This window comes from Marinactinospora endophytica (genome assembly GCF_054780875.1).
Genome location: NZ_BAAGVM010000001.1, coordinates 1 through 57,077 on the forward strand (window position 1 = coordinate 1; position 57,077 = coordinate 57,077).

Consider the following 57,077-nt stretch of genomic DNA (forward strand, 5'->3'; position numbering starts at 1 on the left):
CCCGCCGTTGGGGAGGAGCCATGATCCCGGGCGTGGCGCTGTTGACCCGCGCCGAGGTGGCCGCCCTGTTCCAGGTGGATCCCAAGACCGTGACCCGCTGGGCCAAAGCCGGGCGGCTCACCTCGGTTTGCACCCCGGGCGGGCACCGCCGCTACCCCGCCGACCAGCTCCCCGGCCTCCTCACCGGCGAGACCGGCGCATATGGGCCTCCCGCCGCATATGACCATGACGGTGAGCGGCTCCTGTCCGGTGGTGAGGTGGCGAGCCTGCTTCGCCTGCAGGCCGGTAAGGTCCACGACTACCTGGCGGCGCGCGGCGTGGCCGCGATCCGCCCCGCCGGGCGAGGGCGATGCTACCGGGAGACGGCGGTGCGCGCCCTTGCCGAGGGAGCCGGGTGATGGGTCCACATCAGCTCCCCAGCAGGAACAACACCCGGCCTACGGCCCAGGAGCGGTTCCCGGTCCGCACGGCGCGGCTGCCACCCGGACCGGACCGCCACCAAGAGGATCGAACAGCTCCACAGGGCGTGGCCGTGCCGTCTTGGATGATGCCGCTCCCGCCCACCCAGGACCCCTCAAAGGCCGCACCGGCCCGGCGGGGTGGTGCGGGCTTCGATGACAAGACGGTGGATGAGGTGGTGACCATCGAACTCGCCACGATGATCCGCATCGGAATCCAAACGGGCCTCCTCCCCGTCTGGACAGACGCCCCCACACCACGGACAGCTCCAACCTGACCAGGCCGAGGGCCTCGTTCCGGACCAGGCTCAACCCTTCACCGCCTGGGAGGAGAAGATCCACGCGGCGCCCTCGAAGAGGAAGCACCACCGCGCACCCCGCCTTCCCCGCGGCAGGAGACGGAGAAAGGGACCAGCACTCCTTGAGGTGTTCCGAATCCCGGTGAGCCCCGCCGTGGGGATGATCCTCGCGGTCGTTTCGAATCTACGTCGTAAAGCCGACGTTTTCTATGTCACCACGCCCTCGCTCCAGACGGGTGGGAGAGCTCCCTCATCAGATGAGGAGGGTCGTTCCATGCCGCTGTTCCCCGCCGGCCCGCCCCGGAGTGAGGGCCCGGGCGGCCGGTGCGGGCCGGTGGCTTCTCCGGGGCGTGCCGCCGTCGGGCCGCGGCGCCGGGTGGAGCCCGGAGGTTCCACGGCGTCTCCGCTGGGCCGGGCGGTTCCGGCCGGCGTGATCGCCGCCCCGGTGGTGGCGGGTCCGGCGGGGCGGTGGGTCCGCCGTGTCGCTTCCGCGCGCGAGGTCGCGCTACGGAGAGAATTCGAGCGGGTGCTCTCGGCGAGGGGTGGTAGCGATGAGAAGACGTGTGAGCGCGACGGCGGGGATCGCGGTGGGGACGGCACTGGTCACCGTCATGGCGGGAGGTGCCGCCGCGCAACCGGGACCGGACGGCGCGGCCCCCACGGAACCGGCGCCCCTCGACTGGGGCGCCTGCGCCGACCTCGACCCGCGAGGGGACGAGACGCTGGAGTGCGCCACGCTGACCGTCCCGATGGACCACGACGGCGCGCGGAGCCCACGGGCCGGCCGGCCACAGGAGGAACCGGTGGTCCGCCTCGCCCTGTCCCGCGTCCCCGCGCGCGGCGAACGCCAGGGCGTGCTCGTGGTCAACCCCGGCGGGCCGGGCAGCCCCGGACGCGCCTGGGCGTCGATCACCGCCCTCGGGCTCCCCGACGACCTGCGCGACTCCTACGACGTGGTGGGCTTCGACCCCCGCGGCACCGGAGCCTCCACCCCGTCGGTGACCTGCGATCCCACCTACTTCGACCCGGTACGGCCCGACACCGTGCCACGCGACGAGCTGGACGAGGCCGAACTGCTGGACCGCGCGGGCGGTTACGCCAAGGCGTGCGGCGAGGCAAACGGCGAACTGCTGGAACACATGCGGACGATCGACAACGCCCACGACCTGGAGGCGGTCCGCGCCGCCCTGGGCACCGAGCGCATCGACTACCTCGGCTACTCCTACGGCTCCTACCTCGGCGCCACCTACGCGACGCTGTACCCCGACCGCGTGCGCCGGCTGGTGCTCGACAGCATCGTCAATCCCGACCTGCCCTGGTACGAGAGCAACCACCGCCAGAGCCTCGCGCTGGACGCGGCGGCCCGCAACTTCTTCGAGTGGGTGGCGCGCAACGACGCCACCTACCGCCTGGGGTCCACCGGCGAGGAGGTCGCCGAGCGCTACTACGGCCTGCGCGAATCCCTGGCGGCCGAGCCGCTGGAGGGCGTCCTCGGCCCCACCGAACTGGAGGGGACCTTCATCATCGTGGCCTACAACAGCGCCTACTGGCCCAGGCTCGCCAAGGCGCTGGCCGACCACGTGGTGGGCGCGGACTCCGCGGCGCTGCTGGCCGCCCACGAACGCTACGGGGAGAGCGCGCAGGACGACCCCGGCTACGCCGTCTACCTCGCCACCGAGTGCACGGACGCGCCCTGGCCGCGGAGCTGGCCGATCTGGCGCGCCGACGCCCGGGCGGTCCACGCCCAGGCGCCCTTCCAGGGGTGGGGCAACACCTGGTACAACGCGCCGTGCATGACGTGGCCGGTCGAGGGCGGCGAGTGGTTCCAGGTGGACGGTTCACGGGTCGAGGGGGCCCTGCTGGTGCAGGCCACCGACGACGGTCCCACCCCGCTGGCCGGCGCCCACGCGATGCGCCGCCGCTTCCCCGAGGGGCGGCTGGTCGTCGAGGAGGGAGGGGTCTCCCACGGCGTCTCCTTCAACGGCAACGACTGCGTGGACGACGTCGTCACCGCCTACCTGCGTGAGGGCGTCCTCCCCGCGGCGGGGGGCGGCGGTGGAGGGGCCGACCTCACCTGCGCCGCCCTCCCGCAGCCGGACCCGGCGGGGGAGCGGGGCGACACCGACCCCTTCGGCGTCGAACGGCGGCCGGCGTGAGGCCGGCCCGGCGCCGCTTTCCGGCCGCCGGTGGTGGGCCCGGGGAGCGTGGTCGTCCGCGGCGGCGGCTGGATAGCATGACGCTGGACGGTTCCGTCGTACCGCCTGCGGGCGGTCGAGAGCGGGTGGGGTGATGCGGATGCTCCGGACCTCCCCGGTGCGGATCCTCGGCGAGCGGGATCGAGCCGAGGTCATGGCGCTCCTCGACGCCGACCCCGTCGGCAACGTCTTCGTCAGCTCCCGGCTGCGCACCGCGGGGCTCGACCCGGGTCGGCTCGGCGCGGAACTGTGGGGGTACGTCGAACGGGGCCGCATCACCGCGTTGTGCTACGCCGGCGCCAACCTGGTGCCGGTCAACGCCGGCCCCGACGCCATCCGCCACTTCGCCGAACACGCCCGCTGGCAGGGGCGCCGCTGCTCCTCGATCGTCGGGCCGATCCCGGCCGTCGAGGACCTGTGGGCGCGGCTCACCCCCTACTGGGGTCCCGCCCGGGCCATCCGCGCCCGCCAGCCGGTGCTGGAGATCTCGGGGCCGCCGCTGGTCGAACCCGACCCCTTGGTCCGCCGTGTGCGGGTGGAGGAGCTCGGCGTCTTAGTGCCCGCCTGCGTCGCGATGTTCACCGAGGAGGTCGGCGTCCCGCCGGACTCCGGTGACGGCGGCGCGCTGTACCGGGCCAGGGTCGAGGAGCTGGTCCGCACCGGTCGCGCCTTCGCCCGCATCGAGGAGGGGCGGGTGGTGTTCAAGGCCGAGGTCGGCGCGGTCACCCCCCAGGTCTGCCAGGTGCAGGGCGTCTGGGTCCACCCGGAGCTGCGGGGGCGCGGGCACTCGTTGGGGGGCATGGCCGCGGTCGTGCGGATGGCGCTGGCCGAGATCGCGCCCCGGGTCACGCTTTATGTCAACGACTACAACGCCGCGGCCCGCGCCACCTACGCGCGCGTGGGGTTCCGCGAGGTCGGCGCGGTGATGTCGGTTCTGTTCTGAAGGCCCGGACAGGCCAGCGGGATGACGCCGCGTCCGTCCCACGCCGCGCCATCCCGGCTCGTCCACGTCCCGTCGTGCCGGTCGGGTCGTGGACGGGGAGGCCGGCCGCCGCCGCCAGTCGGCGAGCCGCCTCCCGGTCTGGGTCACCCTCCCGCGGTCCCGTAGTGGTCGCCGCCGCCGTGCACGGTCACCGTCCCGTAGTTGTACCGGACGTGGGCCTGGGGGCCGTTGTGGGTGACGTAGGGCGCCTGCCAGCGAACCCGGTCGGGAGAGGGCTGGGTGATCTCGGTGGGCGGGTGGGCGCCGCGGTCGCGCTGCCGGGCCGTGGGGACGTGGATCCAGGCGCGCGCCCGGAACCTCTTCTCGGGCTCGTCGATGTCGACCGGGGTGAAGTCGCGCTCGTAGAGGTCGTAGTCGCCCTCGTAGACGACGTCGGTGTAGATCGAGTCGGAGACGACCAGCGCGAAGTCGACGTCGGGGTGGTCGCGTAGCGCCCTGCGGGCCGGGAGGGAGTCGCGCAGCCGGCACACCGACACCACCGCGGCGCCGGTGTAGCCGTTGGGCCCCAGGGCGACGTTGCCCTGGTCGAAGGCCACCCGCAACCGGAGCCGGGCGTCGTCGCGCAGGCCGGCGTTGTGGTGGTAGAGGGCCATCGCGAGTTCGTGGGTGAAGTAGGCGATCACCCGCGCCTCCTCGATGCCGGGCTGGAGCAGGGCGAGCTCCCCGTCCCCCTGGGGCTGGACGTCCCAGCAGGAGCGGTCCAGGTCGGCGTTCTTGCAGACCAGGTCCATGATCCTGACCAGCCATTGCTGTACGTCGTGCTGGGCGCGCCGGCCGCGGTCGCCGTAGGACTCCGCGTCGACGGCCAGGCACATGCGGCGAATGGCGGGAGTGGGGTACTCCATCCGGTCACCTTTCTCGGGGGAGGACTGCTGCGGGGAGCCGGCATCCACGATGACGCGCGGCGGGGCGGGGGATCCCGTATCGCTACGGTTTCGCCATGATCTCCGGGGGCAGTTCGGCGAAATCCCGTAGCCGGGGAAGGTCGCGCACAACGTAGCTGCGGTATCCCACGCTGATCACCTCGTGCTTGCGCAGTTCGGCCAGCGCCTTGTGCACGGCCGGCTCGGAGGCGGAGACGATCGCCGCGAGCTCCGGCTGGGTCAGCGGGATGCCGATCGAGGTGCCGCCGCCCTCGGCGGGGGTTCCGTGGTCGGCGAGGATGCGCAGCAGGGCCCGGGCGACCCGGACGGGGACCTCCTGGCTGCTGAAGTCGATGATCTTGTCGGTCGCCGAGCGCAGCTTCGCCGCGATGGAGGCGTTGACGACGCGCAGGGCCTCGGGGTGGCGGTGCAGGAACCCCTCGAACTCGTCGAAGGGGAGCAGTTGCGCCGCGATCGCCCTGATCGCCACGACCCGGGCCATGCGGCTGCTGCCGTCCATGCCGGCGAGCTCGCCCACGAGGTCCCCCCTGGAGCGCACGGCCAGCAGGATCGTGCGCCCGCTGCCGGACTCGCTGAGGATCTTGACGTGGCCGGTGAGGAGGACGAACACGTGGGTGCTGCGCTCGCCCTGGTGGAGGAGGACCTGTCCGGCCGCGAACTCGCGCCGGACGCCGAGTGAGAGCAGGTCCGCGCGCGGGGTCTCGCTCAAAAGGCCGACGACGCTGGTGGCCGGCCAGGGGCGGGGGGAGGAGCCGTCGAGCCGCATGGTGCAGGGATCTCCGTATCGCGGATACCGAACTCCGGTCGGAGGGGGTCCAGGGGTCCCGCGTGTCCGAACGGGCGGGCGTAGCCATTCCCGGAAATGGACCGCCCGAAAACGAGAGAGTAGGGAAGAAAGGTGTTGCTTCAGGGTAATGCGATATCCAGTGTGACGTCTGGTAAAGCGACGAGGCGAGTCGGCGTGTGGTTCCCGGTATCCCGATGCCGGATCCGGACAGAGAACCAATGAACGCGCGCGGTCCGAAAGTCAGTGAAGTGCACTACTTTTTCTCCTGACGGGCCTTGCCGTTTTCGTGGGGCGCAGAACCGATCCGGGCGGAGGGTGGGGAGATGGAGGACGCCGACCCGGACACGTCCGACAGAGCGCCGCGCCCGGGCCGGCCGCGGCGTCTGCTGCGCGGGCTGACCGTCAACCTGCTCGGTCCGGCACCCGACCCCACAGGGGAGGAGCGCCCCGAGCCGGAGGGGGAACGGCCTCCGGTGCGGCCGTTGGGACTGCTGATCGTCGGCAGCCTGCTCGGCTGGATCGCCGACAACCTCGTTCCCGAGCTTTTGGGAATCGTCTTCGAGGACGAGCTTACCGATATCGGATCGGCGATCCGTTCGATCCTCCAATGGGTCGGGGACGTCTATCTGGCTTTCCTGTGCGCCTGCGCCGCCGGCGTGGGAGGCGTTTACGCCTTCCGGCTCCTGGTCCGCTATTTCGCCGGACACGATCGCTACCTGGCCATTCGCGGCTGGTGGGACGGATGGCGGGTCCGGAAATGGCTGGTCCGCAACCTGCGCGTGGTCGCCGTGATCAGCGTCGTGGTCGCGCTGGGCCTGGTCGCCGGCCATTTCGCGCTGCCGTTCCTGCAACGTTCGGACTGCCGGCCGCCCGCGGAGATCGCGATCGCCACCACGCGGGACGCCGTCGTCCGGGTGGAGGAGGCGACGCGGGCCTACACGGACGAGCTGCGCCGGGACGCCCCGGACGGGTGCCGGCAGGTCCACGTCACCGTCTTCGCCGTCGAACAGGCCGAGGACGTGCGCGAGGCCGTGGCCGCCGGGATCGAGGGCTGGGACCCCACGTGGGGTCCGTTGCCGCACGTGTGGCTGCCCGACTCCAGCGTCGACGTCGAGCTGGCGCGCCGCATCAACCCCGAGGCGCGCTTCGAGGTGGTCGGGTCGATGTGGACGTCCCCGCTGATCCTCGCGGTGCCGCCGGAGCAGGCGGAGCGGCTGGGAGCGGTCCCGGGACAGGAACTGGCCGACCCCCTCGCCGCGCTCCGCGAGGTCGCGCCGGCCGAGGAGGTGCCGGTGGTCCGAGCCGATCCCGGCAGCTCCACCGCCGCGCTGCTGCACACCGCCTTCCTGTACCGGCGCAACGGCGCGATCGGCCCGGACGGCACCCTCCGGTCGGAGGAGGCCGTCCACGAGGCCGAGGCATCGCTCGGCGGCGCGCTGTCCTCGTCGGCTGGGGGAGAGGTGGCCCTCCTGTGCCAGGCGAGCGGGCTCGGCCGGGACGCGGCGGCGGCCCTCACCACGCTCGACGCCCTCCAGGCGCTGCGCTCCGCCGAGCAGCTGCCGGCCGACTGCGAACGCCGGCGGGGCGCCGTCACCGACCTGGTGCCCCTGGTGCTCCCCGACGACCTCGTGCTGGACCACCCGTTCGTCCGGCTGGACTGGGGCGTCGACAGCGGGGTCGCCGAGCAGGTCACGGCTCTCGGCTCCCACCTGACCGCCCGCCGGGACGGCGCCGTCACCGACCTCGCCGGCCACGCCGACCGCGCCGGCGGGGCGCTGGAACGCTACGGCGTGTCCCTGGGAGAGGCCAACATCCTGCTCGCGGTGGACGTCTCCACCTCCATGGCCATGCCGGGGGAGAAGTTCGACGCGGCGATCGCCGAAGCCGACGCCCTGGCGGCGACGGCCACCGCCAACGACCGGATCGGCCTGTGGGCGCTGCCACGGACCCCCGACCCCGCCGACACCGACGCCCAGCGCCTGGTCGACGTGGCCGCGGGCACCGGAGGGCGGGTGCGCGAGCGTCTGCGGGAGCTCGCCCCCCTGCGCGAGTCCACGCCGCTGCGCGAGGTCATCGCCGAGGCGGTGACCGAGCTGGCCGGCACCTCGGCGCGGGACGGCGGCCCGCCCATGCTCGTCGTGCTGACCGACGGGGTGGGGCGACCGCGAGGGGGCCGGATGGACGCGGCCCGACTCGACGAGGCGATGCAGGGCAGTGAGGTGCGGGTGCGCATCGTCGCCGTGGGCGGCCGGGACCAGTGGGGCGACGAGACGCCCTGCGAGGTCGACCAGATCGAGGAGCTGACCCGCGACGACCGGATCGAGTGCGTGGCGGTCGACCCCGACGACCCCGGACAGGCCGGCCGGCGCCTGCTCGCGCAGGCCCGGGCGGGAGAGGCGGGCGGACATGGCACCACATGAGCGACGGGAGGGGCGGGCCGGCTCCTCGACGGGCGAGGCCGTGCCCATCGCCGAGCGGCGCAGGAGCACGCCCCTGTGGCACATCGCGGTGGCGCTGGCCGTGACGGCCGCGTCGGTGGCCGCCCTGGTCGGGCTGGTCGTCGAACGCTCCCCGGGGGACCCGCCCGGCACGATCGTCGTGGCCACCGGGCGCGACGTCAGCGAGGCCGGGGTGCTGTACCAGGAACTCATCGACCGCTGGAACGCGATGGAGGGCAACGAGGACCACCCGGCGCGGCTGGTGGAGCTGTCGGGCAGGGCCGACCTCCAGCACGCGGAGATGGTGCGCTGGGCGCAGTCGGCCCACACCGGTCCCGAACACCACGAGTACGACGTCCTCAACCTCGACAACCAGTGGACGGCGGAGTTCGCGCGCGCCGGCTGGATCGTCCCGGTGGAGACGGACCTGCGCGCCGAGGGGTTCCTCGGGCGTCCCGTCGAGGCCGTCACCTATGACGGGAGGGTGTGGGCGGTGCCCTTCACCGCCGACGTCGGCATGCTCTACTACCGCACCGACCTGCTGGAGACCGCCGACGTCCGGGGGAGGACCTTTCCCGAACTGCTGGAACGGCTGCGGGAGACGGCGGCGGCCGATGGGACGGTCGAGTATGCCTACGCGGGCCAGTTCGCGCGTTACGAGGGTCTGACCGTCAACGCCATGGAGTTCGTGTGGGGCCACGGCGGGGAGATCGTCTCCGAGGCGGGCCGGGTCCAGTTGCACACTCCCCCGGCGCGTGAGGGGCTCTCCAGCATCGTCACCGGGCTGCGCAGCGGCCTGCTGCCCGAGGACGCCTGGAACGACACCGAGGCCGAGAGCATGCGGCGCTTCGCCGACGGTGAGGCGCTGGCCATGCGCAACTGGCCGGCCCGCTACGACCAGCTCGCCGGCGGCCCCGAGAACGGCGCGGAGGGGACGGGCGCGGGACCGGACTTCGCGATGGTGCCGTTGCCCGAGGGCACCGCGGCGCTCGGCGGCCAGAGCCTCGCCCTGACCGCCGCCTCGCAACAGCCGGCCAAGGCGCGTGAGCTCATCGAGTTCCTGACCGCCGAGTCGCGGCAGCGCGCCCTGTTCTTCTGCGGCGGGTACGCGCCCACCCGGGCCGGCGCCTACGAGGGGGACTTCCACGGCACCTGCCCGGGCGAGCCGGACGGCGCGGGCGCGGCGCCCCGCCCGCTCGACGATCGGCGCCCCTACGCCGCGGACCTGCGCGCGGCGGTCGAGGAGGCGCGGCTGCGGCCGGTGACCCCCTACTATCCGCAGTTCACCGGCGCCTTCCACACGGGGTTCCACGACCTGCTCACCCGGCACGGCGGCGTCCTCGACCAGGGGGACCTGACGGTCCTGCACGAGGCCGCGGAGATGGCCCTGCGCGGCGCCTGACCCCTGTTCCGGCGGGCTTGCGCGCGACCGGACGCCCGCCCGCGCTCCGCGTGGCCCTACCGCGCGGCCAGCGCGAGCGGACCCATCACGAAGTCGGGGTCCACCTGGGCGGACAGGTCGGCGCCGGTGGCGGCGTCGGCCCAGGCGCGCGCGTTGCGCAGGTGGAATTCGACCCCCTGCCGGGTGAACCGCTCCCAGTCCTTGGGAACGGCGTCCACGGCGTCGCGCATCCAGGCCAGCGCCTTGGCGTTGTCGTCCTCGAGCTCCTCCAGCCCCGGGTGGTGTCCCTTCTCCATCGCCCGCACGAACGCCGAACGGCCTAGACACACGCTGAGCGCGTCACCCACGTGCTCGCGCAGGAACTCCACGTCCTCGGGTCCCTCGACCTTGTTGCCCACGACGCGGATCGTGACGTCGTAGTCGCGGGCGTACTCGGCGTACTGGTGGTAGACGCTGACGCCCCGAAGGGTCGGCTCGGCGACGAGGAAGGTCACGTCGAAGCGGGTGAACAGGCCCGAGGCGAAGGAGTCGGCGCCGGCGGTCATGTCCACGACGACGTACTCGCCGGGTCCGTCCACGAGGTGGTTGAGGTACAGCTCGACCGCCCCCACCTTGGAGTGGTAGCAGGCGACGCCGAGGTCGTCCTCGGCGAACGGGCCGGTGAGCATCAGCGTGGCGCCGGCCACGGGGAGGCCGAAACGCCGGTGGACCGGGTTGTCGGGGGAGAGGTCGAGCAGCCGCGACCCGCGCCCCGGAGGGGTCGTCTTCACCATCTGCTCGGCCGAGGCGATGCGGGGGTTGGAGCCGCGCAGCAGGTCCTTGATCTCGGTCAGGTGCGACCCCAGCGGGGGCAGCGCGCGGAGCTGGTCGGGGGAGGCGCCCAGGGCGGCCCCCAGATGCTGGTTGATGTCGGCGTCGATGGCCACCACCGGCAGGCCGGTGGCCGCGAGGTGGCGGGTGAACAGGGCCGACAGCGTCGTCTTGCCGCTGCCTCCCTTGCCGGCGAAGGCGATCTTCATGTCTGGTGTTCCCCTTCGATGATCGGTTGGAGAAAATGATTATCGTTCCTAGAGGGGGGTGGTGTCAGGCATTTCACCGGATCCGTCCCCGCTGGTGTCGCCGAGCCCGCCCGGGGGCCGCTGCTGTCTGGTATGTGGGAGAATCACCAGGTCAAAGTGAGGTTGGGGCGCCGCACGGATTCTTTGCCGCATCGCGATCCGACACATGGCCGCGTTTTGTGAGGGAGCCGTGATGCCGGAGCGCGGGATGTGTTGTGCTGTGCAGGGCACGCTCTTGTCTAGGGTGAGGGCCGTCGAGAACGCGCCGGGCGCAGCCGGGGGCGGGTAGCGTCTGGAGCTGATGGGAGTGACATCGGGATGACCGAATCGCAGCGACTCCGGGAATACGACGCGACCGGCCCGTTCGATGCGCCACTGCCCGACGGTGCTCCCGACGGTGTGACGACCGACCACACGGTGTGGAGCTGTGTCGGCAACCTCACCGCCGTGCGGTCCATCCGCGCCCGGGTCCGCGACTTCCTCTCCCGAACCGGTCACGCGGGCCCCATACTCGACGACGCCGAACTCGCGGTCAGCGAGCTCGCCACCAACGCCCTGCTGCACTCCCGCTCGGGCCGGATCGGCGGGGTGATGACCCTCTACATCCGAGTCGGCGCCGACCGCGTGCGCGTCGCGATCGCCGACCAGGGCGCCAAGGACGCCGACGATGGCGAGGGACGGGTGGTGAGCCGTCAGGGCGAGGGCGACTACGGCCGGGGCAAGCTCATCATCGACAGCTGCACCTCGCGTAGCGGGGAGTACTGGACCGAGGCCACCCATGTCGCCTGGTTCGAGATCGACGTCTTCTGAGACGGTCGCCACGGGCGGCGACCGGGTTCGCCACGCCCCCTCCGCGTGGCGAACCCGGATCACCCGTTACCCGGGCCGCGAGTGCCTCCCCTCGGGGCACTCACGGCCACGCGGTCCCGAGGCGCCGCGGCGGTGACGGCGGCCGTCCGCTCCGTCGCCCCCGCGATCACGAAGCGGGGCCCCGGCCGGCCGTGTCCGTTCCGCACGTCTGCGACCTCTCGGAAGGTGCGTCCAGGACGCGCGATACGCTCTCCGGCCCGCATCGAGCGGGGCTCGGATCGCGGTTACGACACTAACGTCTTCGCGCGCGTTTGCACATGCATTCTCGTGTGCATCTGCATATGTGCCCCGCGGGGGAGAGGGGAGATCTGTCCTCCGATGGAGTGCACAAAAAGGACAGAACGGTAGGCGGGACGACTCCGCGGTGCCGGGCGAGGAGCCTCCCCGAACCCTGCGGCGGAACCGGCACGCCGGCCGAAGGAACGCGTGGAAAGCGGTGACCAGGGGTTTAAGCCGGCTCCGGCCGGCGCGTCCGGCGTCGCCGGTCCGAATCCCGCGCGAACGGGGCCGGCCGGCCCTTGACCCCACGCCGCCGCCGGCACGCCCCGTCCCCGGCACGCTCCGGCCGGATCCGGCCACACCGGGGGTCCTACGGCGCTGGCCACCATGTGGGGTGGACGGTCCGCGCGACCGGGGCGGCCGGCACCGGGGACGCGGAGACGGCGCGGCCCGGGGCGGGGAACCCGCCCCGGGCCGGGATGATCCCCGACGGGCGGCCGGCGCGGCCGTCCGGACGCTCGGGAGGTCAGGGACGGCTCCAGGAGGACGGGTCGGCCTCGTACTGCTCGCCGGAGGACAGGTCCTTGACCTCGTGCGGGCGGCCGTCCTCGAACGGGGGGAACCACACGAACGGGATGCCCTTGCGGGAGGCGTATTGGATCTGCTTCCCGATCTTCGCGGCCTGGTGGTAGACCTCGGTGTTGAACCCGCGCTCGCGCAGCAGCGCCGCGGTGCGCAGCGCCTCGGCGCGCCGGTCGTCGCCGGGAAGCACGACCAGCACGTCGGTCGGGCAGGAGCGGCCGGCGGTCAGCCGCCCCTCGGCGACGAGCTTGGCGAAGATCCGGGTGAGGCCGATGGAGATCCCCACGCCGGGCAGGTTGCGGCGGATGAACTGTCCGGCCAGGTTCTCGTAACGGCCGCCCGCGCAGATGCTGCCGTAGCCCGGGTCGTCGTCGAACGTCGCCTCGTAGACGGTGCCGGTGTAGTAGTCCAGGCCGCGCGCGATGGACAGGTCGGCCACCATGCTGCCCGTGGGCAGGTCCGACAGGGAGTCGAGCACGAAGCCCAGTTCCTCCAGGCCCTCGGAGAGCAGCTCCGAGCGCACGCCGAGCTTGGCGACCTCCTCCACCACGGAGGCGTCGGCGCCCCGGATGGCGGCGAGGTCGAGGCAGGCGGTGGCCTGTTCGGCGGACAGCCCGACCTGGTCGACCAGGATCTCGCGGACGGCGTCGGGGCCGATCTTGTGCAGCTTGTCGACCGCCCGGATCACCGCGAGCGGATCGCCGATGCCCAGGCCCTCGTAGAAGCCCTGGAGCACCTTGCGGTTGTTGATGTTGAGCGTCCAGGCGGGGATGTCCAGGCCGGTGAGGACCTCGTGGACGATGCGCGGCAGCTCGGCGTCGAAGTGCAGGGGGACCCGGTCGACGTTGATGACGTCGATGTCGCACTGCGTGAACTCGCGGAAACGCCCTTCCTGGGGACGCTCGCCGCGCCACACGCGCTGCATCTGGTACCGCTTGAACGGGAAGACGAGTTCGTTGAAGTGCTGGGCGACGTAGCGGGCGAACGGGACGGTCAGGTCGAAGTGCAGACCCAGCCGGGCGTCGCTGTCGTCGTCGGCGTCGGCCTGGAGCCGGTGCAGGGTGTAGACCTCCTGCGAGGTCTCCCCCTTGGCCATCAGCACGTCGAGCGCCTCGACCGAGGGGGTCTCGACCGAGGCGAACCCGTAACGCTCGAACCCGGCGCGGATATGGTCCAGCCAGCGCTGCTCCACGGACCGGATCTCGGGCGTCCACTCGGGGAAGCCGCTGATGGGTGTGGGACGGACAACGCGCTGTTCGGACATTGCTTCGGTCGGCTCCTTAGGCCTCGCACCGGGGTTGACCAGTCCCATGGTAGGCCCTGGTCGGGCGAGGACCCGTCGCGCAACATGTCTGATTTGTTGCTAGAGATCGCTTTAGGGGAGAATTGTCGGTTGGCGTGCGGCGAGCTCGGCCCCACGCTCCCAACGGAGACTCTGGGAGGACAGGGGCATGAAACTGGGCTTGGGATGGAAGCTCTACGGCGACGGGAGCGCTCCGCCGCCGGGTGAGGTGGTGCGGCCGGACGAACGGTTGTCGTGGGGCCGGACGGTGGGGCTCGGCGCCCAGCACGTCGTGGCCATGTTCGGTGCCACCTTCGTCTTCCCGCTGCTCATGGGGCTGGACGCGAACCTTGCCGTGATGATGTCGGGCGTCTCGACGATCCTGTTCCTCCTCATCGTCGGCGGCAAGGTGCCCAGCTACCTGGGCTCCAGCGCGTCGTTCGTCGGCGTCGCCACCGCCGTCCACGCCTCGGGCGGCGGGATCGCGGAGATCACCGGCGCGACGTTGTGCGTCGGCGTCGTCCTGGCGTTGGCGGGCGTGCTCATCCACCTGGTCGGTCCGCGGATCATCCTCAAGACGCTTCCACCGGCGGTCACCGGCGCGGTCGTCATGCTCATCGGTTTCAACCTCGCCCCCGTGGTCGCCGGCACCTACTGGCCGCAGGACCAGTGGGTCGCTCTCCTCACGATGGTGTTCGTGGTGGTGGCGACGGTGCTGTTCAAGGGGTTCCTCGGCCGGATCACGGTGCTGCTGGGGCTGGTGTTCGGGTTCGCGCTGTCGTGGGTGCTCGACGCGGTGACCGGCCCGGCCGGTGTGCCGCAGGAGGACGGGAGTATCGCCGAGGCGTTCCGGGTGGACCTGTCCGGCGTGGCCGAGGCCCCGTGGTTCGGCCTGCCCGACTTCCACGCGCCGGCCTTCGAGGCCTCGGCCATCCTCCTCGCCCTGCCCCTGGTGATCGCGTTGATCGCGGAGAACGCCGGACACGTCAAGGCCGTCGAGGAGATGACCGGCGAGCCGCTGGACGGCCACATGGGCCGGGCGATCATCGCCGACGGCGTGGCCAGCGGTCTGTCCAGCGCTGTGGGCGGCCCGCCGACCACGACCTACGCGGAGAACATCGGGGTCATGGCGGCCACCCGGGTGTACTCGACGGCGGCCTACTACGTGGCGGCGATCGTGGCGATCCTGTTCGGGCTGTGCCCGAAGTTCGGCGCGCTGGTCGCGGCCACCCCCAGTGGGGTACTGGGGGGCATCACCGTGGTGCTGTACGGCATGATCGGCCTGCTCGGCGCGAAGATCTGGGTGGAGAACCGGGTCGACTTCGCCAACCCGGTCGTGCTCGTCCCGTTGGCGGCGGGCCTCATCGCCGGCATCGGCGGGGTCCGGTTGAGCTTCGGCGACCTCGTGATCGAGGGCATCGCCCTGGGCACGATCATCACCCTGCTCGGCTACCACCTGCTGGCCTGGCTCGCCCCCGAGGGGATGAAGCCCCGGCCGCTCCCCGAACCCCGGCCGGTCCCCGAGCGCTGACCTTTCCGGCCCGTCCCGGGGCGGGCCGGGAAAACCTGTTGCCCCGTCCCCGGGTGACACGGGATAACGGGATCCGAGGCCGTCAGCCGACCCCGGGAGCGACCGTGACCGACATCCGTCCCATCGACCCCCACGACGAGACGGCGCTGCGGGCCTGGCACGCGGCCATGAGCGAGGCGGTGCGCGCCGGGCGGCGCGACCCCCTGGTCCTCCCCTACGGGGAACTCGCCGCCTCGCTCCGCGAAGCCGACGACGACTGGGAGCGTCTCGCCTACGCCGCCTTCGCCGGGGACGAGATCGCGGGAACCCTGCTCCTGAGACTGCCCACGACGCACGACCGCCACATCGTCCATGCCGAGCTCGCGGTCCTCCCCCGGTTCCGCGGCAGGGGGTACGGCCGGGCCCTGGCCGGCCACGTCGAGCTGACCGCCCTCGCCAAGGGGCGCACCACCCTCCTCGCGGTGGTCGGCGTCCCCGTGGGGGAACAGGCCGAGACCTGGCCCGACGTCCGGTTCGCCCGGCGCAACGGGTTCGTCGAGGCCCACGTCGAGGACCATCTCGTCCTGCCGCTCCCGTTGCCCGCCGCCGACCTCGCCGCCGTCGGGGAGCGCGCCGCGGCGCACCACCCCGGCCACGACCTGCTCTCCTGGATCGGTCCCTGCCCCGCCGAACACCTCGACGCCTACGTCGCCATGTGCACGCTCATGGAGTACGACGTCCCCGTCGGCGATCTCGACGTCCGTCCCCTGGAGTGGGACGCCGCGCGGGTGCGCCGCCTCGAACGACGCCTGGCGGTCCAGGGCATCACCCCCCTCACCACCGCGGCCCGGGCCCCGGACGGCTCCCTCGTCGGCTACACCACCCTCCAGGTCTCCCGGTACGCGCCCGCCGAGGTCTACCAGGACGACACCCTGGTCGTGCGGGCCAGCAGGGGACTGCGGCTGGGGGCCGCGATGAAGGCGCGCAACCTGGAGGTCCTGCAACGGGAGTTCCCCGGACGGAAACGGGTGCACACCTGGAACGCCCAGGTCAACGACCCCATGCAGGGGATCAACCGCCTCTTCGGGTTCCGGGCGGTCGAAACCGAGTACGAGGTCCAGCGGATCCTGCCGACGGCCTGATCGCGCTGCCGCCTTTCGTCCCGAGCTGCTTGACGGTGAGGTGGTGGAGGGCGGGCAGGAATCCGCGCACCACGCCGCCACCTGCTGGGGTGGGCTTGGACCGCGGTCGATGAGCGCGGCGCGGGCGCCGGACCGGAGGCCCGAGGGCTCGACGATGGCGCCTTTGATCCGGGACGGCGCTTCGGCGGGGCGGGGCGGGGTGGGGGCGCCACCACCGGCCCACTAGGACGGTGAGCGGGCCGGTGGGGCCTGCGAGCTCCACGGAGCACCGACCGACGCGAACCGGTGTGTCCGGGGCTACACCGGCGAACGGCCTCGCGCTCTGTGGGGCGCCGAGGAGTACTCCGTCGGACGGCCGCGCGGCGTCGCGTGCCAGTAGTGCGACAACGACCGGCCAGGGAACACCCCTGAGTTCACGGTAGACCGCCATGACAGGCACGCCCAGTACCCGCCCCGACCGGAATGGGCCGCTCACAATGTCGTAAAGCCGCCCCGGAACGGCGCCGGGATGTTGAGATCCGCCGCCGGGGATGCTAAAGGCCGCGCCTCAGGTATGGCCGAAACCCCGCGCGGGCCGTCCCGCCTCCCCGCCGTGGGCGTGACACCCTCCCGGCCGTCACCGGTCTCATCCGCGAGATAACCGTGGGTGAACGACTATCGTCACCCCATGGGAAACGTTGCCGATGATCCGGCGACTCGTGCAGGTGTTCCGCCGAGCGACGGTCATGGGCGGGGGACACGCCGTGGCGCGTCGGCGCGTGGCCTGTCCGTCGCCGGGGCGCTCGGCCTGTCGAACCTGTCGGGGGCGCGGGTCCTCGCCGGGGCGGCCGGGCCGGACCGTGTCATCCAGTTGCTGGACGTCATGGAGGTTCCCGACACCCTGCCGCGGGTCAAGCCGCACGAGCCCCCGCTCAGCACCGGATACCCGCCGCGCGACCCCCTCCAGGGGATGCCGCGCCTCGTGCGCGACCTGGCCGAACGCGACCTCGCGGCCAGCGCGATCAAGCCGGGGCGCTACGTGGAGGGGCTTCCGCCCGCGATGCTGCGCGCCGCAGCCGAGCCGCGGCTGCCGGTCCCGCGCCTGGGGGATGACGCGGCCTTCGACGACGTGATCGACCAGCTCCTGACCGACATCCTCAACCGTCAGGCCGCCGGCCAGCCCGCTCCGAGGAGGGCCACCGCGTCCCCGTCGGGGTGGCCCCGGCCGGGGGAGGACCGGTCGCGCCCACCTCGGCCCCCGGCCGGCTCGCCTCCCACAGACGGCGGGGGAGCGGGGCCGTCGGCGGCGCGGCCGTCACCCGCGCGGCCCCGGACCGGGAGGGGGGAAGGAAGGGGGAGGGGAGGACACCTGACGTCGGCCGCGGTCTCCGGCGCGACCGGAGGCGGCGCCGGCCCCGCGCAACGTGTCGAGCCGGAAGGACACCCGTGAAACCACCACCGTTCCACTACCACGCCCCGACCACGCTGGCCGACGCGCTGACCGTGCTGGGCGAGACCGGACCGCACGGCAAGATCCTCGCCGGGGGACAGAGCCTCATCCCTCTGCTCAACATGCGGCTGGCCGCCCCCGCCCACCTCATCGACATCAACCGCCTCGCGGAGCTCGACCGGGTGGACGTCGACGACGGCGGCGTGCGCGTGGGGGCGCTGGCCCGGCACGCCCGTGTGGAGGCCGACCGCTCCGCCGCGGAGGCGATCCCGCTGCTGCGTCAGGGACTGCGCCTGGTCGCCCATCCCGTCATCCGCAACCGCGGCACCACCGTCGGCAGTCTCGTCCACGCCGACCCGAGCGCCGAGATGCCGGCCGTGCTCGCGCTGCTCGGAGGCAGTCTCGACCTCGTCTCGGCGTCGGGCCGGCGCACGGTGGCCGCCGCGGACCTGTACGTCGGCCCCTTGGAGAGCTGCCTGCGCGCCGACGAGCTGGCCGTCTGCGCGCGTTTCCCCCGGCCCGCCCCTGGCACCGGGACCGCGTTCGTCGAGATCGCCCGCAGACGCGGCGACTACGCGGTGTGCGGGGTGGCCGCGCTCGTGACACTCGACGACGACCTGCGCGTGGCCGCCGCGCGCGCGGCCTACCTGTCGATGGCGCCGGTCCCCCACGTACTCGACCTCATCGAGGCCGTGGCCGGACGTCCCCCCGACACCGCCGACTTCGCGGCGGCCGGCCGGCTCGCCCGCGGCCGGCTCGACCCCGAGGACGACATCCACGCCACCGCCGAGTACCGCGCCCACCTGGCCGAGGTCCTCACCGCCCGCGCGCTGCGCGAGGCGGCGGAGGCGGCGGTCGGGGCGCTGGGCGCCTCCCGGCCCGACCCGGAGCGCGCGACATGAACGAGGAGACCCACGAGATCCGGCTGCGTGTCAACGGCGTGCCCCGCGCGGCCACCGTCCCGGCCCGCCGACTGCTGTCGGACTGCCTGCGCCACGACCTCGGACTGACCGGCACGCACGTCGGCTGCGAACACGGGGTGTGCGGCGCCTGCACCGTGCTGCTCGACGGGCGGCCGGTGCGCTCATGCCTGATGTTCGCCGTCGGCGCCGACGGCCACGAGGTCACCACCGTCGAGGGACTGGCCGCCGCCGACGGGACACCGCACCCCGTCCAGCGGGCCTTCCGCGAGTGCCACGGCCTCCAGTGCGGTTTCTGCATGCCGGGCTTCCTCACCGTCGTGGCGGCGTTCCTGGAGGAGAACCCCGAACCGACCGAGGAGCAGGCCCGCGAGGCGATCGGGGGCAACCTGTGCCGCTGCACGGGGTACGTCAACATCGTCCGAGCGGTCCTGCGGGCCGCGGAACTGCGCCGCGCGGCGGGGCGGGACCCGCAGGCGGGAGACCCGGCGCCGCGCGGACCGGTCAGGAGGCAACGCCCATGAGCGCGAGGATGTTCGGCGCGCCCGTCCAGCGCACCGAGGACGAACGGCTCCTCACCGGGCGCGGAGCCTACCTCGACGACCTGGGCGCCGACGCCTACGCCGCGGTGTTCGTGCGCAGCCCGCATGCCCACGCGCGCGTCCGCGACGTCGACGTCACCGACGCGCTCGACGTCGACGGGCTCATCGCGGTCTACACCCACGAGGACCTGACCGGCCCCATGGCCGAACCGCTGCCGCTGCTCCTGCCCCACCCCTGCATCGTCGACGGCCGCACCCCCCACGCCCTGGCCGCCGGGTATGTCCACCACGTCGGCGCGCCCGTGGCGATGGTCGTGGCCCGCGACCGCTACCTGGCCGAGGACGCGGCCGAGCGCATCGCCGTCGACTACGAGGTCCTCGCCCCGGTCGTCGGCATCGAGGCGGCCGTCGCCGCCGAACACGTGGTGCACGCCGGCATGTCCGACAACGTGGCCGCCCACCTGGTGCAGGAGGTCGGTGACGCGCGGGCGGCGATCGCCGCGGCCCCCCACCGCCTGGAGCTGGACCTCGACATCGAGCGATCGGCGTGCACCCCGATGGAGGGGCGCGGCGTCTACGCGCGTTGGGACGAGGCCGGCGGTTCGCTGCGCCTGTACAGCTCGACCCAGACCGCCTCGGGGGTGCGCGCCGCCGTCGCCGCCAAGCTCGGCCTCGACGTGGGCCGGGTCGAGGTCGTGGTGCCCGACGTGGGCGGCGGTTTCGGCGTCAAGATCATGCACCCCTGGCCCGAGGAGGTGATGGTGCCGTGGGCCGCCCGCCGGCTGGGCCACGGTGTGAAGTGGACCGAGGACCGCCGCGAGCACTTCATCGCAGCGGCCCACGAGCGCGGACAGCGGCACACGGTGCGCGCCGGCTTCGACGACGAGGGGCGCCTGCTCGGCCTGGACGTGGAGATCCTGCACGACAACGGCGCCTACCTGCCCTACGGCGTCATCGTCCCCATCGTGACGTCCACCCAGCTGCTCGGCTCCTACAAGCCCGGCGCCTACCGGGTGGAGTTTCGCAGCCTCTACACCACCACCGTCATCGTCACCCCCTACCGGGGCGCCGGCCGGCCCCAGGGCGTCTTCGCGATGGAGCGCACGATGGACGCCATCGCCGACCGGCTGGGCAGGGACCGGGCCGAGGTGCGCGAGGTCAACCTCATCCGGCCCGACGAGATGCCCTATGACCAGGGCCTGCTGTTCCAGGACGGCCGCCCCCTGGTCTACGACTCCGGTGACTATCCGCGGACCCTGCGCATGGTCAAGGAGCTGATCGGCTGGGAGGGGTTCGCCGCCGAACGGGAGCGGGCGCGTGCCGAGGGGCGGCGGATCGGCATCGGCCTGGCCTGCTACGTCGAGGGCACCGGCCCCGGCCCCTATGAGGGCGGGCACGTCCAGGTCGGGACCGACGGCAGGGTGCGCGTCGCGACCGGGCTGACCAGCCAGGGGCAGGGCCACCACACGATCCTGGCCCAGATCGTCGCCGACGAGCTGGGGGTTGCGATGTCCGACGTCGAGGTGACGACCGGCGACACCCGGCGTATGCCCTACTCGGTGGGGACCTTCGCCTCGCGCGGGGCGGTCATGAGCGGCAGCGCCGTGGCCCTGGCCGCCCGGAAGGTCCGGGAGAAGGCGCTGCGCGTGGCCGCCGACGCGCTGGAGGCCGACCCCGGCGACCTGGAGATCGCCGGGGGACGGGTCCACGTGCGCGGCGTCCCCGGGGCGGGCATGGACCTGGGGACGGTGGCGGTGCTGTCCAACCCGCTGCGCTACGCCTTCGACGAGGCGTCCCGGGCGGCGACCCAGTTCGCCCGGCCGGCCGACCACGCGGCCCCGCCGGTGCCCGAGGGGGACGCGCCCGGGCTGGAGGGCACCGACTTCCATTCGCCGTTGCGCTCCACCTTCGCCAACGGCGCGCACGCGGTGGTCGTGGAGACCGACCCCGAGACCGCCGAGATCACGATCCTGCGCTACTGCGTGGTCCACGACTGCGGCCGGCTCGTCAACCCGCTCATCGTCGAGGGGCAGATCCACGGCGGGGTGGCCCAGGGCGTGGCCGGGGCCCTGTACGAGCGCATGGCCTACGACGCCGACGGGCAGCTCCTCAACGCCTCGTTCATGGACTTCCTCGTCCCCTACGCCAGTGAGATCCCGCCGATCCGGATCGCCCACCTGGAGACCCCCAGCCCGCTCAACCCGCTCGGGGTCAAGGGGGCGGGCGAGGCGGGGGTGATCCCCGGGGCGGCGGTCATCGCCTCGGCGATCGAGGACGCCGAGGGGTTCCCCGTCCGCTCGATGCCGATCTCGCCGTCGGACCTGTTTGGGCTGCGCCGGCGGTTCGCGGCCGGCGAGATCCCGCCGCTGCGCCGCGCCGAGCGCGCCCGAGGACGGCGCGCCAACGAGACAGGAGAACCGGACGTATGAAGGTCACCGGCAACGCCACGCTGAACGCGCCCGTCGAGGAGGTGTGGGACACCCTGCTGGACCCGCGGGTGCTGGCCCGCGCCATCCCCGGCTGCGAGCAATTGGAGGCCACCGGTCCCGATCGCTACCGCGGCACGATCACCGCGGGGGTCGCCTCGATCCGGGGGACCTTCCAGGGGGAGGTGGAGCTGGCCGACCTGCGGCGGCCGGCCGCGCTGACGCTGCGGGCCGCCGGCGCGGGCGGACCCGGGACGGTCCGGGCCGAGGTCGCGGTGCGCCTGGCCGACCTGGGGGACGGCCGGACCGAGGTCGCCTACGACGCCGACGCGGTGGTCGGCGGCATGGTCGGCGGGGTCGGCCAGCGCGTCCTGGCCGGTGTCGCCAAGAGGATGGCCGGGGAGTTCTTCGCCGCGATCGACGGCGAGCTCGCCGGCCGCACCGCGCCGGAGGGCGCACCCGTGCCGGCGGCGGGCCCCGATGATGTGGCGCACACCGCATCGGCTCCCGCCGGGCCGCGGGTGCCCTCAGGCGCGGGCGGGGCGCCCGTGCCGGCCGGGGGAGCGGGGTTCGTCGAAGGCGCCCTGGTCGGCGCGGTGATCGCGCTGGTCGGGGTCGTGGTGGGCGCCGTCGTGGCCCGGCGCGCGGGAGGAGAAGGGTGAGGAAACGGTGAGAACAGCGGTGTTCGCCGCCAACCGGGACGCCACTTTCACCGGAGCCGCTCCGCCTTCTCCGCGCCGGGAAGGGGCCTCGACGCCGCAGGTCAGGGCGCGGAGGCGGGCGGCGAACGGGAAGGAGCGGGGAGGGGCGGGGTGAGGGCGCTGCGTATGGGGTCGACCACGCCACGTCCAACGGAATGCTAGGTTCACTGGAAGGTGGGCGAAGTTGATCTTCATCGCCAGACCCTTGAGCCCGCGTCGCGAGGACACAGACCAGTGAACGACTCCCCGAAGCTCTCCACCAAGATCATCGTTGCCGGCGGTTTCGGCGTCGGCAAGACGACGTTCGTGGGCACGGTCTCGGAGATTCCGCCGGTGCGCACGGAGGCCGCGGTCACGGCAGCGAGCGCCGGCATCGACGACCTGTCCAAGACGCCGGACAAGACGAGCACGACCGTCGCCATGGACTTCGGCCGCATCTCGCTCGACACCGACCTGACGCTCTACCTCTTCGGCACCCCCGGCCAGCAGCGTTTCTGGTTCATGTGGGACGACATGGTGAAGGGCTCCCTCGGAGCGGTCATCCTCGTCGACACCCGCCGCCTGGAGGAGTCCTTCCAGGCCATCGACTACTTCGAGAAGCAGTACCGGCTGCCCTTCCTCATCGCGGTCAACGCCTTCGCCGAGGAGCACGTCTACACCGCCGACGAACTGCGCGACGCGCTCGCCCTGGGACCCGACGTGCCGGTCGTGTGGTGCGACGCCCGCGAGCGCGACTCGGTGCTCAGCGTACTGATCAAGCTGGTCAAGCACGCCATGGCGATGGAGGCCCGCCAGCGCGGCCAGCTCGTGCACCAGGGCTAGACCGGCCCCATGCGAAGGATCCTGATCGTCGGCAGCGGCCAGTCCGGCCTGTACCTGGCCATGGGACTGCTCTCCGACGGCTACGACGTCACCTTGATGTCGATGCGCACGCCCGAGGAGATCCGGGCCGGCCGGGTCACCTCCACCCAGGTGCTCTTCTCCTCGGCGCTGGAACGGGAACGCCGCCAGGGCCTGGACCTGTGGGCGGAGCAGACGCCGCCGATCGAGCGTGTCGGTGTGACCCTGGCCGGCGAGGACGGCGAGGTCGAGGCCGACTGGAGCGGACGGCTGCGCGGGCCCGCCGGATCGGTGGACCAGCGGCTGAAGATGGCGGGCTGGCTGGAGGAGTTCGAGGAGCGGGGCGGTCGCGTGGTCATCCACGGGGCGACGGTCTCGGACCTGGAGTGGTTCGCCGGCATGTACGACCTCGTCGTCATCGCCGCGGGCAAGGGCGAACTCGTCGACCTGTTCGACCGCGACGCGGAGCGCTCGCCGGGAAGGGAGCGGTGGCGCAGGGTCGCCGTCGCCTATGTGCACGGCGTGCGGCCCCGCGACGACGAGGACGCCGGTGTGGTGCGCCGGAACATGCTGGCGGGAGCGGGCGAGCTGGTCGTCGCACCGTCGCTGTCGCTCGACGGCCCGTGCACGACCCTGTTCGCGGACATCCCGCCCGGTGGACCGATGGACCTGTTCCAGGATGCGGGGCGCGGCCCCCGCGGGGTGCTGGCGGCCTTTCTCGAACTGATCCGGCGCCACGCCCCCTGGGAGTACGAGCGGTGCCGCGACGCCGAGCCCGTCGACGCGGGGGCGGCCCTGGCCGGAACCTACCTGCCGGTCGTGCGGCACCCGGTGGGCATGCTGCCCTCGGGGGGTGTGGTGCTCGGCATGGCCGACGTCGTCGTCGCCACCGATCCGATCACCTCCCAGGGGGCCAACTCGGCGGTCAAGTGCGCCGAGATTTATCGGCGGGCGATCGTCGCGCACGGCGACCGCCCTTTCGACGAGGCGTTCATGCGCGCGGCGTTCAACGGGTACTGGACCTACGCCCGCCACGTCATCGCCTGGACCAACGCGATGCTGGACCGTCCCCAGCACGTGCTGGAGCTGTTGCGGGCGGGGGAGCACAGTCCCGAGCTCGCCGAGCGTTTCGCCAACGGCTTCGACGATCCCACCGACTTCCTCGGGTGGTTTCTGCACCCCGAACGCGCGGTGCGCTATTTGCGGGAGCTGCACACCGGGGTGTGAGCCGGATGTGAACGGGAGTGAAACAGACCCCGCCCGCGCCTGTCTTTTTTGTGGCCATATGGTGCATTTCGCTGGTTTCATTTTTTGAAATGTGAAAGACGGGCGTCCCCATGCGAAGGATCTTGATCGTCGGTGCCGGCCAGTCGGGGTTGCAGCTCGCCCTGGGCCTGCTTGAGGACGGCTACGACGTCACCGTCGTTTCCGCGCGTACCTCCGAGGAGATCCGGGCCGGCCGGGTCACCTCCACCCAGTGCCTGTTCGCCACGGCGCTCGGCCTTGAGCGCGCCCTCGGCCTGGACCTGTGGGCCGACGAGGCGCCCCGCATCGAAGGGGTCGGCGTCTCCCTCACCGGAGCCGGCGGGGAGCGGACCGCCGACTGGCTCGGCCGGCTCCACGGCGACGCCCAATCGGTGGACCAGCGCGTGAAGATGGCCGAGTGGCTGGAGGAGTTCGAGGAGCGCGGCGGTCGCGTCGTCATCCACGGCGTGACGGTCTCGGACCTGGAGGGCTTCGCCCGCATGTACGACCTCGTCGTGGTCGCCGCGGGACGCGGGGAGATCGCCCAGGTGTTCGATCCCGACCCCGCCCGTGTCGCGCACCCCGGTCCCAGCCGCTCCCTCGCCCTCGCCTACGTGCACGGTGCGGGGCCGCGCCCCGGGCGGCCGGAGACCACCGCGCTGCACTGCGCCATCGCCCCGGGGGTCGGCGAGTTCTTCGTCGTTCCCTCCTACACGCTCAGCGGCCCCTGCGACATCCTGTTCCTCGCCGGCGTGCCGGGAGGCCCGCTGGACGTGTTCGAAGGGGTCGGCGACCCCGACGAGCACCTGGAACACACCCGGGAGCTCATCGAGCGCTTCTTCCCCTGGGAGGGCGAGCGCTTCCAAGACGCCGAACCCACGGATGCGCGGGGGGTCCTCTCGGGCGCCCACACCCCGATCGCGCGCCGGCCGGTCGGCCGCATCGGCGGCACCCTCGTGTTCGGCATGGCCGACGTCGTCGTCGCCAACGCCCCGATCACCTCCCAGGGGGCCAACTCCGCGGCCCGCTGCGCCGAGATCTACCGGCGGGCGATCGTCGCGCACGGCGACCGCCCCTTCGACGAGGCGTTCATGAACGCGACGTTCGCCGAATACCGGGCCCACGTCCGTCACGTCACGGCCTGGACCGAGGCGATGCTGCGCCCCACACCCCGCATCCTGGGGCTGTTGCAGGCCGCCGGAACCCGTCAGGACATCGCCGACCGCTACGCCAACGCCTTCGACGACCCCGCCGACCTGGAGACGTGGTTCCTCGACTCCGCCGCCGCGCCGGCCGCCCTGGCGGGGGCCGTCGCCGGCTGAACCCCGGCCCGCCGCACCCATGGACGCGGCGGGCCCGTGTGGCGTCCGCCACTTCAAGCGGCGGGTGCGGGGAACCACGCGCCCCGCCGTCGCGTTACCCTGCTGTGGTGTTCGGACGAATGGCCGAGAGTGTCCGGCGGGTGCTCGGTAGACCCGGTTCGGTGGATCTGCGGCCCTATGTGAAACTACTCAAGCCGATCGAGGACCGTGAGGCGGAACTGGGCGGCCTCAGCGATACGGAGCTGACCGCCAAGGCCGCCGAGCTCGGTGACGCCGAGCTGCCCTACGAACGTGACGATCTCGTCGAACTGTGCGCCGTGGGACGCGAGGCGGCCCGCCGCGCGCTCGGCGAGCGCCCCTTCGACGTCCAGCTCGTCGGTGTCATGGCGCTGCTGGACGGACGCATCGCCCAGATGGCCACGGGCGAGGGCAAGACCCTCGCCGGCGCGCTGGCCGCGGCCGGGTTCGCGCTGCGCGGGCGCCGGGTCCACGTCATCAGCGTCAACGACTACCTCGCCCGCCGCGACGCCGAATGGATGCGGCCCCTCTACGACCTCCTCGGCGTCACCGTCGGCTGGATCGGGCAGGAGGCCGACGCCAAGGAACGCCGCGCGGCCTACGCGGCCGAGGTCACCTACGCCTCGGTCAGCGAGCTGGGCTTCGACGTGCTCCGCGACCGCCTCGCCACCGACCCCGCCGACCTGGTGGTCCCCGATCCGGGGGTCGCCCTCATCGACGAGGCCGACTCGGTGCTGGTGGACGAGGCGCGCGTGCCGCTGGTCCTGGCCGGCGCCGCCGAGGCGGTCGAGTCCGACGTGGCGATGGCCGAGCTGGTCCGGGGACTGCGGCCGGGGCGCCACTACGAGGTCGACGACGAGGGGCGCAACGTCCACCTGACCGACACCGGCATCGAGGCCGTCGAGGAGGCGCTCGGCGGTGTGGACCTGTACTCCGCCGACGACACCTCCATCCTGCCGCGGGTCAACCTCGCCCTGCACGCCCACGCGCTGTTCCAGCGCGACGTCCACTACGTGGTGCGCGACGGCGAGGTCAAGCTCATCAACGAGTCGCGGGGCCGCATCGCCCTGCTGCAACGGTGGCCTGACGGCCTCCAGGCGGCGGTCGAGGCCAAGGAGGGGGTGGCGGCCAGCGACTCCGGCGAGGTCCTCGACTCCATCACGGTGCAGGCGCTGCTGCTGCGCTACCCGGTCCGCTGCGGCATGACCGGCACCGCCATGGCCGTCGCCGAGCAGCTCCGCGAGTTCTACGAGCTCGAGGTCGCGGTCATCGAACCGAACAAACCCTGCGTGCGGGTGGACGAACCCGACCGTCTCTACGCGACGCAGGAGGAGAAGGAGGACGCGCTCGTCGCCGAGGTCGCCGAGGTCCACGCGACCGGCCGGCCCATCCTGATCGGTACCCAGGACGTGGCCGAGTCGGAGCGGATCGCGCGGCGGCTCGCCGCCGAGGGGCTGACCTGCTCCGTGCTCAACGCCAAGAACGACGCCGAGGAGGCCCCGGTCATCGCCGAGGCCGGAGCCTACGGCGCCATCACGGTCTCCACCCAGATGGCCGGCCGCGGCACCGACATCCGCCTGGGCGGCAGCGACACCTCCGACCGCGACCGCGTGGTCGAGACGGGCGGCCTCTACGTCATGGGCTACGGCCGCTACCCCAGCAGCCGGCTGGACGACCAGCTGCGGGGACGCGCCGGCCGCCAGGGCGACCCGGGAAGCTCCCGGTTCTTCGTCAGCGTCGAGGACGAACTGGTCGCCGCCAACGCCCCCGAGACCCGCGGGTACGACGTGACGGCCGAGGGGGAGATCACCGATCCGTCCTGGCGGGACGTGGTCAACCACGCCCAGCGCGTCGCCGAGGGCCGGCTCATGGAGCTGCACCGCAACACCTGGCGCTACAACAAGCTCATCGACCTGCAACGCGGGGTCGTGCTGGAACACCGCTCCGAGGTGCTCCACGCCGACCAGGGCGACCGCCAGCTCGCCGTGGACTGTCCCGAACGCCACGCCGAGCTGGTCGAGGAGGTCGGCGCCGAGGAGGTCGCCCGCGCCGCGCGGCTGATCACCCTGTACCACCTGGACCAGGGGTGGGTGGACCACCTGGCGTTTCTCGCCGACCTGCGCGAGGGGATCCACCTGCGCTTCCTGGGGCGGCGCAATCCGCTGGACGAGTTCAACGCCGAGGCGGCGCCGGCCTTCAAGGGCTTCCTCGACGACGCCCGCGCCCGCGCGGCCGAGACGTTCAACGAGGCCCCGGTGGTCGACGGGCGCATCGATGTGGCGCAGGCCGGCGTCAAGCGTCCCTCGATCACCTGGACCTACATGGTCCAGGAGCATCCCTTCAGCACGGAGTTCGAGAACGCGGCCGGCCGGATCAGGAGCGCGTTGGGCCGCGGTTAGACCGTCGCCGCCCCGCCCCGTCCCGCTCGCGCGGGGCGGGGCGCTCGCTATCCTTGCCGAACGTGGCCGTACAACCGCAGATCCCCCCGCACCGGGCCGGCCGTCCGGTACGCGCCGGCATCCCCGAGCACGGGCGCATCCCCCGTTACTACGAGGCCAAGGCCCGGCTGCTGGAACTGGTCGAGGAGCTCGCCGAGGACGCCGCCCTGCCGCCCGAGCGGGAGCTGGCCGAACGCTTCGGGGTTTCGCGGATGACGCTGCGCCAGGCGGTGGACGACCTCGTCCTCGACGGGGTGCTGCGCCGCCGCCGGGGGAGCGGGACCCGCGTCGCCCCGCCCAAGCTGTCCCATCCGCTGGCCCTGGCCAGTTACACCGAGGGGATGCGCAGCCAGGGGGTGCGTCCCGGCCGCACGCTCGTCACGATGGAGCGTCTTGCCTGCGATGACGGGCTGGCCGCGGACCTCGCCCTGAGGCCGGGGGAACCGGTCCTGCACATCGAACGGGTCCTGCTCGCCGACGACGAGCGGGTGGGCCTGGAGTCGACCTACCTGCCCGAGCGGCGCTTCCCGGACCTGGAGAGGGTGTTCGATCCGGCCGAGTCGCTGTACGCCTGTCTCCAGCAGCGCCTGGGGGTGGTGTTCGGCGAGGCGGAGGAGCGCATCGAGACCGTGCTGGCGACGCCGCGCGAGGCCCTGCTGATCGGCAACAACCCCAAGCTGCCGATGCTGCTGTTGCACCGGGTGTCGCGTGACACCGACGGGGTGCCCTTCGAGCGGGTCCGTTCGCTGTACCGGGGGGATCGCTACAGCTTCGTGGCCCGGTTGTCCCCGTCGGGGTGAGGAGGGGATCGGGGCCGTGTCCGCGCGTCCCGGGGAGGACCCTCCTTTTTTGATAACGAAAAGGTAACTGATCTAGACCAAGCTTCCCTCGTGGTTCACCTCCCCTTCCCCGCCGGGCAGGTTTCCCGATGACCGGGCGGCCCACGATCGTTCACGTGAGAATCGTCGTCATCGGTGGCGGCGTCCTGGGCACCATGCACGCCTGGCACGCCGTCGAACGCGGACATGAAGTCGTCCAGATCGAACGCGAGGCCGACTCCAGGGGCGCCTCGCTGCGCAACTTCGGCCTGGTGTGGGTGAGCGGTCGCCCCGCCGGGCGGGGACTACAGATCGCGTTGCGCGCCCGCACCCTGTGGGAGCGGATCGGCGGGCGCGTCCCCGGCCTCGGCTTCCGGGCCAACGGCTCCCTGACGGTGCTGCGCACCCCGGGCGAGCTCGCCGTCGCCCAGGAGTTCGCCCAAGGGGGGAGCCTCGACAGCCGGGGCACCCGGCTGGTCGACCCCGAGGAGGCGCGAACCGTCAACCCGGCCCTGCGCGGCCCCATGCTCGGCGCCCTGTGGTGCGAGCGGGACGCGGCGGTGGAACCCCGCGTCGCCCAGCGGGAACTCCGCGCCCACCTGCTCGCCGGCGGACGCTACACCTGGCTTCCCGGACGCGAGGTACGCCACGTCGACACCGGGGTCGCGGTGGACGACCACGGCGACCGCCACCACGGCGACGTGATCATCGTGTGCCCCGGGGCGGCCCTGTCGGGCCTGGTCCGCGAACTCGCCGGCCCGATCCCGGTCCGCCGGGTCCGGTTGCAGATGATGCAGACCGCGCCGCTGGGGGAGCGCCTCACCACCTCCGTCGCCGACGGCGACAGCCTGCGCTACTACCCGGCCTACGCGGGCCCGGCGCTGGAACGGCTCGTCGAGACCGAGCCGCAGCCCGAGGTCGCGGCCCACCACCGCATGCAACTGCTCATGGTGCAGCGGGCCGACGGAGGGCTGACCATCGGCGACACCCACGCCTACGCGGAGCCCTTCGACTTCGACGTCGCCACCGAGCCCTACGACCACCTGGAGACGCGCGTCGCCGAACTGCTCGGCCGTCCCCTGCCGTCCGTCCGACGGCGCTGGGCCGGCGTCTACGCCCAGGCCGACGACGGCGACGTCGTCTACCGCCGGCGCGTCAGCGACGGCGTGTGGCTGCTGACCGGCACCGGAGGCGGCGGCATGACCTGCTCGCCCGCCATCGCCGAGGAAACCGTCGAGGAGCTCGGACTGTGACCCACCACCCGCCCGTCTCCCTCGCCGTCGTGGACATGGCCGGTACCACCGTCTTGGACGACGGCCTGGTCGAGGAGGCCGCCACCCGGGCCTTCGCCGCCGCCGGGGTCGCCGACGACGCCCACGACCGTGCCCTGCGCTACGTGCGCGACACCATGGGCCAGTCCAAGATCACCGTCTTTCGCGCCCTCTTCGGCTCCGAGGAGGTGGCCCAGCGCGCCAACGCCGCCTTCGAGGAGGCCTACGCCGACCTCGTCGCCGCGGGCCGCTGCGCGCCCGTCCCCGGCGCGCAGGAGGCCGTGCGCTCCCTGCGGGAGGCCGGGGTGGCGGTCGCGTTCACCACCGGGTTCGCCCCGGTCACCCGGGACGCGATCCTCTCCAGCCTCGGGTGGCGCGACCTCGCCGACCTCGCCCTCAGCCCGGTCGACGCCGGCCGTGGCCGCCCCTACCCCGACATGGTGCTGACCGCCGTGCTGCGACTGGGCGTGGCGGACGTCCGCGCCGTCGCCGTCACCGGCGACACCGCCTCCGACATGCGCTGCGCCCGCAGCGCGGGGGCCGGCCTGGCCGTCGGCGTCCTCACCGGCGCCCACGACCGCGCCGCGCTGACGGAGGCCGGCGCCACCCACGTCATCGACTCGGTCCGCGACCTCCCGGCGCTCATCGCCTCCACCGGGACCGACCCCGCCTCCCAGGAGTGACCCATGCGTTCCACCCATCGCGCCCTCGCCGGCGCGGCCCTGCCCCTTCTCCTGCTGGGCACCGCGTGCGGCGGGACCGGCGCGGCCCAGGCCGAATCCGAGACCGTCACCGTCTACAGCGCCGACGGCCTCAAGCCCTGGTATGACGACCGCTTCGCCGAGTTCGAGGAGCAGACGGGCATCGCCGTCGAACTGGTCGAGGCCGGTTCGGGGGAGGTCGTCTCCCGTCTGGAGAAGGAGCGGGCCAACGTCCAGGCCGACGTGCTGGTGACCCTGCCCCCGTTCGTGCAGCAGGCCGCCCGCGAGGATCTGCTCGCGAGCTACGCCCCCGAGGGGATCGAGCAGGTCCCCGCCGAACGACGCGACGGCGAGGACCGCTACGCCCCGCTGGTCGACAACTACCTGTCCTTCATCCGCAACACCGAACACGCCGACCCCCTCCCCGACACCTGGGAGGACCTGCTGGACCCCGGCCTGAAGGGCAAGGTCCAGTACTCCACGCCCGGCCAGGCCGGCGACGGCACCGCGGTCCTGCTCCACCTCCAGCAGGTCATGGGCGAACAGGAGGCGCTGGACTACCTCGGCGAGCTCGAGGCCAACAACGTCGGCCCCTCCTCCTCCACCGGGCGGCTGCAACCCAAGGTGGACAAGGGCGAGCTGCACGTCGCCAACGGCGACGTGCAGATGAACCTCACCTCCATCGAACAGGACGGCGCGGGGTTCGAGGTCTTCTTCCCCGCTGACGCCGACGGCGAGCGGTCGACGCTGGCCATCCCCTACTACGCCGGACTCGTCGCCGGGGCCCCGCAGACGGAGAACGGGAAGCGCCTCCTGGACTTCCTGTACTCCGCCGAGGTGCAGGCCAGTCTCTCCGAGGTCTACGGCGACCCCGTGCGCGACGACGTCGAGGCCACCGACGAGCGGGCCAAGCGCATCGAGGAGCTGCTGTCGGGCGTCGAGGTGCGCCAGCCCGACTGGACGGTCGTCCTGGACAACCTCGACGCCGACCTCGCCGCCTACGAGGAGGCGGTCGGACGATGAGCGCGGCCCCCGCCATCCAGCTGCGCGGCGTGGGCGTGGACTACGGGCGCAAGACCGCGCTGGCCGACCTCGACCTCACCGTCGAGCGGGGCGAGACCCTCGCCCTGCTCGGCCCCTCGGGCTCGGGGAAGTCCACCGCGCTCAAGGCCGTCGCCGGTTTCGTCCGCCCCTCGCGTGGGCGGGTGCTGCTCGAGGGGCGCGACGTCACCGACCTGCCCCCGCATCAACGGGGCATCGGCGTCGTGGTGCAGAACTACGCCCTGTTCCCCCACATGAGTGTGGCGGCCAACGTCGGGTTCGGGCTTCGGGCGCGGCGCGCGCCCCGCGCCGAGATCCGGGAGCGGGTCGCCGAGGTCTTGGACCTGGTCGGCATGTCGGCGTTCGCCGACCGCTCGCCCCGCCAGCTGTCCGGGGGACAGCAGCAGCGGGTCGCCATCGCCCGGGCGCTGGCGATCCGCCCGGCGGTCCTGCTCCTGGACGAGCCGCTGTCGGCCCTGGACGCGGCGTTGCGCGAGGAGATGGTGGGCGAACTGCTCCGGCTGCGCGCCGAACTGCCCGACACCACCATCGTCCATGTCACCCACGACCAGAGCGAGGCGCTCGCGCTCGCGCACCGCATCGCGGTCATGCGCGACGCCCGCCTGGTCGACGTGGGACCGGCCCGCGAGATGTACCGGACCCCGCGCACCGAGTTCACCGCGGCCTTCCTCGGCGCGGCCAACCTGCTGCCGGTGGAGGTCGTCGAGGTCGACGGCGAGGGGGGCGCGACGGTGCGGCTGGGAGACGCGATCATGCGGGCCCGCGTCTCCGGGGAGCTCGACGGGCGGCGCCGCGCCGTGCTCGGTGTGCGCCCGCAACGGGTCGGCGTCCACGCCGAGGGAACCGGCGGACTGCCGGCACGCCTGCTCGCCGCCCAGTGGCGCGGCGAGGTGTTCCGCCTGGATCTGCGCCTGGACGGGGCGGCGCACTCCGGCCAGGAGGTGCGGGTGCGCGCCGAGGTCGCCTCGATCGAGGGGCTGCCCCCGGTCGGTGGGCGGGTGGCGCTGACCGTTCCCGACGGCTGCCCGCTGATCGCGGACGCCTCCCCCGAGGAGGAGACGTGAGCGTCGAGGCCGTGACAGGGGCGGCGCAGGAGAGCCCGGCCGTCCCGGCCGGGACGGCGCCCGCCGCGCCGGCGCGTGGAACCGGGCGCAGGGCGGCGCTGTGGGCGCTGCCGCCGCTGATCGTCGTCGCCGACTTCTTCTGTTACCCGCTCGCCCTCGTCGTCGCGCAGTCCTTCATCGCCGAGACCGGCGGTCCGACCCTCGCGGTGTGGGCCGACGTGGTGACGTCGCCGGAGTTCGGGGCGGGTGTCGCCCGCACGGTCCTCATCGCCGTGGGGGCCGCGGCGGGGTGCGCGCTGATCGGGACCTTCCTGGCGTTGGTCGTGTCCTTCGCCCCGTTCCCGGGGGTGCGCCTGGTGTCGGGCCTGGTGGCGGTGCTGCCGGCGGTCCCCGGGTTCCTGATCGTCTTGTCCTTCACCTTCCTCTACGGCAGCGCGGGCGCGCTCAACGCCCTCCTCGGCGGCTCCCTGGACTTCCTCTACACCCCGTGGGGGGTGCTCCTGGCGGAGATCACCCTGTTCACCCCGTTCGTGATGCGTCCGCTGGTCGCCGCGTTCGGGCAGATCCCCCGGGCGCGGCTCGACGTCGCGGCGAGCCTGGGAGCGCGTCCCTGGCGGGTGCTGTGGCAGGTGGTGCTGCCCGAGGTCCGTCCCGCGCTGGCCGCCGCGACCTGCCTGGTGCTGCTGATGGCGGCCAACGAGTTCGGGATCGTGCTGTTCATCGGGGCCAAGGACGTGGTCACCCTCCCCGTCCTCGTCTACACCTGGGGCATCGTCACCTTCGACTATCCGGCGGCGTGCGTCGTCGCGGTCGTCAACGTGGTGCTGTCGCTGCTGTTGTACGGCGTCTACCGCTGGGTGCTGTCGGGAAGGGGGAAGCGGCGTGCTCGTGTGGACGAGGACTAGCCGATCGGTGCTGGTCGTCCTGTTCGTGGTCGTCTTCGGCGTCATCGTCGTGGCGCCCTTGGCGGTGATCGGATTGGCCGCCGTCGCCGCGTCGTGGCGGGGCGTGCTGCCCGGGGGTCTCACGGGAGCCCACCTCGCCGCGGCCACCGGCGGCGACGCGCTGGCCAGCGCCCTGGTGAGCGTGCAGACGGCGCTGATCGCCTCGGCCGGGTCGGTTCTGCTGGGCGGGTGGGCGGCGTTCGCGTTGCACGGCTCCCGGGGGCGGATCCGCCGCCTCGCCGACGGCCTGCTCCACCTGCCCATGGCCGTGCCGTCGGTCGTCGTCGGGCTGGGGCTGCTGGTGGCGTTCAGCCACCCTCCGCTGCTGCTCAACGGGACCCGGTGGATCGTGCTCATCGCCCACCTCGTGCTGGTGCTCCCGTTCAGCTACAGCACGGTGTCGGCGGCGCTGGAGCGGGCCGACCCCGACATCGCGTTGGTGGCGGCCTGCCTGGGCGCCTCTCCCGCCCGGGTGCTGCTGACCGTCCGGCTCCCCTTGGCGCTTCCGGCGTTGGCGGCCTCCGCGGGGCTGGCGCTGGCCCTGTCCATGGGAGAGCTGGGGGCCACGATCATGCTCTATCCGCCGGACTGGCGGACGCTGCCGGTGGGGATCTTCGCCCAGTCCGACCGGGGCGCGCTGTTCGCGGCGTCGGCGAGCACCGTGGTGCTGCTCGGCCTGACCCTCGTGGGGCTGCTCGCCCTCAACTCGGTGCGCACCAGGGCCGCCGAACGGTGAGGAGGGCCGGGGAGCGGCCGCAGGCCCCTCGTGGCTCGGGGCGGCACAGCGGCGCTCCCGGCCGGGCGTGAGCGGCCCGAACAGGAGGCGGCGCCCGGCCGTGGTGGGGTGCTCCGTGACGCTCCGGCACCGCGCCCGGGAGACACGGCCTCAAGGGCGGTGAAGGACGCCGGCCGGGGCAGGGGCGCCGCGATCCCGCCGCGCCGAGGTCGCCGGGGCCGGGAGGCCGCGCCCGCCGGGCCGCGCGGGCGCGGCCCGGGGCGGTGCCGGCCGGGCGCGGCCGGTACACCGGTCGGCGGGGAGGTCCCGGCCGGTTATCGATGTCAGCGCGCCCCCGACCGCACCGGCGAGGGGGCGTGGTGGTGCGGTCGGGTGTTCCCGGCTCGGGCGGCCATGCCGGGCCGCGCGTCGAACAGGCCCACGCCGCCGACCCGCTCGGCCGGCGACAGGGCCGGGCCGGTCGCCCGCTCGGGAAGCGGGTGGCGGACCCGCTGCGAGCACCCCACCAGGGCCGTCACGTGCCGCCTGCTCGTCAGTGAGACCACGGCCGACGAGTCCATCGGCGCCGTCCCGGCCGGCTCGCCCCCTCGCCCGGCGTCGATGCGAACCACCATGTCCCCGCCGTCCCTGTCCGCCCGCGCGGCGTCTTGGACTTCGCAGGGTGAGAAATCCGGCGACATACGTGACGTGAGGCGGCACTCCACTCCCGCGACGGCCGCGAATGCAGCACAATCGAAAGAGTCCCCCGCGGGCTCCGACGGTTCGGTGCCCGTGGGACCCGAGCAGACCAGGAGGAGGACGTGACCGGTCCCCAACAGAGCGCCCGCGCCTACTTCGCCGAAGCCCTCGCCGAACAGTGCAACGGTGATCCGATCCCCGACTTCTTCTTCGGTCCACCGGCACCGGCGGCGCTGGCTCCCCGAGCCTTCCCGATGGTCCAGCGCGAGGACTCCGCTTCCGACTGAACCCGTCCGGCGCGGGACGACACGCCGGCCCTTCGAGTTCACGGCCACGCGCTGCCGCTCCGGCCGGTCCCGTTGGGCCTCGGATCCTCCGGTCCCTCGGACGAACCAACAGAAACGGCCACAGTGGAAGATCGCACACACGACACCGTCCCCGGCCCCAAACCGGGTGTGTACGAGATCATGACCATGACGGACGAGCAGATCGCCCGCCTCCCCCCTGAACAGGCGGCCGACGCGCACCAGAGATTGACCCGGGTGGGTCTGCCGGTCCCCGCGGCCCTGGAGGCGAGGATCAGAGGCGGAGAGGACGACGCGGAGGAAGACGACTGAGCGGTGGCCGGCGTGGGTGCCCGAGCGCCGGACACCCACGGACGCGGCAGGCGGTCCGGTCGACAGCGGCCCTTCCCTAAAGGGGGCGGGCCGGCCTCCCGGTCCGGTCGTGCCCCGAAGCCGGCGCCGCGACGGGCCGGCCCGGGCCGGCGTCACGCCAGGAAGTGCTCCAGGGTCATCGGAAGCTCGCGGACGCGCACCCCGGTCGCGTGGTAGGCCGCGTTGACGATGGCCGCCGCCGTGCCCACGATGCCGATCTCCCCGATCCCCTTCGCCCCCAGCGGGTTGACGTAGGGATCCGCCTCGTCGATCCAGTGCGCCTGGAGGTCCACCACGTCGGCGTTGGCGGCGATGTGGTACTCGGCAAGGTCGTGGTTGACGACGCAACCGAACCTCGGGTCCACCACGCTGTCCTCGTGGAGGGCCATGGACAGGCCCATCGTCATCCCGCCGATGAACTGGGAGCGCGCGGTGCGCGGGTTGACGATGCGCCCCGCGGCGAAGACGCCCAGCAGCCGGGGCACCCGCACCTCGCCGGTGTCGGCGTGCACCCGCACCTCGGCGAACTGGGCGCCGAAGGCGTGCATGGCGTAACGCTCGCTGTTGGGGTTGTCCGGGAGGCCGGCGCGTGCCTCGGCGCCGTCGGCGGGGGCCGTCCCGTGGCGCTCCCGGAAGGCCTGGGCCGCCGCCACGATCGTCGAACCCCACGAGACGGTCCCCGTGGACCCGCCCGCCAGAGAGGCCGAAGGCAGTGAGGAGTCGCCGATACGCAGCCGCACCGCCGTCACGGGCACGCCCAGCGCGTCCGCGGCGATCTGGGTGAGGACGGTCCAGGCGCCGGTGCCGATGTCGGCCGCGCCGATCCGTACGTGGTAGTGGCCGTCCTCGAAGCGGACGGCCGCGACCGAGCCGGGCATCTGCCCGGTGGGGTAGGTGGACGCCGCCACCCCGGTCCCCACGAGCCACCCGTCCTCCATCCGGCGGCGAGGCTCCGGATCGCGGTCTTGCCAGCCGAACCGGCGGGCCCCCTCGCGCAGGCAGGCGACGAGATTGCGGCTGGAGAAGGGGCGGCCGGACGCCGGCTCGGTGCCGGGCTCGTTGCGGACGCGCAGCTCGACCGGATCGACACCGCAGGCCACGGCGAGCTCGTCCATCGCGACCTCGGGGCCGAACATCCCCGGACACTCGCCGGGGGCGCGCATCCACGTGGGCGGCGCCACGTCCAGCGCGGCCAGCCGGTGGGTGATCCGGCGGTTGGGCGCCGCGTACATGACCTCGGTCGGTTTGCCGGCCTGCTCCAGGAACTCCTTGAAACGCGCGGTCTGGGCCGTCACGTCGATGCCGATCCCGGTCAGCCGGCCGTCGGGCTCGGCGGCCAGCCGCACCCGCTGGATGGTGGGGGAGCGGTAGCCCACCAGGTCGAACATCTGCTGGCGGGTCAGGGCGAGTTTGACGGGCCGGCCCGGCAGCAGGCGGGCGGCCAGGGCCGCCAGGACCACGGGCGGGTGCAGCGGCCCCTTCGAACCGAAACCGCCGCCGACGTGGGGGGCGATCACGCGGACCCGCTCGGGGTCGAGGCCGAACAGCTCGGCCATCGTCGACCGGACCGAGTGCACGCCCTGGGTGGACTCGTACAGGGTGAGCCCGGCGTCCTCCCACACCGCGATGGTGCTGTGCGGCTCCATCGGGTTGTTGTGCTCCATCGGGGTGGTGTAGGTGTGGTCCACGGTCACGGGCGCGGACGCCATCGCACCGGCGAGGTCGCCCTGCTCGTCGTCCTCCGCCTCGCCCGGCGTGTACAGGTCGGTGCGCGCGGCCGAGAAGCGCACGTCGTGGGACCGCTCCTCGTAGTGGACGCGGACGAGCCGCACCGCCTGCCGCGCGGCTTCGGGGGTCTCCGCCAGGACGGCGCCGATGACCTGTCCCCGGTGGGCGACCTCGTCGGACTGGAGGACGGCCAGTTCGGCGTCGCCGATGTCGGCGAGCCGGGCCGCGTTGTCGTGGGTGAGCACGGTGAGGACGCCGGGCACCGCCTCGGCGTCGCGCGTGTCGAACTCGCGCACCCGCCCACGGACCACGGTGGCCTGGATCGGATGCAGGTAGGCGGGGGCGTTCAGCTGGTGTTCGAAGGCGTAGGTTGCGGTTCCGGTGACCTTGGCGGGGCCGTCGACACGGCCGATGTCGGCGCCGATGGCCCGGGTCGAGGTGTTCTCCAGCAGACCGCTCATCGTGTCCTCTCCTCCTCGACGAGGTCGCGCAGCGTGGCCACCAGTGTGTTGCGGGCCAGGGTGGGTTTGAACTCGTTGCCCTCCACCGGCCGGGCCTCGGCGAGTTCGGCCTCGGCGGCGGCGCGCAACGTCTCCTCGGTGGGGCGGGCGCCACGCAGCTCGGCCTCGGCGCGGGTGGCCCGCCACGGCTTGTGCGCCACCCCGCCCAGCGCGATCCGCGCCTCGCGGATCACCCCGTCGGACAGGTCCACCGCGGCGGCGACGGAGACCAGCGCGAAGGCGTAGGAGGCCCGGTCGCGGACCTTCCGGTAGCGCGAGCGTGCGGCGAAGGGCAGGTCGGGCAGTTCCACGGCGGTGATGAGGTCGCCGTGGCGCAGGACGGTGTCGCGCTCGGGGGCGTCCCCGGGAAGCCGGTGCAGCTCGGTCATCGCGACGCGCCGTTCGCCGTCGGTCCCCTGGACGACGACGGTGGCGTCCAGCGCGCTCAACGCGACCGCCATGTCCGAGGGGTGGGTGGCGATGCAGTGCTCGGAGGCGCCGAGAATGGCGTGGTAGCGGGTGTAGCCGCCGAACGCCGAGCATCCCGAGCCGGGCCGGCGCTTGTTGCACGCCATGGTGACGTCCTGGAAGTACACGCACCGGGTCCGTTGCAGCAGGTTGCCCCCCGTGGTGGCGGCGTTGCGGAGCTGTCCGGAGGCGCCCGACAGCAACGCCTGCGACAGCACCGGGTAGCGCCGTCGGATCAGCGGGTCGGCGGCGAGGTCGCTGTTGCGCATGCCGGCGCCGATGCGGACCCCTCCGTCGGGCAGCGGTTCGACCCCGTCGGGAAGCAGCCGGGTGACGTCCACGAGCAGGTCGGGGTCGACGATGCCGAGCTTGAGGTGGTCGACGAGGTTGGTGCCGCCGCCGAGGAACATCGCCCGTGGGTCGGCGGCCACGGTCGCGACCGCGCCGGCGGCGTCCTCGGCGCGACGGTAGTCGAACGGGTTCACCGGGAGACCTCCTTCGCCGCGCGCACCGCGGTGACGATGTTGGCGTAGGCGCCACAGCGGCACAGGTTCCCGCTCATCCGCTCACGGATCTCGGCGTCGTCGAGGACGGGGGTGTCGGCGACGGGACGCCCGGCGGCGCTGGGCCATCCGGCGGCGACCTCCTCCAGCATCCCCACGGCCGAGCAGACCTGCCCCGGGGTGCAGTAGCCGCACTGGAACCCGTCATGGTCGACGAAGGCCTGCTGGACGGGGTGGAGCTCCCCGTCGGTTCCCAGGCCCTCGGCGGTCACCACCTCGGAACCGTCACAGGCCACCGCCAGCACCAGGCAGCCGTTGATCCTGCGGCCGTCGAGCAGCACGGTGCAGGCACCGCACTGGCCGTGGTCGCAGCCCTTCTTGGGGGAGGTCACGCCGAGACGTTCGCGCAGCGCGTCCAGCAGCGTGGTCCGCGTGTCCACGCGCAGCGGCCACTCCCGCCCGTTCACCCGAAGTATGATGTCGCTCTCCATCGCATGCCTCTCGTTTCGAAGCTCCGGCTCATCCCCGGCTACCCGAGGCGCCCTCCCCTTAAGCCCGCGCGCGCGACGGGCGCGCGAAGACGCGCGCCGTCCCGGCCGGGCGCCGCGCTCGCGGACGGGACGTCACCGCCGGTGGCGGGGGCCACACGCAAGGGTGCGGACCGGGGGGTTCACACCCTGTTCACAAACGGGAAACAGCCGGGAAAAAGGCGCTTGTGACGCTGCTGGAAGCATTCGCCCCTTCGCCCCGAGGAAGCCAGCCGTGAGCTACAAGGCCGAGTACATCTGGATCGACGGCACCCAGCCGACCGCCAAGCTGCGTTCGAAGACCAAGGTCCTGCCCGACGGTGTCGAGCCGCCGGTGTGGGGCTTCGACGGATCCAGCACCAACCAGGCCCACGGGGCCTCGTCGGACTGCGTCCTCAAGCCGGTGTTCGTCTGCCCCGACCCGATCCGCGGCGGCGACAACGTGCTCGTGCTCAACGAGGTCCTGCTGCCCGACATGACCCCCCACCCCTCCAACACCCGGGTGCTGCTCACCCCGGTCGCCGAGCGGTTCGCCGGTCAGGAGCCGATCTTCGGCATCGAGCAGGAGTACACCTTCTTCGCCGGCGCCCGCCCGCTCGGCTTCCCCGAGGGCGGGTTCCCCGCCCCGCAGGGCGGCTACTACTGCGGTGTCGGCGCCGACGAGATCTTCGGCCGCGAGATCGTCGAGAAGCACCTCGACAACTGCCTCGCCGCCGGCCTGTCCATCTCCGGTATCAACGCCGAGGTCATGCCCGGCCAGTGGGAGTTCCAGGTGGGGCCGCTGTCCCCGCTGGAGGTCTCCGACCAGCTGTGGGTGGCCCGTTGGCTGCTGTACCGCACCGCCGAGGAGTTCGGTGTCTCCGCCACCCTCGACCCCAAGCCGGTCCGGGGCGACTGGAACGGCGCCGGCGCGCACACCAACTTCTCGACCAAGGCCATGCGTGAGGGCTACGAGCCGATCATCACCGCCTGCGAGGCCCTCGGCGAGAAGGCCCAGGAGCACGTGCGCGGCTACGGCGACGACATCGAGAGCCGCCTGACGGGCCTGCACGAGACCGCCCCGTGGAGCGAGTACAGCTACGGCGTCTCCGACCGCGGCGCCTCGGTGCGCATCCCGTGGCAGGTCGAGGTCGACAAGAAGGGCTACATCGAGGACCGTCGCCCCAACGCCAACTGCGACCCCTACGTCGTCACCCGCCTCATCGTCGACACCTGCTGCGCCGCCCTGGAGAAGGCCGAGCAGGTCTGAGTCGCCGGGCTCCGGCCCCGTGGGCGTCGCCGCCCGCGGGGCCGTCGCGTTTCACCGTGGAGGCGTGGGGCAGAGCGTTCCCGCATGGATCCCGACCGCGTCCCCGTTCTCGACCGGACCCTCCCGTTGCTGGCGGCCGGATACGCCTGGCTGCCCGATCGCCGGCGGGCCACGGCCGACGGCATGGTGCGCTCCCGGCTGCTGGGCCGGCACGCGGTGGGCCTGTGTGGTCCCGAGGCGGTCCGCTTCTTCTACGACGAACGGCACGTGCGGCGCGCCTCGGCCCTGCCCGAGCCCGTGCGCGGCACGCTGACCGGAAACGGCGCGGTGCACACCCTGGACGGCGCGGCCCACCGCGCCCGCAAGGCGATGTTCCTGACGCTGCTCGCCGACCCCGCGGCCGTCGCCGGCCTCGTCCGCCACACCACCGCGGCCTGGGACGAGGCGGTTCCGCGGTGGCGGGAACGGCCCCGGATCGTCCTGTTCGACGAGGCCAGCCGGGTGCTCGCCCGCGGTGTCTGCGCCTGGGCGGGGGTTCCCCTGACGGAGGGCGAGGTCGCCCCCATGGCCCGTGACCTGGTGGCGCTGGTGGACGGGTTCGCCACGCTGGGCCCGCGTCACTGGCGGGCGCGGGCCGCGCGGGGGCGGCGCGAAGCCCAACTGGCCCGGCTGGTGGGTGACGTGCGCGCCGGTGCGGCGTCCCCGGCGCGCGGCTCCGCGGTCGACGTCGTGGCAGGCCACCGCGACCCCGACACGGGGCTCCTCGCTCCCCGCACGGCGGCGGTGGAACTCCTCAACATCCTGCGTCCCACGGTCGCGGTCGCCTGGTTCGTCGCCTACGCGGCGCACGCCCTGCACCTGTGGCCGCGGCATCGGCCACGGCTGCGCCAGGACGGCACCGCCTACGTCGAGGCGTTCGTCCACGAGGTCCGCCGCTTCTACCCCTTCGCGCCCTTCGTCGCGGGCAGGGCCGTGCGGGACCTGTCCTGGCGTGGGGAGCCGATCCCCGCGGGGGCGCTCGTCCTGCTCGACCTGTACGGCCAGAACCACGACGCCGGACTGTGGCCCGACCCCTACGCCTTCGACCCGGGCCGTTTCCTGCGCCACCCGCCCGGCCGTGACGACCTGGTGCCCCAAGGGGGCGGGGATCCGGCCACCGGCCACCGCTGCCCGGGCGAGGGGATCACCGTGGCGCTGCTCCAGGCGCTCGTACCACGGTTGGCGCGCCTCGACTACGCCGTGGTCGACCAGGACCTGACGATCTCGCTGAGACGTGTCCCCGCCCGTCCGCGCAGCGGCGTCGCCATCGCCGTCGGGCGGTCCGCCTGACCCTTCGCTCCTGGCGGGGAAGGGCGCGGACGGGATCCGCCACGGTGGGGGCACGAGGTTTCTCCCGGCCCTTGGTGGAGGTCGCCGGTGCGTCGTGGCGTAGTCGAATCCGTACCAGCCCCACTGCCCATGAGGAGCCGCGTGGACGGCGCGCCACGACGGCGGGGTCCGCGCCGAGCCGCTCCGGCGGGGGCGGAACCGGGCCGATCGGCACCGGCGCCCCCATCGCGCCCCGCCGCGTCCCTGCCCGATGGCGCGGTCCCCTGGACGCCGGGGCGGAGCCGCTGGAGCGCCACGTCATCGCCGTCCTCGACGGCGTGCGCCGGGGCGAGGGCACACGCGACGCGGCGCCCACCGACTACGGCGTGGTGATCACCGGACCAGGGGAGGCGCCGTTCGTCGACCGGGGAGCGGCCGGCCGTGGGGTCTCGTGGTGCTCCGCGCCCCGAGGGGGGTACCTAAGGGCCGCGGAGGCGCGCCGGGAGCCGGCGCGACGGCGACAGTACAGGCCGGACGGACGGAGAGAGGGGTGGGCGCGGATGCCCAGGCCGATCGAGGTACACAAGGTGGCGATCGAGAGCGTCACCGACGGGTCCGGGCTCGCCCGGCTCATCGACGACGGGGTGTTCAGCGCCGATGACGTCCTCGCCGTCATCGGTAAGACCGAGGGGAACGGCGGGGTCAACGACTACACCCGCATCCTGGCCGATCGGGCCTTCCGTGAGGTGCTGGTGGCCAAGGGGGGACGGAGCGCGGCCGAGGTCGGCGAGGTTCCGCTGGTGTGGTCCGGTGGCACCGACGGCGTGCTGTCCCCCCACGCGACGGTGTTCGCCTACGCTCCCCGGGACCGCTATCCGGCCACCGACGAGCTCAGGGTCACGGTCGGTGTCGCGATGAGCCGGGAGATCCTGCCCGAGGACATCGGCCGCCCCGAGATGGTGCGCAAGGTCGCCGAGGGGGTGCGCGTGGCGATGGAACGGGCCGGGATCACCGACCCCGCCGACGTCCACTACGTGCAGACGAAGACGCCCCTGCTGGTCCTCGACACCATCAACGAGGCGAAGGCGCGAGGCCGCGACGTCGTCACCGAGGACACGCTGAAGTCGATGGACATCTCCAACTCCACGACGGCGTTGGGCATCGCGGTGGCGCTGGGGGAGATCGAGGAACCGCGGGCCGAGCAGATCCACACCGACCTGTCGCTGTACTCATCGGTGGCCTCGTGCTCCTCCGGGGTGGAGCTGGACCGGGCACAGATCGTCGTGGTCGGCAACGCGCGTGGCATCGGCGGGAGGTTCCGCGCCGGCCACGGTGTCATGCGCGACGCCCTGGACGCCGACGGCGTGTGGTCGGCGATCCGTTCAGCGGGGTTGGAGCTGCCCGAGCGCCCCCACCCCGACGACCTCAAGGGGCGGTTGGTCAACGTGTTCCTCAAGTGCGAGGCCGATCCCGGTGGGCGGGTGCGTGGCCGGCGCAACATCATGCTCGACGACTCCGACGTGCACTGGCATCGGCAGATCAAGGCCGCGGTGGGCGGGGTGGCCGCCGCTGTCACCGGGGATCCCGCGGTGTTCGTGTCCGTGGCTGCGGTTCACCAGGGACCGCCGGGGGGCGGCCCGGTCGCGGCCGTGGTCGATCTCGGGGAGTGAGGCAGGGCGCCCGCCCGTGCCCGATCGGGCGGGCGCTGTCAAGTGCTCTTTTCCCATATGCAATTTCATGTGAGCTGGATAGCATTCGAAAAACCGCGCGTGGAATCGATTGATCGGTAATGCTGGGCGTTCGGCACTACCATGACCGTGGCTCATCTTCATCAGGCAGGAAAAGAGTCCAGACGTGGCCCACGAAGTTGGCGCACAGGAAAAGATTACTTATGGGCGAAATGACCGTTTCGAGGGCGGTCCGGTCGGCGGCGGCCGGTTCTGGGTGGACGAACAGGGGAGGCCCACCGCGCGGATCGGCGGCCCTCCCGACTGGTGGCCGAACAGGATGATCGACGTGCGCGTCGGTGACACCTTCACCGTCGGCGGACAGACCTGGCGGATCACCGATATCGCCGATCCGGAGAGCCCGCAGGCCTACCTTCTGACGACCCGGGTCGGTTGACCGAGACCAATGGGACGTCGACCGGAGTGGGGCTCGCGATTTCACCCCTGATCGAGGGATTCCCGCTCCGTCCGTTTCGCTCCGCCCATTCCGCCGGGCGGATCAACCGAGGCAGTCGTAGACCGCCTTGACCAGACGCATGGCCCGAATTCCGCCGGAGAGTTCGGCTCCGGTCTGGTTCATCACGTACCCGATCGCGACCTCCCGCTCCAGATCGGCGAGACCGATCGAGCCCCCCGCGCCCGTGTGGCCGAACGCTGTCTGTTGCGCCGCGCGGGGAAGGGCGAAGGCCAGCGAGGGGCGCATGAACCCCAGGCCGAAGGCGCTGTCGATGCCCAGCACGCGGTCGGGACCATGGGACCGGGGCACCACGGCGTCGCGCAGGGTGGCGGGGGAGACGATCCGCCCGGCCAACAGGTCCCGGTAGAAGCCGGCCAGACCCGAGGCCGTCGTCACGACACCCGCGGCGGGCCAACCGGCCGAGAGCACCACGGGGTTGTCATAGCCGCCGGGGAGGGACGCGACCTCGGGGCGGTTCATCGCGCGTGACAGCAGACTGTCCGGATCGGCCACGTCACGGTTCATCCGGGCGACCGGGTTGTCGGCGGAGGGGGAGGAGGCGGGAGCGGGCCGGGACGCGCCGCTGCCGGAGGAGCCCGGGGCCAATCGTGCCGCGCGCTGGATCACCCCGTCGGGCGCTCCGACCCACAGGTCCAGACCGAGCGGGCCGGCGAACTCGTCGGCGACGTACTCCCCGACGGTGCGTCCGTCCAACCGGCGCACGATCTCGCCGGCCAGCCAGCCATAGGTGAGCGCGTGGTAGCCGTGCGCGCTTCCCGGTTCCCAAAGGGGGGCCTGCTCGGCGAGCAGCGTCGCCATCGCGGCGGGATCGACCGCCTCGCGCGCCCCGACCGGGCGGGCGAAGGCGGGCAGGCCGGCGCGGTGGGCCAGCAGGTCCTCTCCCGTGGTCCTGCCCTTACCGGCCGCGGTGAACTCCGGCCACCAGTCGCCTACCGGTGCCTTCAGGTCGTGTCCGCCGCGCTCGGCGACCCGGAGCGCCGCCGCGGCGGTGATCGCCTTGGTGCAGGAGAAGGCGAGGCAGGGGGTGTCGCGTTCCCAGGGCCGCCCGATGCGGCGGTCGGCGGTCCCGCCCCACAGGTCGACCACCGGTTCGTCACCGAGATAGACGGTGATGGCGGCGCCCGTCTCCAGGCCGCGCGCGAAGTTGTTCTCGAAGACGGTGCGCACCCGCGCGAACTCCGGCGCGCACGCGCCGTGGATCCCGTCCCCCGTGCTCATGGTTCGATCCCCCTTTCGGTCGCCCACACGACCCTAGGACCCCTTCGCGGGTGGGCGGAGGGCGGGGGAAGGAACAAGTGCTGGGTTTCGGCCATCACAGAATCCGGTTCGCGGGCGACGGTGGGTGGAAGCGACGCTTTGCCGGTCCTGCCGGTTTACCGGGGGCGGTATGAGTTACGACTTCGGCCATAAGCGGACAAAATGCGCTCTCGTGTGGTGAAGTCCGGCATTCTGGGGGGAGAGCCCGCGGTGACACTCGGGTATTTCCATGCCTGATGCCCGAGACAGTGGGGAAGTGGGGCGCTGGCCAGGTGAATTGAGATATTTCGGTTATCTGAAATTCGGTGTTCCCCGTCCGGCTGCCGCTACCTTCTCTCGTGACGGAGCACCCTCGCTCCACCCGGGGCCGGTCCCGATGCGACCGGCCGGGTGCGACGACGAGAGCCGGTGCCCGCCTGAGCGTCCGCCCCCGACCCCTCCCCGGTCTCCGGCCGGAGCGCGATGCCCTCCCACCCCCCGGTGCATCGCGCGCTGCCCCGACCGGAGACCGCAACGGCCCCACCGAGGGCCGTCGAGCACGCAAGGAGTGTGCATGGCATTCCCGAGAGTCTCCGCGCGCCGCCTGTTCCAGGGCGGTGCCGCGTTCGCCGCGGCCGGCGCGCTGTCGGTGGCCGCGGCGCTTCCGGCGCAGGCCGACCAGAACGCCGCGACCGCCCTCTACGCCTACGCCGACCTGGCCTGGGGCATGGTGGGGCCGAACGAGGACGACTATGCCGAGTTCTACTTCGGCGAGGTCTACAGCGAGGACGGGACCGTCACCGGTGACCGTTCCATCGCCCGCGGGCCCCTGGCCGGCGCGGTCAAGGGAGTCGAAGGACGTTCGACGGCGTCGGTGGTCGACGGTCTGCCCACCGCCTCCTCGGAGATGACCGATTTCGACTTCGAACTGACCGGCAAGGAGCTCGCCGAACTGCTCGGCGAGTCCCCCGTCGCGCCCTCTCCCCAGGAACGGGAGGAGACCGGCGACGACACCGGGTCAACCCCCGAGGAGACTCCTGAACCTGAAGAGGAACCGGAAGGGGGCGTCGAGCCGGAGGCCGCCCCGTCGGTCGACGCGTCCTCCCCGGTGGCGGCCCAGTTCGCCGACGCCCACCTCGACCAGGTCCTGATCGACATCGAGGCCGCGTCGGTGACCTCCACCGCCGCCTTCGACGCCAAGGGCGTGGGGTCGGCCTCGGTCGAGTACACGGGGGTGCGGGCCAACGGTCAGGACCTGTCCGACGGCCCCGTCTCCCAGGCGGTCACCTACGCCGACGGCACACAGACCGAGCTCACCTTCCAGCTCCTGGAGAACGAGGAGGTGGAAGAGGGGTACGCCAACGCCGAACTCGTCGTCGACATCCTCGTCGGCGAGGACTACATCGGCACGGTGAGGCTCGCCAACAGCTCGGCCGGCAGGCTCTCCGGAGGTATTCCGGCGACCGGTATCGTGTTCGGCGGCCTGGCGGCCGTGGGGCTGGCGGCGCTCGGTGGAGGTGGCGTCGCGCTGTACCTGGGCCGGAAGCGGAAGACCGCCCGTGACCTCGGTGACGGTGAGTCCTGACCCCGACCATGTGCTCCGTGGCCCCGGAAACCGTCCTTCCGGGGTCACGGCGGGTTCCGAAACGGCCACAGTCCTCTGTCCGTAAAACGGAAGGTTCGGCCGGATTCGGACAGGTGGATCAAGGCCGGTCGGCCTCCTCCGGCGCGGGCGGGGGCAAGGGGGCGGGCCCCGGCTCGATCCGTGTTCCGTCGCCCCAGGTCGGGCGGGAGTGTTCGGCTCCCCGCGTGGCCGCCGTCCACTTCCCGGCTCCGGAACGCGGGAGAGGAGAGATGTCTGGAATCAGGAGGCCGAAACGCTCCCGAATCAGTATCATCGGCGTGACCCCGCAAACGCTTTCAGCACTCCCTCCCCAGCTGACTCCCGGCCGGAGCTCCAGGCGGTACTCGGAAGAGAGCGGATCCGCTCCCCACATCCGACGACCGGGACATCGCAACGGACACTCGCCGGCTGGTGGTTCCGCACCGTACACGGACAGGTTCACGACAGTGGCGACTCCAGTTCCCCCGTCACGCACCCGGCACATCCGGTGGGAAGGCCCATGATGTCCGGCGCCGTTTCGCACCCCGACCATGTCATCCTCGTCGTCTCCGCCGACGAGCTCAGCGCCGAGGTCACCGTCGCCGGGCAATCCCACGTCGTGACCGGACGCGACCCGAAGGAGACCCGCAGGGCCGCGCTGGCCATCGCGACCGGCTACGCCGCGCGCACCGGTCGGACGGTGCTGATCGACGCCCGGGACGCCTACCGCTCCTGGCGGTTGACCGCGACCCCGACGGGAGTGGTCCGCGCCGCCGACGCCCCCGGGGCGCCCCGGCCGGTTCGCCCACGCCCCCGCAACGGGCGCAAGATCGCCCTGGTGGCGGCGGGGGGAGCGGTGGCCGTCGCGTTGTTGGCCGGCGCCGGTTTCACCGTCGTCCAGCTGCTGTCCGGTCCCGCCGAGGTCACCGCCCAGGAAGAGGCGGAGCGCATCGTCTTCGACTCCCGGCCGGTACCTCCGGGCTTCACCGACCAGGCGGCCTGGCGGTTGCCCATGGCCGAGGGCACCTCACCGGCTGTCGCGCCCGACGGGTCGGCCGCCGCCCTCTTCGGTCCCGATGACCGGTTGACCGTTCTCGGCCCCGATGGCACTCCCGCCTGGAGTTCCGACGCGCCGGTCCCCCTGGACGCGATCGACCAGCCGTTGCGTTTCATCGCCGACGGCGACGTCTTCCGGATCGCGTTCGTGGCCGACGGCGCCCTGTGGATCTGGCCCGCCGAGGGAGGCGAGCCCGAGCGCGTGGACCTGCCCGACGAGGCCACCGTGACCTTCGCGGGCACCTCCCCGCTCATCGCCGACGGCGATCGCGGACTCGTCGTCTCCGGGGGCAGGGCGACGCCCGTCGAGCTCCCCGAGGGGATGAGCGCGCTGCTGGCCGACCGCGACCGTGTCCTGGCGGCCTCCGTCGACGGACCGTGGGCGTGGGTGGCTCCCGGCGAGGACCCGCGCGAGGTGAGCCCGGCGAAGCCGGACGGCGCGCGCGAACTGGACGCGGTCGTCACCGCGTCGGAGCGCCACGTCATCGTGCGCTGGACCACGGCGGATGACGCACGTGTGCTCCTCGCCGTGCACGACGCGGGCGACGGGGCGGTCGTCGCAGCGGCCGAGGTGGCCCCCGACGACCTCGCCGAGGCCCGCTGGGAGGAGAGCGACGACCTCGCCGCCTACGGCCCCGTACTGGTGGAGCCCTCGAAGGGCACGGCTCGTATCGTGCCGGGTTTCACCCCCCTGACATCCGCCGGAGACACCCTCTACGGCGAGGTGGACGGCGCGCCCGTGGCTCTCGGCCATGACGGCGAGCCGGTGGAGCTGGAAGAGGACACCGCCCGCCCCTGGGGCCTTCTCGACGGCCACGCGGTCGTCGCCGGTGCCGGTGCCCTCTACGCCCTGGCTCCCGAATGACCCCCCGACCAAGAATGGAGAATGGATGTCCCATTCAGCACGCATGGCCGGTATAGCCGTCGGCGCTCTGCTGGCCTTCGGCTTCTCCGCTGCTCCGGCGTTCGCCGAGACCACGGAGGCCGTCGACGCCTCCGTCCTGCCGGCTGCCGCCTCCCCTGTCGTCGAAGAGGCCGCGGTGGTCGTTCCGGCCGCTGCCCCGGCTCCGGTCGAGGCTCCGGCCGCTCTTGAGATCACCCCGGCCGTTTCCGGGGTCTCCCCGGTGGTCCCCGCCGCCCCGGTCCAGATGCGGGCCGAGAGCGCTCCGGTGTTCACCACCTACGACCAGCCGGGCGGTGGTGACAACGGCGGTGGCACCGACCCCACTCCCGGCCCTAACCCCGACCCGGGTAACCCCGGTGGGGGCGACGATGGCGGCGACAACGGCGGTGGCACCGACCCCACTCCCGGCCCTAACCCCGACCCGGGTAACCCCGGTGGGGGCGACGATGGCGGTGACAACGGCGGTGGCACCGACCCCACTCCCGGCCCTAACCCCGGCCCGGGTAACCCCGGTGGGGGTGACGGTGGCGGTGACAACGGCGGTGGTGACGACGGCGGTGGCAACCCCGGCGGTGGTGACAACGGCGGTGGCAACCCCGGCGGTGGTGACAACGGCGGCGGTAACCCCGGCGGTGGTGACGACGGCGGTGGCAACCCCGGCGGTGGTGACAACGGCGGTGGCAACCCCGGCGGTGGTGACGACGGCGGCGGTAACCCCGGCGGTGGTGACGACGGCGGTGGCAACCCCGGCGGTGGCAACCCCGGCGGTGGTGACAACGGCGGCGGCAACCCCGGTGGTGGCAACGACCCCGCCCCCAGCCCCGACCCCGCTCCCGGCACCGGCGGTGACAACGGCGCCGGCGACGGCAAGGTGAGCGGCAACCAGCCCGCCGCCGACTCCGGCGACGACAAGGGAGCCTCCGACGACGACGCCTCCGGCAAGGACAAGGAGAAGGAGGACAAGGAGCTTCCGGTCACCGGTGCCGACCCCTCCGCCCTGATGCTCGCCGGCGCGACGGCCGCGGGCCTCGGCCTGGTGACGGTCTACGCCGCCCGGCGCCGCCCCGCGCGGCAGTAAGCCGCCCGCGCCCCGCGGCCCCGCCAGGGCCGTGGGAGACCGGTGACGGGTGACAGAGGATGAGATGACAGGTACGGCCGCCAGACGCCCGCGCGGGCATCTGGCGGCCGTACCGCGTCGGCTAGGTTTCTCCCATGACCATTCGGCACATCGCGCTGTTCCGCTGGGCTCAGGGCGTGACCCCTGAGCAGATCGCCTCGGTCGAGGAGGGGCTCTCCCGGCTTCCCGCCGCGATCCCCCAGCTCCTCTCCTACTCCTACGGCGCCGACCTGGGACTGGGAGCGGGAAACCACGATTTCGCGGTCGTCGCCGACCTCGCCGACGACGAGGCGTTCCGCGTCTACCGCGACCATCCCGAACACCAGGCGGTGCTGGCCGTCGTCACCCCTCTGCTGGCCGATCGCGCCGCGGTCCAGTTCACCCTTCCCAGCTGACCACGAAGGTGGCCCGTCTCCACCACGGACCGGGCCGTGCCCGGTCCGGAGGGAGGTCACCGAGGGGAAGCGCCTCCTTACCGAATCTCGTTCTTGCGCGGGAACTCGCCGTGGCACTAGGTTCTTCGGTGCAGCGCCGGTTCCGGTGACGTGCGGGTCTGGGTCCGTGGCACGCCGGGGCGGGCGCGTGGACGCGTCACCCACCAGGGGCGGATCGCGCCCCGTCCTTGGTGGGGGACGCCCGTCCGCGCGGTCCCACCACCTCCTGCTTCCGCCGTTTTTCCGTGACCGGCGTCACCTGGACGGCTAGCCTGGGCGGGTCGGGCAACATCGCGTCACAGGGAGCGGACATGGGACAGCCGGCGACGGAGACCGACTACCGGGCCACCGACGTCGGTCGGCGCAGGAGCTGGTACGGAACGAAGAAGCACGTCAAGCGGGTCCTGGGCTGGCGCCTGCCCAACCTCGCCATGCGCGGGGCGGTCGGAATCGCGGCCCCCGGGCTGCGGCAGACCGGCCGGCTCCCCGTCCCGGCGGCGATCGAGGAGGTCACCGGCCATGTCGACGGGGTCGACTACGTCATGCTCCGGCCGGCCCGCTGCGTCGTCGCCAAGGAGCTGTACTGGGGCGGAGGGCGCCGTCCGCAGCCCGCGGACGACTTCGCGGTCCGGCTGTTCGCCGCGGCCGCGCGGCAGGCCGGCGTCATGTTCGACATCGGGGCCTACACGGGGCTGTTCACCCTCGTCGGCACGGCCGTCAACAAGGACCTGCGCGTCCACGCCTTCGAGATCGTGCCCGAGGTCTACCACGCCCTGTTCGACAACTGCGTGCGCAACCGTGTCCTGAACCGCACGACGTTGCACCATGTCGGGGTGGGGGATCCGGCGGTCACGATCGGAATGCCGATACGCTCCGGCGACTCCGCGCTGCCGTGCTTCTACTCCAGCGAGCTGCGCTTCGACGATGGCGTTCCGGTCGGCGTCGTCGCCCTCGACGAATTCGTCGACACGGTCGCCCCGGGAACCCGGACGCTGTTGAAGGTCGATGTCGAGGGGACCGAGGCCGAGGTGTTCGAGCACGGCCGTGAGTTCCTCGCGCGGCATCGCCCCGACATCCTGTGCGAGGTACTGCCGCAGGCGGACGCGGAGCGGTTGCGCGCCCTGCTGGAGCCGCACGGTTACCGCTTCCACCTGGTCGGCGAACGGGCGCTCGCCCCGGCCGGGCCGCTCGCGCCCCATCCCCGCTTCCGCGACTGGTTCTTCACCACCAGGGACGGCGGCGAGCTGGCGCGGATGGGAGTGCCGGTGGCCTGAGCCGCCCCCGTCCTCCCGGCCCGTCTCAGGGATCGCGGCAGAACCCGATCGGGATCGTCCTGGTCGCGCAGACGAGGAGGGTCCCCTCCTCGTCCAGGCGCAGCCGCAGGGACGGCCGTTCCAGCTCGTCCAGTCCGCGTACGTGCGTCCCCGCGCACGGGATCTCCACCCGTCCCGGGGGGAGGGCGCAGCTCCAGACCCGTCGGTCGTCCAGGAACGGGCCGGTGGCGCGGAGCAGGACCGGTGCCCCGGTCTCGTGCCAGGCGGCGAGTGCCGTGTTCGCGCGCTCCTCGATGTCCGCGAGCGCCGCGTCCAGCCCGGTGGCGTCGAATCCGCGTTCGCGCAGGGCGACCCCGATGCGGTAGGTGCTCGTGCTGGAGCCGGGATGGATGCGGTACGTCCTCAGTGCCAGGCCGTCGAAGTCGGGCGAGCCCAGTCCGTCGGTCACCGTCGCCTCGCGCCAGTACGGGGTCAGGGCGGCGTTGAGCGCGAGCGAGGCGAGATGGTGCCCGGTGTGGCCGGCGGACAGCAGCAGCCGCCGGCGCGGGTCCACCCGTAGGGTCACCCGGGCCCCGACGAGCCCGCTTCGCGCGCCGCCGCGTCGTGTGCTCACCACGTGGCCGACGTAGTGGCGCCAGCCCGCGCCCGCGGGGTGGGCGGGGATGTCCCGGCCGACGTAGGCGATGTCGCGGTCGGGCGGCGCCGCGACGGTGACGCTGTCCAGCACGGGCACCACCCGGCCGGCGGTGTCGAGTTCGCCGGTGTCCCCGGGTTGGCCGAGCGGAGTGGGGCCCAGCGGGTGGAAGGGCGTGGAATCGGTGATGAGGAGCAGGCGCCGATCGGGAGCGAGGGGGGACGGCAGGACGTGCCGGACGCGGGCACGGCCCTGCACGGCGCCCCTCGGGAAATCGACCGTGGTCCCGGTCGTCGGCAACGGCATGGCGCCTCCCGGCTGGCTAGGTGAGCAGCCGGGTCATCTCGCGGATGGTCGGGCAGGGCCACAGGAGCATGCAGCAGGTGCAACGCTGCACCGCGGGGGTCGGCCCACTGCTCAGTCCACCGCCGTCGCGCGGCTGGTGGAGGGAGAGAAGGCTCAGGCACAGGTCGGCGAAGGCGGTGACCTGGGCCTGGGCCCCCGCGTAGAAGGCGTTGTCCGCGTCGCTCAGGGGGATGTCCGTGCGCGGCCCGAACCGGCCGTGGAGGGGGGAGCGAGGCGTCCAGGGCGCGGCTTTGACCGCCCGATCGCGGACCTCCTCCACGCGCGACCGCAACTGCTCGTGCTCGTCGAGCAGGCCTGGCGCGGACGTGGGCATGTCGAAGGACATGGTCGTTTCCCCCTTGGCGAAGCGGACGCGGGGCCCTTGAAGGTGGCACCGCGCATGACGAGTGTCACGGATTGTCGCAGATTCGCGTTTGGGGGAGGCGGGACCCGTCATCTGGACGGTGTGTCGTGCGCCACGTGGCCGGACGCGCGCATGGGCCGTCCCGGAGGGACGGCCCATGCTGGGGAGGCGGTCGGAAGGGAGTCTGCCGCCGTCATCGTCGATTCGGGACGTGTGGCCGGGTCAGTTACAGCCGCCACCGCAGCTGCACGAGCCACCGTTCTGGCAGCCACAGCTGCATCCGGGGCCGCAGTTGCAACCGCCGGGCCTGGGGGCTGCGGGCGTGGAGGGGGACATGGTCTCTCCTCATGGTCGAGCGGCCACCGGCATGTGAGAACGGTGGCCGCGCCGGCGACGGTGCCGCCGGTATGCCTTGCCATTGCCTACAGGGAGGTTCCCCGTGATCGCGGAGCGCCAACCGCTGTGGCCGATTTCGGAAAAGCCTGACAAGTGCGGTTTTGCAAACGGGTTTTTCGAGCAGCTGGGCGCGGCGAGCGGAGAGACCCGAGGAGGCGGGCCGGCGCGGCGGCCGCTACCCCGGACCCACCCGACGACCGTGATCGGTACGGCCACCGCCACGCCGACCGGCGCGAGCGCGCCGACGGGGAGCCGCAGCCGACCCGGTTCGGACGGAACGGCGAGGTGCCCACCGGATCCGACGCCACGCCGCGCCGGACCCGGGCGTGTCCTCCCCGGGCAGGGAGGACACGCCCCGGCCGCCTCCCGGGAGGCGGCCGGAAGGCCCCTACCTACGCCGTGGCCGCCACTGGTCCAAGACGACGGCGGCCATCAGGAGCACCGCGCCCAGCGTCCCGGCCGCGCTGAGGCGCTCGCCCAGCAGCGCGACCGACAGGAGGGTCGCGGTCAACGGCTCCAGCACCGCCGCCAGCGCGGCCACCGTCGCCGGGGCCGAGCGCAGCCCGCCGAAGTAGGCGAGGTAGGCCAGCGCGGTCGGTACCGCGCCCAGGTACAGCAGCACCCCCAGCGGGGCGGGGGCGGGGGAGAACGCCATCCCGGCGACGAGCCCGGGGAGCAGCAGCAGGAGCCCGCCGGTCAGACACCCCAGGGCGGTGACGGCCAACGGGTCGAGACCGGCGACGGGACGCCGGTTGACGATCGTCAGCGCGGAGAAGAGCGCCCCCGCGGCCAACGCGCAGCCCAGCCCCAGGGCGATCCGCCAGGCGGGACCGGACAGGGAGGGGAAGCCGGCCAGGAGCGCGAGCCCCAACACGCCCAGACCCACCGACACCAGCAGGCGGGGCGCCGGTCGACGGCGCTCCAGCACCGCGGTCACCGCGGTGACGAACAGCGGGACACTGCCGATCGTGACCAGGGTGGCCAACCCCACCGAGGTCAGCCACACCGAGGCGAAGTAGGCGGACTGGAACAGCGCGAGCAGACCGCCCGCGGTGGCCACCCGGGTCAGCGAGGCCCGGGTGCGCGGCACCCGGCGAAGCCGCCCCGAGACGGCGAGGACCGCGGTCGCCAGCAGGCCGCCGACCAGAAGCCGGTAGGCGGCGGTTCCCAGGGGGTGGATCCCGGTCAGGTCCTGTAGGACCGAGCCGGCCAGCCCGCCCGTCCCCCACAGCAGGCCGGCCGTGACGAGAAGCGCGGGGCCGCGCCGGGACGGGGAGGCGGAGATGCCCGAGGACAGGCGGGAAGAGGAAGCGGAACCGGACATGGACGTACTCCAACGTCGACGAGAGGAACGGGAACGTCGGCGCAGGGCGTCCGTGATATGCCATTGTCACGCGGCCCCGCGGCCGCGCCCGGACGCCCTAAGAGGCGTACGGAGGGGGAGTGACGAAGAGTCCGGTCCGGTAGGTCATGCCGCAGACTCTACCAACGACGAGGTCTCCCCACCGCCTACCGGGCGGAGCGGCCCACGACGCCCGCGACGGGCGCGCCGTCCGACCCCGACCAGAGAGCGAGCCGATGAACGCCCCCTACCGGATCCACAACGACGAGGCCGTCCACGCCCGATTGCTGAGCGACCCGTTGTACCAGGTCGCCCCCTACCTGCGTGTTCTCGTCCTCGGTGACCCCCGTTTCCTGGGCCCCGAACCGCTGGCCTATTCCATCAACGAATCGGTCACCGCCGCGGTGTGCGTCCGCACCGGCCCGGCGGCCGACGGCGCGGTGATCCTCGGCAAGCGGCACGCCCACGCCTGGGGGACCACCAAACAGGACCTATGGTTCACCGCCCTGCGCAACATGGCGACGGAGACCTACGACCTGAAGGTCTTCCAGGCCGCCGACACCGTGCTCAACGTCGTCACCGGCCATGGCTGGCCGGGAACCGCGCACGTGATGCGGCTGGTGGAACTGTCCGCCGACCCCATGCCCTACGGCGCGCTCGCCATGCTGCCCTCTCCCAACACGCTAATGTTCGCGCCCCTGCGCTCCCGCCGCTCCATGTCGGTGGTGGCGTTCATGTGGGAGACCTTCCAGGAATTGGCCCGTGGCGGGATGCCGGTCACCGACCAGATCGTGTGGTGGCGCGGGGGCACGGTGATGGCGATCCGCACCGAGCCCGCGCCGCCCCAGGACGGGCGGCCCGGCGTGCGGCTGAACGCCCCGGCCGAGTTCGGCCGCATGGTCGAGGAGGAGCTGCCGGCCTGACCCGTCCCCGGCTCAACGGGCGAAGGCGTCCTGGGGCGGTGCCGGGGAGTCCCGGGCTTCGGCGTCGCGCACCGGGACGGCTCCGGCGACGAAGCGGTCGAGCTCGGCTCCGGCCAGCAACCGGGCCATGTCGGGGTCGCGGTGGGCGCGCCTGGTGAGCTCGTCGATGGGCAACGGCCGGTCCGACGCCACCAGCACGAGGTTGCCGAACCGCCGGCCGCGGAGCACCGCGGGCTCGGCGATCAGCGCCACGTGACCGAACACGGCGGCGGCGGTGGCGACCTGGGCCCGGGTGTGGTGGAGCCGGCCGCCGTCGCCGATGTTCACGGTGTGCACGCCGCCGGGCCGCAGCACCCGCGCGGCCTCGGCGGCGAACTCCACCGAGGTCAGGTGGGCGGGGGTACGGGCGCCGGAGAACACGTCGGTGACCACGAGGTCGGCGGAGCCGTCGTGGCGCGCGCCCAGCCAGGCGCGCGCGTCACCGGTGCCCACCCGGATCCCGGCGCGTCGGTCCCACGGCAGCTCGCGGCGGACGAGGTCGACGAGCCCGGCGTCGATGTCCACGGCGCGCTGCCGGGAACCGGGCCGGGTCGCGGCGACGTAGCGCGCCAGGGTCAGCGCGCCCGCGCCGAGGTGGTAGGCGTCGATGGGGGCGCGTTCGGGGGCGAGCAGGTCCACGACGTGGCCGAACCGGCGCACGTACTCGAAGTCCAGGTACGTCGGGTCGGTGAGGTCCACGTGGGACTGGGGGGTGCCGTCCACCACGAGGACCCAGGCCCCCTCGCGGTCGGCGTCGCGAAGCAGCTCCATCACCGGTCGCCCGTTGCCGTCTTCGGCCTGTTCCCTGCCGCCCATGCTCCCCGTCCGTTCCTCGCTCGTGCCGTGCCGCTGCTTCGGCACGTCTCCACGGTAGGGCCGGTGGCGGGCGGGGCGTCCATGGCGGGGGAGGGGCGGGCGTCGACGGCCCGTTCCCGTCCGTGGGGGCGGGCCGTCCTGGCCGGCTCGGCCCCTCACCACGGGG

At 72.9% G+C, this 57,077-nt stretch carries 48 protein-coding genes and 1 pseudogene; 36 read left to right on the forward strand and 13 right to left on the reverse strand.

What is annotated here, in order from left to right; genetic code table 11:
* Positions 1-20: 20 nt before the first annotated feature.
* From ACYVHU_RS00005 to ACYVHU_RS00015, 3 genes and pseudogenes are all read left to right on the forward strand, one after another.
* A pseudogene (locus ACYVHU_RS00005) lies at positions 21-188 on the forward strand (BldC family transcriptional regulator); the annotation flags it as partial.
* A gap of 1,120 nt (positions 189-1,308) precedes the next feature.
* The gene (locus tag ACYVHU_RS00010; RefSeq protein WP_498947311.1) at positions 1,309-2,913 is read left to right on the forward strand and encodes an alpha/beta hydrolase; all 1,605 of its coding nucleotides are present in this window, start codon (positions 1,309-1,311) and stop codon (positions 2,911-2,913) included.
* Between the two features lie 139 nt (positions 2,914-3,052).
* On the forward strand, positions 3,053-3,895 hold the full coding sequence (locus ACYVHU_RS00015; RefSeq protein ID WP_078760505.1) for a GNAT family N-acetyltransferase: 843 nt from the start codon (positions 3,053-3,055) through the stop codon (positions 3,893-3,895).
* Positions 3,896-4,038: 143 nt separating this feature from the next.
* Here the strand turns inward: ACYVHU_RS00015 and ACYVHU_RS00020 are convergent, their stop codons facing one another.
* Both ACYVHU_RS00020 and ACYVHU_RS00025 read right to left on the reverse strand, forming a co-directional pair.
* Positions 4,039-4,800: a hypothetical protein gene (locus ACYVHU_RS00020; protein ID WP_498947312.1), complete on the reverse strand. Its 762-nt coding sequence runs from the start codon at positions 4,798-4,800 to the stop codon at positions 4,039-4,041.
* 82 nt (positions 4,801-4,882) lie between these two features.
* Positions 4,883-5,605, reverse strand: coding sequence for a Crp/Fnr family transcriptional regulator (locus ACYVHU_RS00025; protein ID WP_078760053.1), 723 nt, complete (start codon positions 5,603-5,605; stop codon positions 4,883-4,885).
* Positions 5,606-5,949: 344 nt separating this feature from the next.
* Between ACYVHU_RS00025 and ACYVHU_RS00030 the strand changes: the two genes are divergently transcribed.
* Both ACYVHU_RS00030 and ACYVHU_RS00035 read left to right on the forward strand, forming a co-directional pair.
* A complete protein-coding gene (locus ACYVHU_RS00030; protein WP_498947313.1) occupies positions 5,950-8,046 on the forward strand; it encodes a vWA domain-containing protein in 2,097 nt (698 codons plus the stop codon).
* Positions 8,033-9,466 carry an extracellular solute-binding protein gene (locus ACYVHU_RS00035; protein WP_078760055.1) on the forward strand — a complete coding sequence of 478 codons (1,434 nt, stop codon included), beginning with the start codon at positions 8,033-8,035 and terminating at the stop codon, positions 9,464-9,466. The genes ACYVHU_RS00030 and ACYVHU_RS00035 overlap by 14 nt, the downstream gene beginning before the upstream one ends.
* A gap of 56 nt (positions 9,467-9,522) precedes the next feature.
* Here ACYVHU_RS00035 and ACYVHU_RS00040 read toward each other — a convergent pair whose 3' ends face one another.
* A complete protein-coding gene (locus tag ACYVHU_RS00040) occupies positions 9,523-10,485 on the reverse strand; it encodes an ATP-binding protein (protein WP_498947314.1) in 963 nt (320 codons plus the stop codon).
* A 357-nt stretch (positions 10,486-10,842) separates the two neighbouring features.
* Between ACYVHU_RS00040 and ACYVHU_RS00045 the strand changes: the two genes are divergently transcribed.
* Positions 10,843-11,334 carry an ATP-binding protein gene (locus ACYVHU_RS00045; RefSeq protein ID WP_078760057.1) on the forward strand — a complete coding sequence of 164 codons (492 nt, stop codon included), beginning with the start codon at positions 10,843-10,845 and terminating at the stop codon, positions 11,332-11,334.
* An 805-nt stretch (positions 11,335-12,139) separates the two neighbouring features.
* Here the strand turns inward: ACYVHU_RS00045 and hisS are convergent.
* Positions 12,140-13,459: a histidine--tRNA ligase gene (gene hisS / locus ACYVHU_RS00050; RefSeq protein WP_078760058.1), complete on the reverse strand. Its 1,320-nt coding sequence runs from the start codon at positions 13,457-13,459 to the stop codon at positions 12,140-12,142.
* Between the two features lie 193 nt (positions 13,460-13,652).
* On the opposite strand from hisS, the gene ACYVHU_RS00055 reads away from it, so the two are divergent.
* The 18 genes from ACYVHU_RS00055 to ACYVHU_RS00140 all read left to right on the forward strand — a co-directional run bounded on the left by ACYVHU_RS00055 (position 13,653) and on the right by ACYVHU_RS00140 (position 34,606).
* Positions 13,653-15,008, forward strand: a complete 1,356-nt coding sequence (locus tag ACYVHU_RS00055; RefSeq protein ID WP_200813525.1) for a uracil-xanthine permease family protein — start codon at positions 13,653-13,655, stop codon at positions 15,006-15,008.
* A gap of 104 nt (positions 15,009-15,112) precedes the next feature.
* On the forward strand, positions 15,113-16,129 hold the full coding sequence (locus tag ACYVHU_RS00060) for a GNAT family N-acetyltransferase (protein WP_498947315.1): 1,017 nt from the start codon (positions 15,113-15,115) through the stop codon (positions 16,127-16,129).
* Between the two features lie 667 nt (positions 16,130-16,796).
* Positions 16,797-17,558, forward strand: a complete 762-nt coding sequence (locus ACYVHU_RS00065) for a PucR family transcriptional regulator ligand-binding domain-containing protein (RefSeq protein WP_498947316.1) — start codon at positions 16,797-16,799, stop codon at positions 17,556-17,558.
* Entirely contained in the window at positions 17,555-18,460 is a 906-nt protein-coding gene (locus ACYVHU_RS00070) for an FAD binding domain-containing protein (protein ID WP_078760062.1), read from the forward strand. The genes ACYVHU_RS00065 and ACYVHU_RS00070 overlap by 4 nt, the downstream gene beginning before the upstream one ends.
* A complete protein-coding gene (locus ACYVHU_RS00075; protein ID WP_498947317.1) occupies positions 18,457-19,002 on the forward strand; it encodes a (2Fe-2S)-binding protein in 546 nt (181 codons plus the stop codon). The genes ACYVHU_RS00070 and ACYVHU_RS00075 overlap by 4 nt, the downstream gene beginning before the upstream one ends.
* A complete protein-coding gene (gene cutA, locus ACYVHU_RS00080; RefSeq protein ID WP_498947318.1) occupies positions 18,999-21,449 on the forward strand; it encodes an aerobic carbon-monoxide dehydrogenase large subunit in 2,451 nt (816 codons plus the stop codon). Before ACYVHU_RS00075 ends, cutA begins: the two co-directional genes overlap by 4 nt.
* The gene (locus ACYVHU_RS00085) at positions 21,446-22,108 is read left to right on the forward strand and encodes an SRPBCC family protein (RefSeq protein WP_078760065.1); all 663 of its coding nucleotides are present in this window, start codon (positions 21,446-21,448) and stop codon (positions 22,106-22,108) included. Before cutA ends, ACYVHU_RS00085 begins: the two co-directional genes overlap by 4 nt.
* A 273-nt stretch (positions 22,109-22,381) precedes the next feature.
* Entirely contained in the window at positions 22,382-22,969 is a 588-nt protein-coding gene (locus tag ACYVHU_RS00090; RefSeq protein WP_078760066.1) for a GTP-binding protein, read from the forward strand.
* 9 nt (positions 22,970-22,978) lie between these two features.
* Positions 22,979-24,214, forward strand: a complete 1,236-nt coding sequence (locus ACYVHU_RS00095) for a styrene monooxygenase/indole monooxygenase family protein (RefSeq protein WP_078760067.1) — start codon at positions 22,979-22,981, stop codon at positions 24,212-24,214.
* Positions 24,215-24,324: 110 nt separating this feature from the next.
* Positions 24,325-25,554 (forward strand): styrene monooxygenase/indole monooxygenase family protein, encoded by a 1,230-nt coding sequence (locus tag ACYVHU_RS00100; protein ID WP_078760068.1) that lies wholly within the window; start codon positions 24,325-24,327, stop codon positions 25,552-25,554.
* Positions 25,555-25,673: 119 nt separating this feature from the next.
* On the forward strand, positions 25,674-27,971 hold the full coding sequence (gene secA2, locus ACYVHU_RS00105; protein WP_078760506.1) for an accessory Sec system translocase SecA2: 2,298 nt from the start codon (positions 25,674-25,676) through the stop codon (positions 27,969-27,971).
* 62 nt (positions 27,972-28,033) lie between these two features.
* Positions 28,034-28,810, forward strand: coding sequence for a GntR family transcriptional regulator (locus ACYVHU_RS00110; protein WP_078760069.1), 777 nt, complete (start codon positions 28,034-28,036; stop codon positions 28,808-28,810).
* Between the two features lie 161 nt (positions 28,811-28,971).
* Positions 28,972-30,081, forward strand: a complete 1,110-nt coding sequence (locus ACYVHU_RS00115; RefSeq protein WP_200813527.1) for a TIGR03364 family FAD-dependent oxidoreductase — start codon at positions 28,972-28,974, stop codon at positions 30,079-30,081.
* Positions 30,082-30,116: 35 nt separating this feature from the next.
* Positions 30,117-30,782 carry a phosphonatase-like hydrolase gene (locus ACYVHU_RS00120; RefSeq protein ID WP_078760508.1) on the forward strand — a complete coding sequence of 222 codons (666 nt, stop codon included), beginning with the start codon at positions 30,117-30,119 and terminating at the stop codon, positions 30,780-30,782.
* A 3-nt stretch (positions 30,783-30,785) separates the two neighbouring features.
* Positions 30,786-31,823, forward strand: coding sequence for a 2-aminoethylphosphonate ABC transporter substrate-binding protein (locus ACYVHU_RS00125; protein ID WP_078760070.1), 1,038 nt, complete (start codon positions 30,786-30,788; stop codon positions 31,821-31,823).
* A complete protein-coding gene (locus ACYVHU_RS00130) occupies positions 31,820-32,926 on the forward strand; it encodes an ABC transporter ATP-binding protein (RefSeq protein ID WP_078760071.1) in 1,107 nt (368 codons plus the stop codon). Before ACYVHU_RS00125 ends, ACYVHU_RS00130 begins: the two co-directional genes overlap by 4 nt.
* Positions 32,923-33,831, forward strand: coding sequence for a 2-aminoethylphosphonate ABC transporter permease subunit (locus ACYVHU_RS00135; RefSeq protein ID WP_235000699.1), 909 nt, complete (start codon positions 32,923-32,925; stop codon positions 33,829-33,831). Before ACYVHU_RS00130 ends, ACYVHU_RS00135 begins: the two co-directional genes overlap by 4 nt.
* A 7-nt stretch (positions 33,832-33,838) precedes the next feature.
* Positions 33,839-34,606, forward strand: coding sequence for an ABC transporter permease (locus ACYVHU_RS00140; RefSeq protein ID WP_235000701.1), 768 nt, complete (start codon positions 33,839-33,841; stop codon positions 34,604-34,606).
* 323 nt (positions 34,607-34,929) lie between these two features.
* Here the strand turns inward: ACYVHU_RS00140 and ACYVHU_RS00145 are convergent, their stop codons facing one another.
* Entirely contained in the window at positions 34,930-35,220 is a 291-nt protein-coding gene (locus tag ACYVHU_RS00145; RefSeq protein ID WP_078760073.1) for a hypothetical protein, read from the reverse strand.
* A gap of 186 nt (positions 35,221-35,406) precedes the next feature.
* Between ACYVHU_RS00145 and ACYVHU_RS00150 the strand changes: the two genes are divergently transcribed.
* Both ACYVHU_RS00150 and ACYVHU_RS00155 read left to right on the forward strand, forming a co-directional pair.
* Complete coding sequence (locus ACYVHU_RS00150) at positions 35,407-35,571, forward strand: hypothetical protein (protein ID WP_159457207.1); 165 nt, start codon at positions 35,407-35,409, stop codon at positions 35,569-35,571.
* A 123-nt stretch (positions 35,572-35,694) separates the two neighbouring features.
* Positions 35,695-35,901, forward strand: a complete 207-nt coding sequence (locus tag ACYVHU_RS00155) for a hypothetical protein (protein ID WP_498947319.1) — start codon at positions 35,695-35,697, stop codon at positions 35,899-35,901.
* A gap of 152 nt (positions 35,902-36,053) precedes the next feature.
* On the opposite strand, the gene ACYVHU_RS00160 is transcribed toward ACYVHU_RS00155, so the two are convergent.
* Genes ACYVHU_RS00160 through ACYVHU_RS00170 form a run of 3 tightly spaced genes read right to left on the reverse strand, consistent with a single transcriptional unit; the run spans position 36,054 to position 39,630 of the window.
* Positions 36,054-38,129 (reverse strand): xanthine dehydrogenase family protein molybdopterin-binding subunit, encoded by a 2,076-nt coding sequence (locus ACYVHU_RS00160; protein WP_498947320.1) that lies wholly within the window; start codon positions 38,127-38,129, stop codon positions 36,054-36,056.
* Positions 38,126-39,121, reverse strand: a complete 996-nt coding sequence (locus ACYVHU_RS00165) for an FAD binding domain-containing protein (RefSeq protein WP_078760075.1) — start codon at positions 39,119-39,121, stop codon at positions 38,126-38,128. The genes ACYVHU_RS00160 and ACYVHU_RS00165 overlap by 4 nt, the downstream gene beginning before the upstream one ends.
* Entirely contained in the window at positions 39,118-39,630 is a 513-nt protein-coding gene (locus ACYVHU_RS00170) for a (2Fe-2S)-binding protein (RefSeq protein ID WP_078760076.1), read from the reverse strand. Before ACYVHU_RS00170 ends, ACYVHU_RS00165 begins: the two co-directional genes overlap by 4 nt.
* Before the next feature lie 271 nt (positions 39,631-39,901).
* Here ACYVHU_RS00170 and glnII point away from each other — a divergent pair, with 271 nt between their 5' ends.
* From glnII to ACYVHU_RS00190, 4 genes are all read left to right on the forward strand, one after another.
* Positions 39,902-40,915, forward strand: a complete 1,014-nt coding sequence (gene glnII / locus ACYVHU_RS00175; protein ID WP_078760077.1) for a glutamine synthetase — start codon at positions 39,902-39,904, stop codon at positions 40,913-40,915.
* Positions 40,916-40,999: 84 nt separating this feature from the next.
* Positions 41,000-42,244: a cytochrome P450 family protein gene (locus ACYVHU_RS00180; RefSeq protein WP_498947321.1), complete on the forward strand. Its 1,245-nt coding sequence runs from the start codon at positions 41,000-41,002 to the stop codon at positions 42,242-42,244.
* Between the two features lie 539 nt (positions 42,245-42,783).
* A complete protein-coding gene (bar, locus tag ACYVHU_RS00185) occupies positions 42,784-43,893 on the forward strand; it encodes a barbiturase (protein ID WP_078760080.1) in 1,110 nt (369 codons plus the stop codon).
* Between the two features lie 184 nt (positions 43,894-44,077).
* The gene (locus tag ACYVHU_RS00190) at positions 44,078-44,347 is read left to right on the forward strand and encodes a DUF6406 domain-containing protein (RefSeq protein WP_078760081.1); all 270 of its coding nucleotides are present in this window, start codon (positions 44,078-44,080) and stop codon (positions 44,345-44,347) included.
* 102 nt (positions 44,348-44,449) lie between these two features.
* Here the strand turns inward: ACYVHU_RS00190 and ACYVHU_RS00195 are convergent, their stop codons facing one another.
* A complete protein-coding gene (locus ACYVHU_RS00195) occupies positions 44,450-45,646 on the reverse strand; it encodes a serine hydrolase domain-containing protein (RefSeq protein ID WP_432936432.1) in 1,197 nt (398 codons plus the stop codon).
* A gap of 592 nt (positions 45,647-46,238) precedes the next feature.
* On the opposite strand from ACYVHU_RS00195, the gene ACYVHU_RS00200 reads away from it, so the two are divergent.
* The 5 genes from ACYVHU_RS00200 (at position 46,239) to ACYVHU_RS00220 (ending at position 52,052) form a co-directional block, all read left to right on the forward strand.
* Positions 46,239-47,249 carry a hypothetical protein gene (locus tag ACYVHU_RS00200; protein WP_078760083.1) on the forward strand — a complete coding sequence of 337 codons (1,011 nt, stop codon included), beginning with the start codon at positions 46,239-46,241 and terminating at the stop codon, positions 47,247-47,249.
* 538 nt (positions 47,250-47,787) lie between these two features.
* On the forward strand, positions 47,788-49,188 hold the full coding sequence (locus ACYVHU_RS00205) for a hypothetical protein (protein WP_078760084.1): 1,401 nt from the start codon (positions 47,788-47,790) through the stop codon (positions 49,186-49,188).
* A gap of 25 nt (positions 49,189-49,213) precedes the next feature.
* Positions 49,214-50,305, forward strand: coding sequence for a hypothetical protein (locus ACYVHU_RS00210; protein ID WP_498947322.1), 1,092 nt, complete (start codon positions 49,214-49,216; stop codon positions 50,303-50,305).
* 134 nt (positions 50,306-50,439) lie between these two features.
* Complete coding sequence (locus tag ACYVHU_RS00215) at positions 50,440-50,739, forward strand: Dabb family protein (protein WP_078760086.1); 300 nt, start codon at positions 50,440-50,442, stop codon at positions 50,737-50,739.
* 350 nt (positions 50,740-51,089) lie between these two features.
* The gene (locus ACYVHU_RS00220; RefSeq protein ID WP_432936423.1) at positions 51,090-52,052 is read left to right on the forward strand and encodes an FkbM family methyltransferase; all 963 of its coding nucleotides are present in this window, start codon (positions 51,090-51,092) and stop codon (positions 52,050-52,052) included.
* A gap of 25 nt (positions 52,053-52,077) precedes the next feature.
* On the opposite strand, the gene ACYVHU_RS00225 is transcribed toward ACYVHU_RS00220, so the two are convergent.
* From ACYVHU_RS00225 to ACYVHU_RS00235, 3 genes are all read right to left on the reverse strand, one after another.
* Positions 52,078-52,992: an alanyl-tRNA editing protein gene (locus tag ACYVHU_RS00225; RefSeq protein ID WP_078760088.1), complete on the reverse strand. Its 915-nt coding sequence runs from the start codon at positions 52,990-52,992 to the stop codon at positions 52,078-52,080.
* Positions 52,993-53,008: 16 nt separating this feature from the next.
* Positions 53,009-53,377, reverse strand: coding sequence for a hypothetical protein (locus tag ACYVHU_RS00230; RefSeq protein WP_078760089.1), 369 nt, complete (start codon positions 53,375-53,377; stop codon positions 53,009-53,011).
* An 802-nt stretch (positions 53,378-54,179) separates the two neighbouring features.
* On the reverse strand, positions 54,180-55,115 hold the full coding sequence (locus ACYVHU_RS00235) for a DMT family transporter (protein WP_078760090.1): 936 nt from the start codon (positions 55,113-55,115) through the stop codon (positions 54,180-54,182).
* A gap of 254 nt (positions 55,116-55,369) precedes the next feature.
* On the opposite strand from ACYVHU_RS00235, the gene ACYVHU_RS00240 reads away from it, so the two are divergent.
* A complete protein-coding gene (locus ACYVHU_RS00240; RefSeq protein ID WP_078760091.1) occupies positions 55,370-56,056 on the forward strand; it encodes a hypothetical protein in 687 nt (228 codons plus the stop codon).
* A gap of 12 nt (positions 56,057-56,068) precedes the next feature.
* Here ACYVHU_RS00240 and ACYVHU_RS00245 read toward each other — a convergent pair whose 3' ends face one another.
* On the reverse strand, positions 56,069-56,911 hold the full coding sequence (locus tag ACYVHU_RS00245) for a spermidine synthase (protein ID WP_078760092.1): 843 nt from the start codon (positions 56,909-56,911) through the stop codon (positions 56,069-56,071).
* Positions 56,912-57,077 lie beyond the last annotated feature (166 nt).

Excerpts from the sequence above, each read along its gene's own strand:
- ACYVHU_RS00010 (WP_498947311.1), top strand. The coding sequence starts at position 1,309 with ATGAGAAGACGTGTGAGCGCGACGGCGGGGATCGCGGTGGGGACGGCA.
- ACYVHU_RS00015 (WP_078760505.1), top strand. The coding sequence starts at position 3,053 with ATGCTCCGGACCTCCCCGGTGCGGATCCTCGGCGAGCGGGATCGAGCC.
- ACYVHU_RS00020 (WP_498947312.1), bottom strand. The coding sequence starts at position 4,800 with ATGGAGTACCCCACTCCCGCCATTCGCCGCATGTGCCTGGCCGTCGAC.
- ACYVHU_RS00025 (WP_078760053.1), bottom strand. The coding sequence starts at position 5,605 with ATGCGGCTCGACGGCTCCTCCCCCCGCCCCTGGCCGGCCACCAGCGTC.
- ACYVHU_RS00030 (WP_498947313.1), top strand. The coding sequence starts at position 5,950 with ATGGAGGACGCCGACCCGGACACGTCCGACAGAGCGCCGCGCCCGGGC.
- ACYVHU_RS00035 (WP_078760055.1), top strand. The coding sequence starts at position 8,033 with ATGGCACCACATGAGCGACGGGAGGGGCGGGCCGGCTCCTCGACGGGC.
- ACYVHU_RS00040 (WP_498947314.1), bottom strand. The coding sequence starts at position 10,485 with ATGAAGATCGCCTTCGCCGGCAAGGGAGGCAGCGGCAAGACGACGCTG.
- ACYVHU_RS00045 (WP_078760057.1), top strand. The coding sequence starts at position 10,843 with ATGACCGAATCGCAGCGACTCCGGGAATACGACGCGACCGGCCCGTTC.
- hisS (WP_078760058.1), bottom strand. The coding sequence starts at position 13,459 with ATGTCCGAACAGCGCGTTGTCCGTCCCACACCCATCAGCGGCTTCCCC.
- ACYVHU_RS00065 (WP_498947316.1), top strand. The coding sequence starts at position 16,797 with ATGGGAAACGTTGCCGATGATCCGGCGACTCGTGCAGGTGTTCCGCCG.
- ACYVHU_RS00075 (WP_498947317.1), top strand. The coding sequence starts at position 18,457 with ATGAACGAGGAGACCCACGAGATCCGGCTGCGTGTCAACGGCGTGCCC.
- cutA (WP_498947318.1), top strand. The coding sequence starts at position 18,999 with ATGAGCGCGAGGATGTTCGGCGCGCCCGTCCAGCGCACCGAGGACGAA.
- ACYVHU_RS00085 (WP_078760065.1), top strand. The coding sequence starts at position 21,446 with ATGAAGGTCACCGGCAACGCCACGCTGAACGCGCCCGTCGAGGAGGTG.
- ACYVHU_RS00095 (WP_078760067.1), top strand. The coding sequence starts at position 22,979 with ATGCGAAGGATCCTGATCGTCGGCAGCGGCCAGTCCGGCCTGTACCTG.
- ACYVHU_RS00100 (WP_078760068.1), top strand. The coding sequence starts at position 24,325 with ATGCGAAGGATCTTGATCGTCGGTGCCGGCCAGTCGGGGTTGCAGCTC.
- secA2 (WP_078760506.1), top strand. The coding sequence starts at position 25,674 with ATGGCCGAGAGTGTCCGGCGGGTGCTCGGTAGACCCGGTTCGGTGGAT.
- ACYVHU_RS00120 (WP_078760508.1), top strand. The coding sequence starts at position 30,117 with ATGGCCGGTACCACCGTCTTGGACGACGGCCTGGTCGAGGAGGCCGCC.
- ACYVHU_RS00125 (WP_078760070.1), top strand. The coding sequence starts at position 30,786 with ATGCGTTCCACCCATCGCGCCCTCGCCGGCGCGGCCCTGCCCCTTCTC.
- ACYVHU_RS00130 (WP_078760071.1), top strand. The coding sequence starts at position 31,820 with ATGAGCGCGGCCCCCGCCATCCAGCTGCGCGGCGTGGGCGTGGACTAC.
- ACYVHU_RS00145 (WP_078760073.1), bottom strand. The coding sequence starts at position 35,220 with ATGGTGGTTCGCATCGACGCCGGGCGAGGGGGCGAGCCGGCCGGGACG.
- ACYVHU_RS00160 (WP_498947320.1), bottom strand. The coding sequence starts at position 38,129 with ATGAGCGGTCTGCTGGAGAACACCTCGACCCGGGCCATCGGCGCCGAC.
- ACYVHU_RS00170 (WP_078760076.1), bottom strand. The coding sequence starts at position 39,630 with ATGGAGAGCGACATCATACTTCGGGTGAACGGGCGGGAGTGGCCGCTG.
- ACYVHU_RS00180 (WP_498947321.1), top strand. The coding sequence starts at position 41,000 with ATGGATCCCGACCGCGTCCCCGTTCTCGACCGGACCCTCCCGTTGCTG.
- bar (WP_078760080.1), top strand. The coding sequence starts at position 42,784 with ATGCCCAGGCCGATCGAGGTACACAAGGTGGCGATCGAGAGCGTCACC.
- ACYVHU_RS00195 (WP_432936432.1), bottom strand. The coding sequence starts at position 45,646 with ATGAGCACGGGGGACGGGATCCACGGCGCGTGCGCGCCGGAGTTCGCG.
- ACYVHU_RS00200 (WP_078760083.1), top strand. The coding sequence starts at position 46,239 with ATGGCATTCCCGAGAGTCTCCGCGCGCCGCCTGTTCCAGGGCGGTGCC.
- ACYVHU_RS00205 (WP_078760084.1), top strand. The coding sequence starts at position 47,788 with ATGATGTCCGGCGCCGTTTCGCACCCCGACCATGTCATCCTCGTCGTC.
- ACYVHU_RS00210 (WP_498947322.1), top strand. The coding sequence starts at position 49,214 with ATGTCCCATTCAGCACGCATGGCCGGTATAGCCGTCGGCGCTCTGCTG.
- ACYVHU_RS00215 (WP_078760086.1), top strand. The coding sequence starts at position 50,440 with ATGACCATTCGGCACATCGCGCTGTTCCGCTGGGCTCAGGGCGTGACC.
- ACYVHU_RS00220 (WP_432936423.1), top strand. The coding sequence starts at position 51,090 with ATGGGACAGCCGGCGACGGAGACCGACTACCGGGCCACCGACGTCGGT.
- ACYVHU_RS00225 (WP_078760088.1), bottom strand. The coding sequence starts at position 52,992 with ATGCCGTTGCCGACGACCGGGACCACGGTCGATTTCCCGAGGGGCGCC.
- ACYVHU_RS00230 (WP_078760089.1), bottom strand. The coding sequence starts at position 53,377 with ATGTCCTTCGACATGCCCACGTCCGCGCCAGGCCTGCTCGACGAGCAC.
- ACYVHU_RS00235 (WP_078760090.1), bottom strand. The coding sequence starts at position 55,115 with ATGTCCGGTTCCGCTTCCTCTTCCCGCCTGTCCTCGGGCATCTCCGCC.
- ACYVHU_RS00240 (WP_078760091.1), top strand. The coding sequence starts at position 55,370 with ATGAACGCCCCCTACCGGATCCACAACGACGAGGCCGTCCACGCCCGA.
- ACYVHU_RS00245 (WP_078760092.1), bottom strand. The coding sequence starts at position 56,911 with ATGGGCGGCAGGGAACAGGCCGAAGACGGCAACGGGCGACCGGTGATG.